This window comes from Gemmatimonadota bacterium (genome assembly GCA_016712265.1).
Taxonomy (GTDB): Bacteria; Gemmatimonadota; Gemmatimonadetes; order Gemmatimonadales; family Gemmatimonadaceae; genus RBC101.
Genome location: JADJRJ010000031.1, coordinates 1 through 57,388 on the forward strand (window position 1 = coordinate 1; position 57,388 = coordinate 57,388).

Consider the following 57,388-nt stretch of genomic DNA (forward strand, 5'->3'; position numbering starts at 1 on the left):
GCTGGCTCGGTGGCCAATCGCGTGTCGTTGTAGTGCACCGTGTCCGCCAAACAGCTGTGGACGGATGCGGCGGCGTGGTAGAGGCACGCAATCCCACAACGAGATCATGGCGAGGGGTGCGCGCGCAGTACAACAAGAGAAAGCGATCACCGATCCGCGACGGGACATCGATCGGGAGCAGAGCGCCCCTTCTGCAGATGAAGGGCGATGCGGTCGCACCGCTCCTTCGTCCATACTGTAAAGGTGGAACGCCGATCGTCAGGCCAGTGCGCTGGAGGTCGTGCGGCAGATTCACCCCGCTTTCGCGACGCAGAGACGGCATCGACTTGGTGGTCGGCTCGTCCCGGGGAGAAGGAGGGGTCGGGAGGGCGATGAATGGGGAGGCGCAGAGAGGGGCGAGCTTCTGCTTCATTCCACCGGAGAAGAGGCATAAGCGGCATGATGCAGAATGAAAACCCGATCTGTCGATCAGGGCTTGATAAATTCCTTAACCGCATTCGAGCAGTTGTCCCGAAGACCGAGGCGAAGAACTGCAGAGATTCTCCTCCGCTCAGGTCGGGTACAGGAAGCGGCCGAATATTACCCCAAAGACAGATCCCCCAAATCCTTCGACCTTATCGGGGCCGAGACGCGGTCGCCACCAGCCGCGTCAGGCGAGAGGAGTGATGAGATCTGGAAGAGGTCGTCTTGCCGCCGTCAGGCCCAACGAGGCCGAACAGCTCGCCCGGGTTCCTCCGGGGCTGACGCCATCAGCGCGCGTCGCCCCCGGAAGCCTTCTGCATACTGGTGAACGATCCTGGCGACAGGCGTGCCTCATTTTGCTTCCGTCGCGGTGACGGATCCGAAACGGATATCTGGCCGGCATCCCGATCTTGAAAAGGGGGCCCGTTAGGTTTCGCGACGCGCACCTTGATGGCGTAGACGAGGTCGGTGCGTTCGTCGCGCATCTGAACCGGCGTCGGCGTGAACTTCGCCGCGGCTCGCGGTCCATTGGACCGTACCGCGGAGGGCGATGAGAGAGTCGGCCCCTGGTCCGACGAAGGGTCCAATACCGCGGGCGAGGGTGACCGAGGCCAGCTGAGCACCTGAGACCCACGCGCCCAGGTCGAGCGTATCCAGCGCCGCCACCTTGTACAACGTTTGGCCCCGCACCGACCACTTCACCTTCGCGCGTGTAGTGGCGAGGACCGTTCCGGTGAGCGGGGTTGATCACCGTGGCGCGCGTTGCGCGATCCTTCGCTAGTCACCCCGGGCCCTCCACCGCGTCCGATTACAGGCCAACGCTGCGCTGCGACGCACGGTCACTTACACCTCGATCTGGGCGAGGGGGGTGCGATGGTCGCGCTCTGCCGGAGATCCCGGTTGCTGGGCCGTGGCGGCCTGCTGGGGCACCGAAGACGTTGGGTGCGTTGCCGGCCACGCTCGGCGATCTCCCGCTGCACATCGAGCACGCGCAACTCCTCGGTCAGTTCCGCCACCGGCGCGAGAGGAACCCGCGCTGCGCTGTGCAGCCAGTTGCTGGCGGTACAGGACGAAGGCGGTGGTGTCGATGACCGGCGACGACCGTGCCGCGATCCCCGACTCCCTCAGTCACGGCGAAGCCCTGTTACAGGCCCGCTCATCCAGGAGGCCACGACGACCTCGGTGGCCTCGAAGTTCCCGTAGGCGTCGGGCAGCTCTGGCTGGCGGCATGCCCCGGAGCCAGGAGCACGAGTGCCGCGTGGTGCGGAGGAAGTTGGAATAACATCAGCGAACCTGCGAGGCCGGTGGTGGGGTCGAGAAACATGCGCGGCCTGGTCAGCTCCACGCGATGGGTGGCGAGTGCGAGGCGTGCCTCGCCGGGTCGGTGTCGCGATCGATGGGTTCGGCGACGGTCACCACCCCTCGGCGTGGCGGTTACAGGTCTCCCGGAGCACGCGCTCTCGCAACTCAATGATGGTGTTATCGTCGGCGGGCGACCACTCGGAAACCGGTCCAGGGGGCCCCACGTCCACAGGATCGATCGGCGGACCCGGTCGGCGAAGACGCTCTTCGCTGGCGATGACGTCACGCTGGATGGCGATTGCCTCGCGCTCCCGGCGGGCCGTTCCCCAATCAACGGCGCCCGCTCGAGTTGGATCGCCGGCCAGCCGGTAGGTGTCGAAGGCGCGGGAAAGCATGTTGAGCCCGGGGCGTCCATATCCCAGTACGCGTGAAGGCGGAGAGGCGAAGCTTCTCCTGCGCTCGCAACGCGTCCTCACGAAGTATGGGTCGCTTGTCGGGGAAGTACGAACGCGGCGCATTCGGGCCGTTTACCGGATGGCGTCGATCGAGTCGCCGCGCACGGCGTGCCTGTGCGCCGGGGGTCCGGTGGAGCAAGGATGGCGGCTCCGGTGATCGGGCGACCCGTCACGGTCAACAAGCAGGGCGAGCGCCGCCCTCCGGTTGGCGTCCGAGCTCGTCAGCGACTGCCGCCGGCGCATCCCGTTACACCACCAACAGCGCGGTGTGGCAATTGGGCGAGAAAATTTTATTATTATTTTATTATTCCCATATTATTATTATTATTATTATTATTATTATTATTTTTTTTTTAAGAATTAGGGCAGGGCCGTACCGGCCGCGGCGCGCGTCCCGTACGATGCGCAGCTGGGCGTCGGGGTCGGTGGGGGCCGCTTCACCACCTGCCGCTACGCGCTCCCAGAGCGAACACGCACAGCAAACAAGGGCAAAGAAGAGGTCGGTCACGGCGAGTCACTGGGCGAAGGTCACAGCGCCGACGCGTGCTTCCTACTCGGAGGCTTACGCTTCCTCGACGGCGCGACGCGGCGTGCGCGACGGATCCGAACAGGCGCAGGCGCAGCCCCACGTTGGCGTCGTGGTATCGCCGAATGGCATGATAGCGCCCGGCAGCAGGACGCTGGTCACGTCGGACTGATGCTGGGCTCCGCATTGAAGGCCGAGTGAGCGGAAGCGCTCGTTGCGGATGTTCTCCCAGCCGGAGCGCGGTCCGGTCACGGATGACCCTGTACCGGGCCGCGCGCGGGTCGCGCGCGACGGCGGCTGCCTGCAGATCGGCGAGCACCACCGTGTCCTGCGATTAGGCAGAGGACGGGTGCGCAGGCGAGGGCCATCGCGGCGCGGCAAGGTCGCCAGGTGAAGGCGAGGGCGGGTCTGGGCGCAGGGCGTTGAGGATGAAGCTCCGGAGCTCGCGACGCCGGGCGTCGAGAAGCGTTCCCAGTCGTCGATGCCGAGGATATGGAACGGCATCAGGCGTGCCGCGAAGGGAAGACGCAGAGCGAGGCGAGGTTCGCGATGAACTGCTGGGCGCGCATGGGTCCGGATCTCGCGGGCACGGGCGGCGTGTGAGGCTCGCGGTCCAGTTGTGCGACGGCGGCCTGCCGTCGCTTCCGCGCCTGTGCGCCGCCCATCTGTTCGACGAGGCTCTCGACGCGCTCAGGATGGAAGTTGATCTCGGCGAGGACATATCCCAGGAGGAACGGGTGCTCGCGCAGCTTGTCGATGTAGTGGTGCACGCACTGCATGTTACGCTCCACAAGGCTCAGGTCGGATCCGAGGATGCGGAGCCGGGACCGGGAAGAAGCGACCCCGCCGCTTCGCGAAAGACCGCGAGGGCGAGGGCGTCCTTTGGAGCGGAGTAGTACTGAAGGAGAGCCAGTTTCACCCCGGCTTCGGCCGCGATCTCTCCCCTGCATGCCGGGCCCCGGCAGTGCCTTGCCGGATGAAGACCTGTCGGGCGGCATCGAGGATGCGCCGCTCGGTAATCGCGTCCGCCGCGCGGCTGGGCGCTGGCGCGGCGGACGCGGGGATGCCGCCGGTTTCCGGCGTCGCGTAGTGGTCTTGGCCATATGGTTTGACTGAATGGTTAAACCATACAGCCACCGCGGTGCCCTCGCAAGGCCCGCGCCGCGACCCGGAACGCAAACAGGCCCCGGCGTGTGCCGGGGCCCGTCTGCCGTCTGCCGTCCAGCGCCCAGTACCCCTCGCGCGGGAACTCCAGGATCGACGCACCGCCGCCGCGACGCAGTCCAGCAACGACGCCGTGTACGGCATCATCCGCTCGAACCAGAAGCGTGCGGTCGCGAGCTTGGTGTCATAGTACGCGGCATCGAACGTCCCGCCCGCAGCCTTCCGCTCAAGGCAGACTCGTGCGGTGCGCAGCCGGTTACGGGCCATCGCGACATACCCGAACAGGCGCAGGTACTGACGCCCCCGCGCTGAGCTCGTCCGGGTTGGCCTTTGCGCGTTCGTTCAACGCCTGCGTGGCGGCGATCAAGCGCTGTGACGCCTGCTCAAGCGTGGCGCGCCACAGGGCCAGCGACGGATGGGCGGCGCTCAACGCCTGCTCCTCGGCGACCAGCCCGGCATACCGGCGCAACAGGGCGCCGCGCCCAGGCCGAGCTTACGGCCGACGAGGTCCATCAGCCTGGACGTGATTGGTCCCCTCGTAGATCTGGCCGATGCGGGCATCGCGCACAAACTGCTCCATGCCGTATTCCCGGATAGCCGTGCCCGCCAGCGTCTGCATCCCGGTGTTCGTGGCCTCGAACAAGTCGGTGAAGTACGCCTTGATGATCGGCGTGAGCAGTGCCACCAGCCCGGCGGCGCTTCGCGGGCGGCCGGATCCGGGTGCTTCAGCTCATCGTCCAGGGCGAGCGGAACAGAACACCGACAGCGCGCGGGCCCCTCGATGAACGACCGCATCTGCAGCAGTCCGCGGCGGATGTCCGCATGCTCGATGATCGGGTCAGCGGGTCCGTCCGGGTTCTTCACGCCGGAGAGGGCCCGGCCTGCACGCGCTCGCGCGCATAATCCACGGCGCCGCAATAACTCGCGTGGGCGAGGCCGAGTCCCCTGGAGACCCAATCCAGTCGCGCGCCGTTCATCATGGTGAACATCGCGCGCAATCCTTGTGCGCCTCCCCCGACCAGCCAGCCTTTGGGCCTGGTCGAAGTTCAGGACACAGGTCGCTGATCCCTTGATCCCCATCTTGTGCTCGATCGACCCGCAGGTGACGCCATTGCGCGCGCCCACCGAGCCGTCGGCATTCGGGAGGAACTTGGGGACCAGGAACATCGAGATCCCCTTGGTGCCGGCAGGTGCATCTGGGAGTTTGGCCAGACCATAGGTGGATGATGTTCGACGACAGGTCGTGTTCGCCCGACGTGATGAAGATCTTCTGGCCGGTGACGCTGAATGACCCGTCGTCCATCGGGACCGCCTTCGTCCGGATGATCCCGAGGTCGGTGCCCGCGTGGGCTTCCGTGAGGCACATCGTCCCCGTCCACTCACCAGTGACCAGCCGCGGCAGGTAGCGGTGCTTCAACTCGTCATTGCCGTGCCGCTCGATGGTCTCGAACGCGCCGGCGGTGAGCCCGGGGTACATCGCAAACGAGAGGTTCGCCCCGCAGACGATCTCGTTGACCGCGGCCCGGACGACGGTCGGGAGTCCCTGTCCACCATGGCCCGCGTCGCACGACAGGCCGATCCAGCCGGCGTCCGCGTACGCCTTGAACGCGTCCTTGAACCCCTTCGGGGCCCGCACGATCCCATTCTCCCAGGTGCACCCTCGGCGTCGCCTGTCATGTTCAACGGCTGCAGGACTTCCCCCGCGAACTTGCCCGCCTCGTCGATGACCGACACGAGCAGGTCCGGGTGGTCGCCTCCTCGTAGCCGGCGAAGGTCGCCAGTCGCGAGGTGTCGAACAGCTCGGTGAGCAGGAAGCGATAGTCGGTGGACGGGGCGCGGTAGGCGGGCACGGGCGTCAACGGCTAGGGTGAAACAACGTTCGCGCGTTTCGAAGGTAGAGCTACACTAACGATACCGGCTGTGGCCCAGTGCGACAGCCTCGGAGTAGACGAGGATGGCCTCCCAGATATACGCCCGGGCAGGTGCGCTGGTTCTCGCTGGCTGGATGACGGCCTGCGTCCAGTACATCCAACCCCCGACCGAAGCGCCTCCCTCGGAGAAGTTGGCCATGGCCGAGGCGCTGTATCGGGACGCGACCGACCTCTACTTCCAGGTCTGTGTCGCGGAGGCGCTGGGTACGGGCCGCAGTCCGGGCGGGGTCGCGCTCGAGGAACTGCGCGCGGCCGCGCAGGTGCTGGCGGAGCGCGCACGGGAACGCCTGGACGAAGTCGACGCCTCGTCGCTGCGCGGTGAGGACCGGCGGGCGCTGGACGTCATGCGGAGCGAACTCACCTCGCGCGAGGTCACGACGGACGGGGCCGACGGTCAGGGGAGTGCTGACACCAGCTGCCGCTACGACGCCAAGGCCCTGGGTGCGGCTGGTCGAGACCGGCTCACGGACCGGATCTACGCCTGCTATTCGGCGGCCGCGGCACGGGTGGTAGTCGGGGGTGACACCCTCGATCGACTCGGCGTCCTCGCGCGGCTCGCGACGGAGGAGCAGCCGGCGCGCCGTCGTGCCCTCTTCATTGGATTGCAGCCGGTCTGGGAGGCGGTGAACGGCCGGAACACGCCGGACAGCCCGTGGCGCGTGCTCCTCCCACTGTCGGCCGACCGGTGGCGGCGCGACGGCTCGCCCATTGATGCGGCCGCGGCGTCGTTAGGTATGAATCCTGGCCGCGTGGAACCGACGCTGCTGGAACTATTGGACGCGTGGCGAATGGCGGCCCCGGACACCCTCGTCGAGCCCTGGGACTGGTATCACCAGAACGGGGCGGTGAGCCGACGTCTTGGCTCCCGCGTCACGCGGCGCGACCTCGAGCGGCTCAACGAGGCATTCTATGTGAGCCTGTGGGCGGCACCCCGCACGTTAGGCATCCACTACGACCTCGAGCCGCGCGACGGCAAGACGCCCGTGGCCTTCACGCAGTTCGGCGGGGTACCGCGTCGCGGTCCCAACGGCCCGGTGGGCGCGGAGCCCTGGGTCTTCGCCACGTATCGTGATGGTGGGTTTGGCAACCTGGTGGAACTGCTGCACGAGACCGGACATGCGATTCACATCGCGGCGATCGCGACGCGACCCGCGTTTGCGAACTGGCCCGACGGAGATCCGTTCACCGAGGGATTGGCCGATGTCCCTGCGCTCGAGGCATATGAAGGTCGGTGGCAGCTGGCCACGCTGGGCGATTCGGCATCACGCGCCGACAACCTGCGGGAGAAGTTCGGCTCGGTCATGCTCGACGTGGCCTGGCCCTGTTCGAACTCCGGATGCACGCGGATCCGACGCGCGACCCCAACGTCGAGTGGACGGAGATCACGGAGCGATACCTGCACATCGCGCCACATCCCGAATGGTCGTGGTGGGCGATGCGCGGCCAGTTGATCGAGGGCCCCGGGTACATGATGAACTACGCACTCGGTGCCATGGTGGCCGCCGACGTGCGGGCGCGCCTGGTCGAGGTCGTCGGCCCCATGACGCCGGCACCGCGTCGTTGGTACCCGCGGGTCTCGGACGCCCTCTATCGCCACGGGCGCGGCCGGGCGCCGCGCGATGTGCTGTCGGACTTCCTGGGGCGCCCGGTGAGCCCCAACGGCATCGTGCAGGAGCTGCGGGGGCTGTCGCGGTAGGGCTACATGCCGCCGGCGGCGATCCAGGCGTCGGTGCGTTGCCGCAGGAGGGTCATCGGCATGGACCCGCCATCGAGGACAAACGCATGCCATCGCTTGATGTCGAAGCGCGTACCCAATCGCTTGCGCGCGTCCTCGCGCAGGCGGAGCAGCTCGCGGCTTCCCATCTTGTACGCCAGTGCCTGCCCCGGGAGGTCGACCGAGTAACGCAGGGTCTCGGTGTCGATCTGCAGGTCGCTCTGCAGCGTGCGTTCCTTCAGGTAGGCGATGGCCCGTTCGCGCGACCAGCCCAGCGCATTCATCCCCGTGTCGACAACGAGTCGGCAGGAGAGGAACATGTCCATGGCGAGTCGGCCGTACCGGTCATATGGGTCCGAATACATCCCCAGCTCCCCGGCAAGCGACGCGGCGTATTCACCCCATCCCTCGGTGAACGCGGTGTGTGTCGTCCGTTGGCGGAAGTAGGGGAGTGTCGTCGACTCGCGTTGGGTGGCGATCTGGAAATGATGGCCGGGAACGAGCTCGTGGAACACCAGTGACGCCGCACCGAGCATGCTGCGCTCGGGCAGGTTGGACCCATTGTACATGTAGTGTCCCATCGTGTCTGCGGGCGTCGGGACCTGGTAGTAGCCAAAGGTCATCGAGGCTTCGAGCCGTGGGTCGAGTCGGGCCACGTCACCCTGGGCGCGGGGCACGCGAGCGAACAACTCGGCGATGCGCGGCCGGATGCGCGCGTCGTGGTACATCAGCTTCGCCCCGAATTCCTCGGGCACCTTGGCGAAGAAGCGCGGATCCTTCCCGAGTTGGGCGTGGAATGCTTCGCGGGTTCCGGTGAAGCCGAGTTCAGCGCGGATCGCGGCCATCGCGCTGTCGATGCGGGCAACTTCGGCCAGGCCGATCGCGTGCACCTGCTCGGGGGTCACGTCCATGGTGGTCGACCGACGCACCAGGGCGCGGTAGTACGACGGGCCATCGGGGTACTGGCCCAGGCCAACGGCCGTGGGTGCTTCGGCGAGGTAGGGCCCTTCCAGGTACGCCGCGAGCCGTTCGAAGGCGGGACGAACCCTGGTGTCGAGCCGGGTGCCTAACGCGGTGGCGAACGACGCCCGCACCGACTCGGGGAGGCGCGCGAGGCGCTCGTTCGACGGCAGGAACGGGCTCTGTGCCGCCACTGGCCCGAAGCCACGCACGAAAGGAACCACCAGCCGGATCTCGTCCTTCGGGAGGAGCACCTTTCGCGCGCGCCGTTCCTCCAGCTTCCCGCGGATCGTATCGGCCAGGATCGCCACCGAGTCGATCATCGCGAGGTAGCGATCGGCGTCACGCTGCGAGGTCAGCGGGAGTTGTGCGAAAGTGCCCGAGAGCGCGGAGAGCGGCGACTGGTACGGGGTGATGAAGGCGAACGAGATGTGGTGGTAGCGCCCTTCCTCTATTGCCGCGACGTGCTCGAACCGCAGGATGCGTGAAGTGAGCCACTCGTCCGCCGTGAGCTCCTTCGGGACCAGCGCGTCGAGGGTGTTGACGATTGTCCGCGCACGCTCGGCGTTGCGCGCGACGCGCGCGGTGGAGAGGTCGGGCATTCGTGCCTCACCGCCGCCGAGGAGTCCCTGGCCCTCGGACTTCATGCGTTGCTCCTGTTCGGCCAGGAGGCGGGCGAGGGTCTTCGCGCTGGGTGTGGAATCAACTGGGGTGAGCAGCGCCGCAGCGGCGACAAGAAATGCGATCATAGCTTGGGTCTCGGGCGAGCCGCGATGGCGCAGGAGGTAGTCTATGCGGCCGATGGTTCCGGAGCCGGCCACGGCAACAAGATGCGCGAGGGTCCGCCACACGCCAGTACCGACGTCGGCAGCTGCTCAGATACATTCGCGCGTTGCCGGGGGATTGTGGGGCGGGAAGCAGGCCATCGCCAGCGGTGCCGTCCTCGTCGCTTTGAGTCCCGACGAGGCGACGGCAGCTCTCGCGGAGGCCGTTCATTGGTCCGTCCGGCCGCGCCACACAATGTCCCCGGGACTGTGGCTGAACGTGTGACCGACGCTACTTCGGGATGCGGTAACGGACTATCTCCAATGCCGGCTCATCATCCACTTCCGAATACGCCACGATCGCTACTTCGGGATGCGGTAACGGACTATCTCCAATGCCGGCTCATCATCCACTTCCGAATACGCCACGATGGCGGAGTCTGACGCGAATCCGCGTGGAAAGCCCCGGCTTCGCACCTCACCGATCTTGGTAGCTCGGGCGACGTCGACAAGCTCGAGCAGCGTTTCATATCGATTCCACCAACCGCCACCGGTGCGAGCAGCAATCGGACGTCTCGCCAAGCTGTCGACCGGCTGCCCCATGAGGATGCCCAGGATTCCGGGCGCGACCTCGCGAATTGCCACCAAGCGGGTACTGATCGGTGGGCCGGAACCTGGTACAGCCGGCGACATGTCGATCCGACGCCACCACGGTGGGTCACGGAGGAGCACTGTGTCGTTGACCGCAGGGCCTGCGCGGTAAAGCAGGTAGCCGGTGCTGTTTACCAACCCCCATTGCGCTACCCACACAGAACCAGGTCGACTTCGAGCCGGGGAGAGCAGGCGCAGGCGCCCGATGCTCTCTGGTAGCCGGGATGGGGTTATCAGCGGCCGTCTAGCGGCTGACTCCAGGCTGATCGTCTCAATGGGGCGTGGACTGTCGGCCGGCACCGGCCCGGTGCCAATGGCGGCGAACTCTCCCGCCGAGAGATAGGTGAGTGACGTCGGCCGCTCGATCCACTTTGTCAACATCTTCGTCCACAGTGGTTTGTGGCGGCCATCGAACGCCGTCACGCGTGCGCCCTCGACGAGGAATGTGGTGTCCGCTGAGTTGGTTGCGATATCCTGCGGATGTTCACTCTCGCCAGGGCCTCGCCCCCTTCCACCCAGGGCGCCGAGGAACCGGCCGGAGCTCGCAAACGTCAGCGGTGGCCCCTCCTCAAGCGCGTTCTTCTGTTGGATAACATGGAACGTCCCTGATGTCCCGGAGGCCACGACCTGGGGAATGCCGAGCAACGGAAAGCGGTCCGGAAAGTCGACGGCGCTCGTTGAGGTTTGCAGCGGCGGGCATGGCCCGGCACAGCGCAAATCGCGGACTGCAGCTACCTGTCCCGTCAGAACGCCCGACGCAGCGAACACGGCGAACAGCCCCAGGCGCGCCTTCACCGCAGAATCTCCTCTATCCGCCTGCCTTGCCTCACCTCTTCGATCAACGCGGCTAGCTCCGCGGCTCGCGGCGGCCGGTTCACCAGCCACCCATTTAGGATCACCGTCGGCGTGCCCTCCACAGGGACTTCATGACCCCGCTGAAGGCCACTGTCGACAGCGGGCAGGGAACCACTCCGGGACACGCAATTCCTGAACTCGTCCATCCCCGCCACCTGAGCGTCCATGGCGTAGCTCTCCCAAGTCTTCAGTCCTAGTGAGTCTTGTGACCGAAAGATCGCGTCGTGCATTTCAGTGAATCGACCCTGCTCATGAGCACACTCGCTTGCCCGAGCCGCCGGAATGGCGAACCGATGGTAATTGAGAGGGAAGTGCTGGAACACGACTCCAACGTCTGGGGCCGTACCCCCCGGGCCACCGGATAGTTCCTGGAAGAAGGAACGGCATGCAGGGCACTCGAAGTCTGCAAACTCGAGGATCGTGACCGGTGCGGTGGTCGACCCCTTGATGAGCCTGCCACTGCCCACGAGGGCCTGCCAGTTGTCGATGCGTCGAACCGCTCGCAATTCGCGCGTGCTCGAGGCGGCAGGTCCCCCGCTGCCGAAGTTTCGCCACACAAACCCGCCGGTGACGATGACTGCGCAACAAGCGAGGACAAGTGAGACGATCGTGTCCAAAAGCCTCCGGCGCTCGACGTCCATTCTCCATCTCCCTGTGTGTGGACACTCTGTTCACGAAGCCGAATGGCCCGCGCTCAGAGGTCAGACCTGAGTCCTTAAGGGCCTAGCTTGTTCCGGTCAGGATCTACTGCCGGTTTCGGTTCGCGCTCCTCCGGGAAGAATTTCCCTGGAGTCGGTCGCGCTGCCATCTGGGTCCCTTCGGTCATTCTTCTGAGCACAGGATGCCCGCGTCACCTCCACAATTCACCCAATGTCCGGCACAGATTGCCGTGCCTCGGCAACCCATCGACGCGCACCAGGACCAAGGTGACTCCGGGCACTCAAGGATTCCGCAGTTCATACCGCAGCTCTGGATTTCGCGGCTGCCGTTGGTGTCGAACGCTCCGAGCACCAGGAACCCGAGCACAGCCAGGCTGCGCAGCGCCATGTGCCTCATAGTCTCATCTCCGTTGAAGTCGACGTCATCAGTGGCCCACAAACTCAGTGCTGATCTACGGAGTGCAGCCGATGCCGGGCTGAAAGTCGCAAAAGCTGATTGCCTCGGAACACACCGCCGACCCAAAGCAACCCATCGCGGCACACCACGCGCCAGGGCTATCCGGACACGTGAGGATACCACAGTTGTGACCACAGCTATCGAATGTGCGTTCGCCTGCGGAACCTTGCGTCGGCGTCGACAGCAGGACAATTGCGATGCACGCAATAGTGTGAATTGCGGTTCGACCACGCATAAGGGCTCCCAATGTGAAGGTCTCGTTGAGCCAGCTTACGGCCAGCAGGTCAAATTGGGGCCGCCACCACACAGATTCGCATCGCTGTTCATGCAGAACCCTCCGGAGCACCCAACGGCACGGCACTGCGAAGCGGGATCGTCGGGGCAGATCAGAATGCCGCAGTTCGGCACGCCGCAGCCGTCCAGAACAGTGGCGCCTATGGTGGACGGGCTCACACTGCTCAAGCCGAGGACTGCACTCAGTGAGACCAGAGAGAAGAGACTGCGCATCGCCGCACCTCAACGGTTGGTGGTTACAGGGATTGCGACTCCCCGTTCGCGCACAGTGGGCGCGATGGAGTGCCCCACTGATAGGCCGCATTGATAGTGGCCGCAAGGCCGAGTGTGCGACGTATTGCGACATGGTTGGGTAGGGGAAGCATGCTGCCAGCACCGAGACGGTTAGCGGCCGTGTAGGACGCGTCCAGGGGCGGCGAGGCCTGCACGCCGAAGCTGGCGTTCGAGCTGGCGGCGACTCACGCCAGCAGCAGCCGCGAGACGCTTAACGGTCCACCGCGTCGGATCGCTAAGGGCGCGCAGTAGGGCTTGGCGTGTACCCCCAGGCAAGCGAATCTCCGCAATCTCCGACGGTCCGAGTGTCTGCTCACCCGGAGTAAGCAGGGTGTCCACCCCTTCAGGTGAATCGAGGCCAAGCAAGAAGAGGTGGCTGTTGCGGAGTCTGGCAAAGGTCAACAAGGTCCGCATGTCATCGACGTCCACGCGAGCCAAGAGCACGATAGGGCGTGTCCCAACCATATCGAGCTTCCGAGCCTCCATCAGGCACTCTGCCGAGCGACAGACGGCGAGCTCGACAACTGCAGGGCAGCTATGTGCGACGCGCCATGCGACGAGCTCAGTCAGCGAAGCGACGACGCGGAAGGAGGCAGGCGATCTCGATGCCCTCGCAGAGGCGTGCTCGTGACGCTCCGCCGAGCAGAGCCACCGCATCGTGCGCTCGGAGACAAGCGCCGGAATCAGGCATTCGCCGCAGTCGCAGGGAGGTCCGAGGCCGGCCGCCTCCTTACGAACACAGCCGGGCCTCCCTCCGGCTTCACCCGCGCACAGTGACTCTCTCTCTCTCTCTCTCTCTCTCTCATTCATCATCACCCCTCCCCCGCGCTCCGGCGCGCCCGTCCATCGCCTGACTACCAAGCTGCAGCCAGTGGCTCGATCAGGCAAGTGGGGCGCACGTCACGCTCACCAGAGCGCTACGTGCGGGTAACATGTTGACGGCCTCATCCACCGTTGTTCATGGACGGAGGGCGACGGCGCCGCTCCCGGAGGCTGGAAAGCGCGTCATCACGGCCGGGTCGTGGCCCGGGATGACGAGTGCGGGTGAGGTGGCGAGCGCCCGCATGGTGCGTTGCGCGCGGAGGTTGGAGAGGGAGTCGAGGGTCTGCGCGATCGGGCGCGACTGGTCGAGGTTCTCGTACAGGTAGGCGTTGTCTGACGCGATCACGACTGTGCCACGTGAGGTCCGCACGGAGACAAACTGCGACGCCCAGGTGTGCTTGCCCCCGGTGTGCACGCGGATCCCCGGCCGGATCTCGGCGGAGTCGCCAGTCGCGAAGCGAATGCGCCCCGCGGCGAAGAGCCGACGATACATCGCCGCGACCTCTTGATCGATCGCCGGAGCCTTTGCCTCGCCGTTGGGGCCGACGTAGTAGTCAAACTCCTCGCGTTGGAGCCAGATGCGTGCATTGGGAAAGCGCTCGACCCCGTCGGCATGATCCCAATGGATGTGCGAGATGATGATGTCGGTCACTCGTGCGGGGTCGAAGCCGGCCCGACGCAGTGCACTATCGGGCGTGACGTAGTCGACCGGCTTCCATTGGGTGAGGAACTTCTCGCGCGTGAACCCGGCGTCGACCATGATGATGTCGCCGTTCGCGGCTCGTAGCGGCCAGACCATCAAGGTCGCGTCGATGCGTCGCGCGGAATCAGCCCCGGCGATAAGGCCGCGCACGCGAAAGTTGGCGAGCGCCCCGAACTTCACCGCGAAGGCCTCGTACTGTGGCGCTGCGGTGCGCGTGGCCGTCGCACAGCCCGCGAGGACGAGGAGGCAGGAGAGGGCAGGGGATCGCATGCGGAGGAAGATGCCACCGGGGACCGCACGCGCCAGTCACCGGCGCTTCACGCATATCGCCGCGGCGGCCGCGGCGAGCGCCTGCCGGCGCTCAACATCGTTCCTGCTCGGACCGCAGCCCCGGCGGAATTGACATGCTCCCCCGCGGTGTGTAGCCTGATTGTAGCCATTCCCGCTACCATGGCCAGAGAGACCGTCACATATCGTGAACTGCGCAACACCCCCGGCCGGGTGTTCGAACGCCTGGCCGAGGGTGAGGCGCTTTCGCTGGTCGCCGAAGGCGAGCCCAAGGCCCTGTTGATCCCTGTGATCGATGGTGACCTCGAAACGGCCATGGACGCCTGGAATCGGGGGCGTGCACTCCTGGCGCTCGCGAGGCTGCAGGCTGCGGCGAGGGTCGCCGGTGCGGACGAGCTGTCGATGACGGAAGTGATCGAGGAGGTCGCCGCCGTCCGAAAGGCACGACGCAAGCGGGAGCGCTGAACACTGGTGCGCGTCGTGGTAGACACTAACGTCCTGGTGTCAGGGATGCTCTCGGGCGCCAGCCCGCCGGCTGAGGCGCTGGGGGGCTGCGCCGACGCCATCATCACGGGCAACGTCAGGCATTTCCCCATTGGCCGCGCTCGACTCGACTTTGCGATCCTCACACCGCGGCAGTGCGTGGAGCGGCTCCGGAGTGACCCCCGACGTCCGACAGGCCGGGGGTGATCCCTCCGTCTCATCGCGCACGCGCTTGCGCGTTACCGGCTGAACACCGCTCCATGCGGGATGCCAGCTGCCTGACCACCGTGCGGCCACGTCTTTCCGTCCATCCGGAAGCCCGGGGTCGCAGCGCCTTCCTCACGGAAGCGCTCGTCCAGCGTGATGCGGCCCGTTGCAGTGTCGACCTGGGCGAGCACGACCCGGTGCTGCATCCCGGCGTAGCCGGTCACGACGAGACGGCGCTTGTCGGGTGACAGCGAGATCCAGTGCGGCACCTCGTCGGCGCCGAGCGCCATCCGGCTCACCTCGCGCGGTGCGGCGGGGTTGGAGATATCGAGGCTGACGACGGCGCTCCATGCCGGGACGGTGACGAGGTAGAAGCGACCCGCCACCACGGGGATGGCGCAGTACTCGCCCGTCTTCTTGGGGAACGATGCGACGAGTCGCGCCGACGGGGTCGCGCTCTCCAGCCCTTCCATAAGATAGAGCCCGCAATTGAAGGTCGAGACCAGTACGGTGCGGCCGTCGCCGAGTACCCGGGGTTCGGCGCTCAGCATCTCTTCGCCGGCCGGGCCCGCGGGCAGCGGGATCGAGTGCTGCAGCGAGAGATCCGAGAGACGCCACACCTGCACCTGGCGCGATGCCTTGGTGTCCCCGTTCATGTCGGTGGTGGTCGTCACGACGCGATCGAGCGGCGCGACGATACCCGCGCTGTACACCCGCAATTGCGGATCAACACCCGGTGTGTTGGCCGAGGAGGCGCGCACGAACTGTCCGGCGGGAGTGAGCTCGACGAGGCCTCCAGGCGCAGTCGAGCCGCCGGCGTGTTGCATCTGGAAGGTCGCCAGCACGTTCCCGTTGGGGAGTCGCAGGTACGAGTGCGGGTGGCCATACCCCTGGACGTCGCCGAACTGGTTGACGAGTTGCGGCTTGTCCGGCGTGGTGAGGTCGAAGATGAACGACTGGCCCGTGGCGAAGCCGTTGGCAAACAGGTGGCGGTCCGCGGGGAGTTCGTGCTCCGTGTGGTGCGGGACGTTGGCGCGGCCCGGAACGGGAAGGGTCGTGACTAAACGGCCGTAACGCGTGGAGTCCTCGGTGACGTCAAGGACGGCGAGGAAATCCGGCTGCGTGGTGTCTGCCGAGGCGGTCCAGAGGTACAGGTACTGCGGTGAGGCGGCCGGGGTCGACGCTTCCGGCGGCGTGCACGCCGCGATCAGCGCACCGAGCAGGGGGAGGAAGCGTGTGGTCACTAGTACGTCCCGCCGAGCAGCACTGCGTTCCCGAAGATCGGCAGCAGTCCGCGGAAGAGGTCACGGAAGTTCGGGTCGTGGGCAAAGGCGATCACGCGGCCACGTCCGACCCGCTCCGTCCAGAGCCACGGCGACAACGCGACGCGCTCCGGCATCTCCGGCCAGAAGTAGCCGGCCAACCGAACACGCTCCTTCGGCGCGAAGCGGATCACCGCTTCCCCGGCTGTGAGGTCCTTCGGTACTGTGAGAATGCGATCGGAGTTGGCGTAGACCGGGATCTCGGTCTCGTACACACCGGCGAGGAGCGGCGACAGCGTGTCCACCGTGGCGCGTGCGATGATACCGGGGAGGCCAGCTGGCAGCGGCGCGCCACCCGTGCTGTCCGCGCGCGTGCTGTCACGCCGAACACGAGTGCGCACGAGGCGCGTATTCTCTTGCGCCAGCCATCCGGTCGCGGCGTCGAGGGTGATCAATACCCCACCGTTCCGCACCCAGGTCGCCAGCGCGGCCTTGCCGTTGTCGCCTAACGCGCGATCGAGCGCGCCGCCCTGGACGGCCGGCATGATGAGCACGTTGAATCCTTCGAGCCCGCCGGCGACCATGTTCGCGTCCACCAGGGTCGTCGGATACCCGATGCGCTGGTCCATGGCAAACCAGCTGAAGCCCCACGAGTTGCCGCTCACGGGTGGTCCGGAGAGCAGCGCCACCTTCGGGACCCGGATGAAGCGCACGGAGTTGGAGCCGAGGTCGGTCCCTTCGTCCACGCCGGCCGACGCGATCGGGTAAACGGTGGCGCCGGCGAGGGTGGCCTCCTCCGCGACCACGTCATGCACTGAGGAATCGTTCATGGCGACCCGCACGATGAACGCACCCTTCGGGAAGCGGCGCCCACCCGACGCGAAGCTGCGCGGCGCATGCCAGACGCGCACGCTGTCCTTGAGCAATGATGCCAGGAGTCGATTCGACGCTTCGCTCCCCGGCTCGAACGCATACGCGTACTGCGCGCGCGTCGCACGGGACATGGCGGCACGGGGCAACTCGCCAACGGGGCGCAGGTTCCCCGGCACGGAGCGCGTGTGCCAGGCACGCACGCGATGGGCCAGCGGCCAGGACCAGGCGGTGATGTCATAGAAGCGGTTCCCCTGGCCCTGCCTCCGCAGCTCCAACTCGGTGCGAATGAAAGCGGAGTCCAGCTCGGCGTCGGGCTCGAGGATCGCCTTGGCCAGGTGGCCCTGCGGTTGGGCGAGGTCGACGACGTAGCTCCCCACCGGCACCCGCGTGGATGCTGCCGGTGCCTTGTCACCAAACAGCGTCGCGTCCTTGAGGTCGGCATCAGCGGTAAGCTGCGACACGTCGATCCCGTTGGCCTTCAGCTTGAGGGCAAGCGAGTCCGCGCGGCCCTGCCCATCGCGCTCCATGACGATGGCTCGCAGCGGCCTTGCCGGATGGATGGAGATCGCGTCACGTCGTGACTTGGCGTAGTCCCCTACAAGTTCTGTGCGGCGGCGGGCCGAGGTGCGGACCGTGGCCCATTCGGCACTGTAGTGCTCCCATGCCGCCTGCCTGAGCGTGCGCAGGGTGCCGTCGTTGCGTCGCACACCACCGCCGGACGACGACGCCGACTCGAAGAGCATCCCGATCGAACCGGTCAACATCGGCCATCCTTCGCCATACCCCGGATAGAACGAGTCATATCCCTCACGCCGAAAGTACGACCAGCCATGCTTGTCGAACTCGGCGCCATGCGCGGCCGCGAAGATGTCGAACCACTTGAAGAGGTGCTTCGGGTTGTTCTTGTTGTCCGGCTCACGCGGCGGGGCAAAGTAGAAGGTCGCGCTCGATCCCTGTTCATGCAGGTCGACGGCGACATGCGGCCACCACCTGAGGAAGGTGGCGACGCGCCCGCGCGATTCGGGATGCGACATAATGAACCAGTCGCGATTGAGGTCGAACGAGTAGTGGCTCGTGCGCGCCCCCGGCCATGAGCCGGCGTTGTTCAGCGCGCCGCCCTCGCTCGGCAGCGACTGCGCGCTCCAGGTGCGTTCGATGTCGTGCGTGTGCCGCTCGCGACCGTCGGGGTTCTGGTTGGGATCGATGAGGACGATTGTGCTGTCGAGGGCCATCCGCGTCTCGGCGTCGGTCCCTGCAGCGAGCTGGTAGAGCAACGCGAGCCCGGCTTCCACGCCGGAAGCCTCACCGCCGTGGACCGAGTGCGCGAGCCACACGACTGCGGGCAATCGGCGGGCCGCAGCGTCGAGGTCGCCGTTGGAGGCACCTCGCGGGTCACCGATGCGTTGGGCGTCACGCTGCAATTCCGCGAGGCGGGCGTGATTCGCCTCGGAGGTGATCGTGAGAAGGAACATCTCCCGCCCCTCGAACGAGCGGGCGACGGTGTCGACCTTCACGCGGCGCGAGGTGGCCGCAACGCGCTCGATGTAGCGGGTGAGGGCCCGGTGCGAGGTGAAGCGGTCGCCGACGTTGTACCCCAGCACAGCGCGTGGGGTGGGGACGGCCGGGTCGTAGGTGCGTCCGGCCTCGGAGAAGGAGTGCTGGGCGCCGAGGATGGCGGGCGCGAAGGCGAAGACGGCGAGGAGGTGGCGACGTGGCATGGGAGGAGGGCAGGGGCTGGCGGGAGAAGATAGGCCGGATCAGCGCTGGCGGCTGGTGGCTGGAGCGGGAGGGCATGGCGCTGGGGCCTGCCAGGGGATGGGCGCAGGCCGTGAGTCGCGGCCCGCCGTCCGCCGCCCGCCATCTCCCGTCTGCCGTCTGCCGTCTGCCGTCCAAGTCACGTAGCTTCCCATGAACCTCCACGCCCGCGCCATGCTCTACTCGATCATCCTCACCTCGCACAACGCCTTTCGGTGGCTTGTCGTCCTTGCCGGCGTGTGGGCCGTCTTCCGCGTCTGGCGGGGGTGGATGAGCCGCGCGGTCTGGGCCGAGGCGGACCTGAACGTCGGTCGGCTGTTCGTGAACGCGATTTCGATCCAGTTCGTGCTCGGGCTCGTTCTATATGGAGTGAGTCCGCTGATCCGGCAGGGGATGGCCGACATGGGGACGGCGATGCGGACCTCCGGCGTTCGCTACTTCATGGTCGAGCACGTCGTCATGATGCTCGTCTCCATCGCCCTCGCGCACATCGGGCTGGCCAAGGTCAAGAAGGCCACGACCGACTCGGCGCGCTTTCAGGCCGCAACTATATGGTGGGGGATCGCGGTGGCCTCGGTGCTCGGGTTCATCCCGTGGAACCGGCCCTTGCTGCCGTTCTGATTCCGAGGGCGGTTGCTCGGGAGGCGCCGCGCACCGGCGGGTCGTTAGGCATCAAGCAGCATCCACTCTAAGTCGGCCGGGCGCCCTTGGCGGGGCGCCATGTGGAGCCGGGGCGCGACGCGGGCTCGGAGCCCCCCTGGGCTGGAGGGGCGCTCGACTCCCCCAGCGCCTGGCGCCCGCCCAGCGGGGCTTGCCGAGGACAGGCGATTCTGGCCAGCTTCCTGTACATGAGCGCCGACGCCGCCTTTGACTACCGCCGTCTCACGATTGCGGAGCGCCTCCAATTGGTGGAGGACATCTGGGACAGCATTGCGGAGGACGCGGATGCCGCGACGCTCCCACTGAGCGAGGCGGAGCTGGCTGAACTGGAACGGCGGCGCGCGGAGATGGAGGCCAATCCTGGACGAGGGGAGGCGTGGGACGTCGTCCGCGCAAGGATCATTGATCGGATGAGTCGGTGATCGAGCTGGTAGTCCGCCCACTCGCCGAGGAGGACCTGGGCGAGGCCTTTCTGTGGTACGAGGACCAACTTCCGGGACTGGGGCACGAATTCATGTGGGCGGGGATGTGGCCTTTGCGGCGATCCAACGAGGGCCGGAGCGGTACCCGCTGGTCTACCGCGATCTCCGACGCGTTCTGGTGCGGCGATTTCCGTACAAGGTGTATTTCGCCGAGCGCTCGGGCCGGATTGAAGTGCTCGCGGTCATTCACGGTCGGCGACATCCGCGGCGCTGGCGCCGACGGGCTTGATGCCTAACAGGTGGCTGCAGGTTGACGGGCCGGAGAGAGTCGGCCCGGGCGGACCGGCATTGGCTCACATGGCCCGCATATGAGCGCGGGTCGTTAGGTGGCATTCCCACAGGAGAGCATGGGCCCGTTGCGCTTCGAGATCGATCCCGCGGATCCCCGCGCTGCGGCGCGCGACCCTGCTCCGGCTGGCCGAAGTGTCGGTCTCCGCGTCGGGCAGCACCCTCGCACCGCGCGCGGGATGGGCGGCCGCGGCAAAGACGATGCACGACGCCGGCGATGACGCGCTGCTGGATCCAGGCACCGCGACGCACTTCGACGCGAGGGCGTGGACGTGGCCGGCGCGATAAAGCGAGGCGACGTCGTGCAGGTGGCGCTCGACGCGCCGCGAGAGGTGCGCGGCGGCGGGACAATGAAGGCTGCAGACAGCGAGGTGGAGGTCTGCGACATTAGAGAGAATGTTGTTGCGCATCCAACCATGGCCGAACGGTTCGTAATCGGCACTCTTGGCGCTCTGAAATCCGACCAATGCAAAGCTTCGCGTTCCTCGCGGTCCTCCTGTCCGCGGCCTACCTGCTCGTCCTCGGCGTGGGGGCACTCGCGCGCCCGAGACGCACCGCGCAGTCTCTGGGTCAGTTCGCGCAGACTCTCCAGGCCCATGCCATCGAGCTGGCCCTGCGTATCGTTGCTGGTGTCGCTCTCGTCGTCCGCGCGCCGCACATGCACTTCGAGCGCTTGTTCGGCGCCTTCGGCCTGGCCTTGATCGGAACGTCGATCGCCCTCGCCGTTATCCCTTGGCGCCTCCATCAGCGCTTCGCCCGATGGGTGGTTCCGCAGATCGCACGTCAACTCCCCCTCATCGGCGTGTCATCGCTGTTGGGGGGCCTCGCCCTCCTGGGCGCCCTCCTGGTACCGAGAGGCACCGGCCCGTAATCTCGGATGCGCTGGCGCGGGAGCAAACGACAAGCAGCATCCCCGTCGCCTGAAGGGGGCGGTCGCTTCGCCGGTCGTGACGTCCAACGGCAGGTCGGGCTCCACGGCGTCTACGTTGACACCGGCGTGGGCCACTCGACGCCGTCATTGCGCACGCTCGGCACCGGATGCCACTCTTCGACCATCCCGCACACGCTCTCCAGCGCGACTCGCGCGCTCCACAATTCGCAGTACCCCGTACGCACACCCCCGGCATGGCGCCTCCATCTGAGACTGACGTTGACCGGATTCGCGCCCTCGTGCGGCTCGCGGGGGTGGCGGTGCGCAGGACGGCGCTCGAGAACTCCGCGCAGCTCCTCGCGGCGAGTGCCGTCGTGGTCCTCCTGATGGACGGCGCGCGACGGGTGGACACGCCGCATGGACTGGATATCTGGCTCGTTGCGGCGCTGACCTGGGCCGTCGTACTGCCGGTGGCGCTCGTCGGCGACAACCCGCTCCGCAGCACACGGCTCGCGCTGTTGCCGGTCGCGCCTCACGTGCTCGGCCGCGCACGTGTCATTGCCAGCGCGCCCCTGCGGCTGCCGCTCGCGGCGCTCCTGCCCATCGTCGGCGGCTTGGCGGCACATCGTGTGGCGTCGTCTGCGGCTGTGCTCGCGCTCGTCGGATGGGGCGTCATCGCGTTCTTCGCCAGTGCGGTGCTCGACGCGCAGTGGCATCGCCCGCGCGCCATCCTCCCACGAGTGCTGGCGGCAGCAATAGCTGCAGTCGGCGGTTGGTGCCTCTGGTCACTGCGCGCCGCAGCACCGCTGGCGACTGGCGGCGCGACGTTAACCTGGCGCCCGGCCTTGCTGCCTCGTGGCGATGGCTTAGCTGCGTGGTCCATGGCGTTGGCGATGGTCGCCGCGAGCCTGACACTCGGCGTCGTGGTCCTCCGATCGCGACCGGCGCCAGGGCAGCCAGCAGCCGGAGAGGCTCGCAGGCGGCCGGCCAGCGCGGCGGTGCCGCGGCGCGGCCTCCAGCTGAACGTTGGCGCATCGTGCCTGCGGGTCGTCCGGCCGCGCGTGGCACATGAGATGGCGTTGCTCACGCGTCACATTGGCCCGCGGGTCGCGCTCGCGTTCGTCGCCGTGTTCGCCTGCGCGGCCACCTACGGACGCGTCCCCGGACTCGCCCTCGTGGCCGCGGCGCCGATGATCATCCTCGCCGCGAACGCCCTCGGCGCCGACGTGCCGTTGGCGGGAATGGTGCGCCATCGGCTCCAGCCCGAGTCGCTCGCCCACCTGCGCGACCGACGCCTCACGGTGTGGGGCGTCGCGACGGCGTTGGCCGCCATGCTGGGCGCGTGCGTCGGGATGGCGCTCCCCAGTCCGATGACCGCTGGCGATCCCGCCGGCGGCGCGTTCGGTGCGCCCGCCATGTTGCTCTACGGGGCCACGCTGGTCCCGTGGTTCGGCCGAGCCAGCTGGTGGTGGGCGCGTCGTTACCCGCAGCGGTTCGTCCAGGGGCTGCGCGACCTGGGAACGCGGGCGACGACGGGACCTACAGGACCCGCACATCTGGCCCTTGGGTTACTCGCGGTGTGGGCCGGCGTGGCGTTGCTTGCGATGGCGCTCTTTGCGCTCAGTCAGTCGACGGTGCGCACCCTGCTGGTGGGACCGGACGCGTTAGGCACGGCAGCGAGTCAGGTCTCCTGGCTCGTCGCCACGCTGCTGGCCGCGGGAGTGGCGGGTGGGACGCATGTCGCGCTCAGGGGAGCGTCGCAGCGCGTGGCAGCGCCGAGGATCACCGTGCGTGTGGAGGCTCGGCCATGACGGGCCAACGGACGTCAGGCCGGGCGGTTCCTCCGCTGCTCGCGTGCGAGGGGCTCACGGTGCGGTACGTCGCCGCATCGGACGTGATGGATGCGGACAAACCCGCGCTCGCGGATGTCAGCCTCGCCGTGCACCCGGGCGAGATCGTGGGCCTCGTCGGTCGCAACGGCGCCGGGAAAAGCACGCTGATCCGCACTGCCGCGGGGCTGCTCGCGCCGACCGGTGGAATGGTGCGCGTCGTGGGGCGCGACCCGGCGACTGAACCTGCGGAGGTCATGCGACACGCCGGCTTTTTGTTGTCGGATCCTGCGCTGTTTGCCTACCTGAGCGCTGCGGAGACACTCGCCGTCGTGGCGGACCAGCACGGCTTGGAGGGCGAGGTGGCGGCACGGCGGGTCGCCGAGCTGCTGACGCTCGTTGAGCTGGAGGAAGTGCGCGACCGTCGCGTCGGTGGGTACTCGACGGGGATGGCCAAGCGCCTGTCGCTCGCCTGCGCGCTGCTCCCGACGCCGTCGCTCCTCGTCCTGGACGAGCCGTTCGAGTCGCTCGATCCGCTGGTGGTGCGCCGCCTGACGCGGGCACTCGGCGCACAGCGCGATGGTGGGGTGGGCGTGCTGTTGAGTTCGCACCTGCTGGCGACCGTTGCCGAGCTTTGTGATCGCGTGGTGTTGATCGACCGGGGGCGGGTGCTGGCGGAAGGGACGGTCCCCGGGCTCATCGCGGCCCACGCACCGGCCGGCGAGGCGACGCTGGATGGCGCGTACGCCGCGCTGATTGGGGACGTGTGACGGCGTGATGGGCCGTCCGTCTCGGGCGGCCTACTTGTTGACCAACTCCAAAATGCGCAAGCGCAGGCCGTCGAGCTCCTGCGGTGAGTAGACGCGACCATCCGCCACGACAGCCTTCACGCTCCGCGTGTTCGAGATGTTGGCGAGCGGGTTGGCCGAAAGGAGCACGAGGTCGGCGACCTTGCCGGGGGCCACGGTGCCCCAGTCGGCAGTGCGGCCGAAGTAGGTCGCCGGGTTGAGTGTTGCGGTCTGCAGGGCCTGCAGCGGTGTCATCCCCGCGCGGACGAACAGCTCCAGCTCCCGGTGGAGGCTCACTCCGGGGACGAGGTCGTACCCCGCTGGCGCGTCGGTGCCGGCGAGGAAGGGGATGCCGCGTTTGTGCATCGCCCCGATCTGTGCGAGACGTCGCGTGATGCGCGCCTCGGTGGCGCGCTTGGCGGAGTCCGTGGCCGACAGTCGTTCCACGGCGGTCTTGCGCCAGGATTCGACGTATGGGCGGAGCCAGTAGGCCAGGCCGGGGTCCGCGGTGAAGGTGGCAGCCGTCCCGACGCTGTTGGTCACCGTGGGACATTGCCACACGCGTTGTCGCGCCAGCTCGGCGATAAGCGTCGTGTTGGTGTCGGCGACGCCGATGAGGTGCTCAAAGCTGCGTTGACCTGCGGTGATTGCCTCGAATGCAGTCATCGCGCTCGGGACGTGCCCTTCGAAAGGAATGCCGAGTCGTTTGGCTTCGTCGGCCAGTGCGAAGTACGCCTCGCGGGGGATCAGCGTTTGCGTCTTGATGAGGTCGACCCCGCCTTCCTTGAGCTGGCGCACCGCGGCACGTGCCTCGTCGGCGGTCGCGACCTTGATCGCGGCCTCGTAGCGCGTCGTGGGACCATCGAGCATCGGGCCGGAGATCAGCATCCGCGGCCCAATGAGGGTGTGCGCCGTAATGCTGTCGCGGGCGGAGCGCGAGGCGGCGAGGTTGCTGCCGAGATCGCGCACGCCGGTGACGCCATTCACGATGAACAGCGGCAGCATGATCTCGTTGGTGCTGCGAAAGCGCGACGTGTCGTTGGTGAAGTACGCGTGGATGTGCATGTCCCACAGCCCGGGGATGACAAACATCCCGGTGCCGTCGATCGTGGCGGCGGCGCGCGTGGCGGTGGTGGCGTTGTCGATGCGCAGGATGCGCGTCCCCTCGATGACGATCGTCCGGCGCGGCTGGAGCCTGCCGGTTGCGACATCGACAATGGTGACGTTGTCGATGGTGGTGACCTGGGCCGGGAGGCTGGGCGAGAGCAGCAGCGCAGCCGTGGCTGCCGCGATGGCGCGCAGACGTCTCGTCATTGGGGTCGCGTGAGGTGGGTGAAGGCGGAACTTAACGCGCGGCTCGCGCCGTGACCGCGTCGTGTTTGCTGGGGGCCGTGTCCCGTGTTTGGGAGGTCGTATGTAGCGAAGGCGCCACATTGGATCGCTGCGCCATGGGATGTGCAGCCGGAGTTGGTGCTGTGTCGGGCGGAAATGCTCGCGTGTCCACTCGAGCCGCGATCACGCCCACCTGGAGTGGCGCTGTGTCGTGACGATGTGCTGCCGGTGAGAGCGGAATTGGTCCAGATGCGGCCGGCGCGACGAAGGTGTCGGTGCGGGCCGCTCCGTTATCGGCTGGAGTTGGTGCTGTGTTGGGGCGACTTGCCAACATCACCTGGCGCGCCACGCGTGTGTCGGGGCGTCCCGCCGATGTGCTGCCGGGGATTGCGACGGGCGACCCCGGAATTGCTCGTGTGCTGGCCGGCCGCGGTGATCGTCGCACACGACGTCGTCGTGGTGCGGGCGGAACCGTCAGGGTTGCGGCGCGCGCGGTGAGCTGCGACACCGGAGTTGGCGCTGTGCGCACGCGTGTGATCACGGTTGCGGGCGGAAATGCTCGTGTGCGTAGGCGAATCGCGAACGTTGCCACGCGTGTCGGTCGTGTGCTGAGGCGTGCGTGCAACATTTCGTGCCGTTTAAGGCGTTGGCGCCGCGTTCCTGAATGTCGCAGGACGCGTTTTGGCAACTCGTCCCAGCATGTAGGTCAGGGGGGCTCGAGTCGCGCGCACGCTCCGATCGTTCTCCCCCGCTAGTCGGTCGGCGGAGTGACCGTCGCGGGCCGCAGCACATGGTTCTGCCGCGCCTCGAAGCGCGCCGTGTACTTGGACAGGTTTCCCGTGCAACGCCGGGGTTCTGCATGTTCGTCAAGACCAGTTACAGTCACGCCCGAGAGTCCGCGAGTTCTTGATCCGCGTCGCTGCCCAGGGGAGCGAATTTCGGCGGCTCGTCGAAATGCAGGAGCAGGTGCTTGATGCGATCCAGGCCAGTGCGGGCGGCCTCACGGCCAGTCAGCGACTTGACCGTTCTGACGTCTACGACCGTGATGCGCTTCGTTGACACCGTCTTCATACTTGTAGTATTACCGCGCCGTCGAGTCGGACAAGCCCCGGTCCGGTCACCCGTGCGCGCGGGGGGCTTGCGATGGAACTGAGTCCGCGTCAGAACAAGTAGGGGGCTCACTCTCGACAAAATCTGACATCTGCTCCGCGTGGGGGCTTGCGGTGGAGCTGAGAAATCCTGCTAGAGGGTAGGGAACGGAGTTTCGCGTTCCCTGGCAGTCGCGTTGGGTCGTTCGCGGCGACCGGCAGGCGAGAAGTGCCGGACCCAGGTCCACCATCGTGCCTGGGCGGTTCGCTTGGTCAGCCCGGTAGCCGCGTATCGGCCCGCGCTCCAAGAAAGAGCTGAGCCGCCCCCCCGCGCGCAACTGCTAGGCACCGACTTGGACGACCTCGCCGGCGCGCACGCGTGACACCGCCTCCAGAATGTGTGGAACCAGTGGGGTCAGGGCCTCCACCCGATTGCTCATCGCCCGCACCAGCACCACCCCAATCGCGTGTGCCGACACATCCCGATCGACCGGCATGCGCTTGTCCATGGTCACCAACACGTCGAACCGTTCCGCTGCAGTGGCGAGCAGCTTCCCATTCGACAGCCCCTTCCACCCCATCTGGGTGAGAGTGCGCACCTCGTGGCCCGTCAGCAAGGCGGCCAACCCCCGCGGCACCTGCTCGTCAAGCAGAACGCGCACCGGCCACCACGGCAGCTCGTCCGAGTTCTATGGCAGCAACCGCCTGCTCATGGGTCACCGAGGGAAACTGGTCGAGAAACACATCCAGAGCGTCTCCCGCCTCGAGGTACTCGAACAGGACATCGACCGGGACCCGGGTGCCCACGAACACCGGCGTTCCCCCGAGAATTTCAGGATCACTGTGAACTACCGCGGATGTCTGCGGCACCGGTCGCTCCTGCAGGGATGAGGAACGATATCGCCGCGAACGCCCCAGGCAACAGGCGCAGGCCCCCGATTGGACGCCGCGGCAGGACGCCCCCGCCCCGCGCTGAGGTACCTGGCCACGGGGGGCTTGAGTCGTGCTCACGCGCCCGTCGTTCTCCCCGGTAGTCACACGGCGAAGTGACCGCGCCGTGTCTCCGGGAGGGGACATGTGCGCGGGAGACTTGCGATGGAACTGAGTCCACGTCAGAACAAGTAGGGGGCTCACTCTCGACGACATCTGACGGTTGCTCCGCGTCGGGGCTTGCGATGGAGCTGAGAAATCCCGCTTGAGCGTAGGGAACCCGGCGGCGGCCTTACGTTCCTGGAGGCATTCGCGCCCGCAATTGAGGCAGTCGGTGCGTTGGTGGGTTCGGCCATGGTCACCGACACGTCGAACCGTTCCGCTGCAGTGGCGAGCAGCTTCCCATTCGACAGCGCCTTCCACCCCATCTGGGTGAGAGTGCGTCAGGCCGCTCCAGGGGGGCGTCGACGCATGCCCGAGCGGAACCACGTCGCCAATCGGGCTTCCGTGAGTCGGCCGTCGGCCAAGGCGACCATTTGAGCGATCACGGTCTCGTCCGGTGCGTCGAACTCCCAGCCGTTGAGGCCGAGGTAGACGACGGCCACAAGGAAGGCCACCCGCTTGTTGCCATCGTTGAACGGGTGGTTGCGCGCGAGGCCGAACGCGTAGGCGGCGGCCAGGAGCGCATGATCGACCTTATCGAGGTAAGCGAGCTTGTTTCGCGCCCGCGCCAGGGCGCTCTCCAAGCCGCCCTCGTCTCGGAGCCCAGGGAGCCCGCCGTGGGTTCGCAACTGGTCGAGGTGGATCGCCTCAACGACGAGCCGTGGCACCCATTGCGGTTCCTTCACTACCTGCCGCTACTTCGCGAGTTCGCGCAGCGCGTGCCGGTACTTCTTGGCGGCGGCGGCGGCGATTGCCAAGCCTTCCTCGATGACCGGGTCGTACGGGGTCAGCAGGATCCCGTTCTCGGTCTCGACGGCCAGCACGGAATCCCCCACGCTCAGGTGGAGGCGCGCGGCCATGTCTTTAGGGAGGGTGGCGCCGACGGAACCACCGACCTGGCGGAGCTTGATGGGGCGGACCATGCTCGAACGGTAGCACGGCGGTGCTACGCCTCGCAAGTGGACGGAGGCATCCTCGTGGGACCGGGCCGCGAAGGGAACCACCTGACAAACGCTAGCTGTTACCGGCGCCCTTTTTGCGTGCCCCGCCCCCGCCCCCGCCCCCCGCCCACGGCACGCGGTCACAATACTAGCTGCCAGCGCGCGCTAGTCACTCGGCGTAGCGACCGCGCCGTGTCTCCGGGAGGGGACATGTGCGCGGGGGACTTGCGATGGAACTGAGTCCGCGTCAGAACAAGTAGGGGGCTCACTCTCGACGAAATCTGACGGCTGCTCCGCCGCTGGGGCTTGCGATGGAGCTGAGAAATCCTGCAAAGGAAAAGGGAACGGAGATTCGCGTTCCTGGCAGTCGCCTTCGGTCGTTCGCGGCGACCGGCAGGCGCGAAGTGCCGGACCCAGGTCCACCATCGCGCCCGGGCGGTCCGCATGGTCAGCCCCCGGTAGCCGCGCATCTGACCCGCGCTCCACGAATCGCCCCGCGCGGTTGAACGCATCGGCGCCGCGTTCCCGAAAACTCGGAAGACGCGTTTTGCCGACACGTCCCAGCATATAGGTCAGGGGGCTCGAGTCGCGCGCACGATCCGGCCGCTCTCCCCCGCTAGTCGCTCGGCGAAGTGACCGCGCGGTGTCTCCACGAGTGGACATGTGCGCGGGGGGGCTTGCGGTGGAGCTGAGAAATCCTGCTAGAGGTAAAGGGAGGGGAGATTCGCCTTTCCTGGCAGTCGCCTTCGGTCGTGCGCGTCTCGCGAGCGTGCTCGGCCCGAGGGCGGTGAACGATGCGGCGGACGCGCCGTGTCGGGTTGGGCGGTCGTTCGCGGCGACCGGCAGGTGTGAGGTGCCGGACCCCAGGCCCAACATCGGGCCTGGGCACACACACGACCATACGAGGACACGATCATGACCATGAATGCGAACAACAAGCGCGCCTTTGATGGCTTCCGACCCTTGGTGGATTTTCTGGATCGACACCCCGTCGAATCGTCGTCGGCCGACGTGAAGGCCAACCGGGACGCGCTCGCCGCGGTGAGCACCCGCATGACCACGCTCGCGGAGCTGCGGGAGAGCACGCGCGGTGGCCGGCAGTCGCAGACCGCGTCGTACCAGGAGATGCGGCGCCGCCTCGAGGTGGAGTTTCTCACCCCGGTCCGTCGGCTGACGCGATCCATCGCCGGGACCGACGACACGTTGACGGCCATCCTGCGGGTGCGGCGAAAGCAGGACCACGTCGCCCAGGTGGCGGCGGCCCGGGCCGTCGCCGCGGCGGCACGCGAACAGGCGGCCGCCTTTACCAAGGCCGGGCTCCGGGCTGACTACGCGGAGCAGCTGACCGGGCTCCTCGACGCGCTCACGACCCTGCATGAGGCACGCATTCGCCGCCTTGCCGAGTCGTCGGGAACCGTCGAGGCGCTCCGGGTGGAGGCACGCCGCGGGCGGTTCATCGTCGGCCTGTTGGACGGCGTGCTGAACCTGGTGCTGGAGCGCGACCTCGCGTTGCTGGCGGAGTGGAAGACGTTGCGCCGCCGCGTGGCGGTGCGGGTGCGGGAGTCGGTGGAGGAGGGAGGGGGTGACGGGCAGGGTGCGCCGGCGGGGCAGGCACGGGCGGCGTAGGGTGGGTTAGGAGGCCGGGCGCAGGGGTGGTCGGTGCGACGCCCCTGCGTTTCGGCGCTCTTCGCAGCACTGGCGCGCGGCCGCCGGGTGGCGAAACGTGCGTTCGCGTCTGCCGAGCCGGATGGGGGGAGCACCCTCTCCGCTCGACAGGGGATCCGGGCCTGGCGGACGTGCGGCCCAAGCGGCGGCGGAAGCGGGCGGCCGAGCCGCGCGTAATCTTGCCACCGGCGACGCACGGCAATGAGCGCTGGGGCATGGACTTCATTCACGACGAGTGCGTCAGCGGCCGCCGCTTCCGCTGCCTGACGATGGTGGACGAATGCACGCGCGAGTGCCCGCCGACCTTGGTGGACACGTCCCTCCGTGCGGGGCGGGTGATCGAGACCCTTTACCACTTGGCGGCGGCGCGCGGGCTACCGCGGAGTCTGATCGTGGATCATGGGCCGGAGTTCGTGTCGATGGCGCTGGATCGCGGGGCCTATGGGCTCGGCGGGCACCTGCATTCCATTCAACCGGGAAAGCCGACCCAGAAGGCGTACATCGAGAGCTTTCACAGCCGGTTCCGGGACGAGTGTCTCTCGGCCCATTGGTTCGAATCCCTATCCCAAAAACGACGAAGCTACGTCAAGTTGATGGCGCAATGGGTTGAAGGTGGCGGTGACGCCAAATGTTCAGCACGAGGGGAAGCATCACAGCCAGGCACGCCTGGATGAATGCCGAGTAGACGACCCCTGCGCCGATGAGAAGTGTCTGCAGGAACGGATCGGCGACCACGCGCGACCAGAACGATGGACGATAGCAGGAGGTAGTGCCACTGCCGGTGCGCACGCGAAGAAGAGATCCAGGAGCTTCGAACACGACATGCATGCCAGGATCTCCACCGACTCGCAGTACGCCCCATCCCTCCTCCGAGAGCGATGGTTCGTCGCACCGACCGCCTTGGTGAAGGGAGCCAACGTCAGCCAGATGCAATCGAGCGTCGTCAGACTCGAACCGCGTATTGCTCAGCAGGTACCGTCCGAGAGACTGCACTGAGCCCTCGAGAAGCTGAGCGCGCTGTCCGACCGTGGGGAAGGCCCCGAGCGTCGATCTCGCGCGAAAGGGAATCACGCGTGCGCTGTCGCGCGACGAACGGATCCTAACGAAGAGACGCTTATGCGCGATGAGTTGGCGCGCTCCCACTCCACGGAGCCGGGCGATGTCCACCTCATCGGTGTCCGCCAACACTTCGAGATCCAGCGGCCCTGTACCGGTCCGCGTCGCTACGACGCTGGATCGGCCGACGACGGTCAATGTTCCGCTGAACAAGAAGGTAGAGTCATCCATCATCACGCTATCGCCATCCAGCGCAATAGGGATCGTTGTAGTTGCACCCGTTGTGTCATACTTGAAGCGCATCTCGATTCGCTCGGTCACGGCATCGACACGATACGAGGTGTCGCGATTGATACGTACGAGCGCGAAGACGACAAGGATGGCGAAGCCAGTACCGAGCAGTGTAACGGCGACAACTCGGCGCAACGACCACCAGCTCATCTCGCGGTCTTCCGACGTCGCTACGTTGGGAGCGGTTGGCGTAACCGCGGGATCGGCCGTGGTCCCAGCTGCGCCGCGACTCGAGTCAATAGGTTCCTCCACCGGTGGCGAATCCGGGACTGGCGCCAAACCGCTGGCCAGTTGTGAGGGATCGCCCGGAGACGGCACTTGAACGCCGTCGCCAAGGCTCATCGAACCGTCACAGGAATCGGCGCAGCGCGCGTGAAGCCCTGCAGTTGGACTATTTGGAGTTCGGTTGGCGCTGGAAATCGTTCCGGAATCACCGTGCACATGGTGTTGTACATCGTAGGCGCACGTACCGGCGCGTTTGTGCATGCGCTCTGTACGCCATCTGCGTCGTGCCGAAGCTTCAGGACTCTCGCACTCCCGTCCGGGACATTCGCGACGAGCCATAGCGTACTCCACGCGCGCTCTGGTTCCCACGAGGTGCTCAGGAGCGCGATCTTCTGATCGGGCTCTCCCTCGCAGGATGCACTGCTCCACGCCAACACCGCCACTTCGGCTGCGCGTTGTTGTCGCAGAAAGTCGGCCTTCGAGGTCGGTAGTGGAAGTGTGTATGTGCCGGCTGCGACACCCGCGAGCGGACGTCGAATCGACGCTTCGTACTCTCCGCTGGCGGATCGCAAGAGCACGCACAGGTACTGCTCGGTGCCTCTTGGGATGCGGAGCGTCAGGCGCGGCAGCAAAATGGTGCGTGTCGGATCGCCAAGCATGGCGCCGAGGATTGAAAGCCCAGCCACGGGGACGCGCCCGCGCAGAATCTCGTGAAACTGACGCGCTTCAACCGTGAGCACGGGCGCCGAGTCTTGCTGCGCCCGCAGTCCGTTGTCTGCCATCGGCGAAGCACTAATGCTAAGAGCGAGAAGAAGGCTCTCGCGAAGGCGATTCGTGATCATGGTGTCTCCACGACGCGCACAGGGAGGCGAAGGAGAGGGCTGGACGTCCCATCCGCGTATACGATACGAGCAAAGACTCCGCGCGTGTCGGTGGGAAACGCGACCCGAATGAAGTCCGGCCTCACGACTTTGTTGGCAACGAGATCGAGGATGGAGTATTCGGTATCCACGACCGTATTCAGCGTGTCCGCCTTCGTTCCGAAGTGCACCTCACGAACAGCGGCCCAGGAGTAGGAATCGACGGGACCCGACCTGGCGATGTCGGCCCGGCACACTACGGCGGGACTTTGCACGTCCCACAGACCTTCGTCCGTCAAACTTGCGCGCAGAGCGTTTCGTCTCTCCTGATACGCTATTCGTTCGGGGCGAGGCATCGAATCGGGTGGATCAGGCATCGGCCACTTGGCTCGAATCCGCAAGCATTCGAGTCCTCCCATAGGACGCCGGGAGTGGTAGCGCTTTACCAGTGCGCTCGCGACGCGAACAACAGAATCCCGCGGTGGCAGGATGTATGTCGTGGTATCCGTCGTGCGCCCGTCAGGGAAGGAGAAGGCGGCCCGAACTCGCCGAGCTTCGGCAGGAACGCTCACCCCTTCACGCGGCAAATCTTCGACGCTCAAATCGGAGACGAAATCGTCGTCGAATCCGAGATGGAGCAGCGCAGCATTTAGCGGCGGGTCAATTCGTACCGTGAACTGAGGCACATCCTTGTGTGCATTGCGTCCAAGCTCGTAGAAGGCGGGCGGCGGCGTTCGCGCTCCTCCGCGCCGTGACACGGCGGCGGGAGTCAGTCGAACGCCAACTGGTACGTCCAAGCTTGCGTCGATCTTCGACAAGGCGACGCCGTACACGACGCTGAGGGTCCCGTCGTCGAGGCGTACCCGCACGAAGAGCGAGTCCGCCCCGGCTCGCACAAAGTGCACATCGCGCGTTGGCTCATCGGCCGTGCCCATCGTTTCCCTATAGCGAGAGAAGTCTATGGTGCGATCGAGGTCGTCGCGCGACTCTCCGAAGGAGATGGCCCGTACCACGGCCGCTTGTTCGCCCACCGAAAACTGACAATGGTTCAAGCCGCAAACTGGCTCGATGCGATCCTGCCCCAACTTCACTTGCAATCGAAGCTGCGCGAGTCTTGCTGCGGCGCGATCGGCGTCTGCGGCGCGTTCGACGTCGAAGAATGACCGCACGATGTCATCGGCGTAGGCGATGCGAAGCGCAATGCCGGCGCCGGTGCGCGTGTCGACGCTGTCCAGGATTGCCATAGGTGTGCCGCCCGCTGAGACGAGGCTGCCACTCATGCCGGTAGTCAGCGGACGATCCGATTGCAGAGGGCGGATGCGCATCAGTCGCGCGTCACGCGAGTCAATCCGTGCGGCAAGCTGGAGGAGGGCTCCGTCGCTAGTCCGGTGATGGACGGTCACTTCGGTGATCGCCGGATCTGTGAGCGTCGCGAGAAGCGGAGCGATTTCCCACGGGCGCCCACACTCGAATCTTGTGGTGCCGGGCAACCTGAGCACCGCGAGGTCGCTGTTCGTGGCTAGTTCAATAGATGCGGGAGAGGATAGTCCGTCGGCGTTGGTCAGCACGAGCGACGCGCGCATGGGCTCGACAACGTGCAAGGGCGCAAGCGCAAAACAGTCATCGCCTCGCGGTCGCAGGATCGCGTTGCCGCGCGCAGATCCGTTGCGGAGGTGGACAAGAGTCGGGAGCTGCGCTGGAAGCGCGGTCGACGCTCGAGCGCCGTCACGAGAGCGACCGCGTGCGCAACAACGGCTCGCGTGTGCGGGAAGCGAGAGAGTTGGGACATACAGGCGCGCTGCCGCGGGGTTGGCACCGAGGGGGATCCGGTAAGGGCGTACGGACTTTGGCCGTCAGAAATCTGCAGCTGCGAGTGAGCCACCGCGACCGGCGCAGTGGTCAGCTATCTGCGAAACGGATCTAGGTGTAGATGATGAAGAGGTTGCTCACTGAACCGTAGCGGAGCAAGCTGGGGTTGTCGAGACACTCAACCGGCAACGGCCAGAGGACTCAGCGAACGTTCACAAGAATGCGCGGTTAACGCCCGCGGGACGAGGCCGCGCGGCGGCCCGGGTCGCCGCCGGGGAGCGGGCGACCGTCGCGGCCAAGGGCTTGTGGCGTGTCCGTCCGGACGATCTGGAAGTGGGTGCACCGCGTCCGGACCACGGCGACGACGCGGGACCGCTCGTCGCGCCCGCATCGGCTGGCCCGCCAGCTGCCGCGCCGCCGCCGACGGCAGATCCTGTGCGCGCGCCACAAGCGCTGGAGCTCGCTCCACATCGCGCAGCACTATCGGCTCGCGGTGCCCACCGTCGTGAGCTTCCTCCGGCGGCATGGCCTCAATCGGCTGGCCCGCCTGAGCCGCCACGGCCGATCTGGTCTCCACCCCATATCGGGGCCGGTCTCAAGGTTAGGCCGAGAGTCGGGTGGGTGATGCGCCGTGCTGTTCCTCGTCGTGGAGCTGCTTAGCTCGCTCGGTGGGGGTGAGACCTCCCAGGCTGGTGTGGGGCCGGGCGTCGTTGTAGTCCTGCCGCCACCGCTCGATCAAGAAGCGGGCATCGAGCAGGGATTCGAACCAGTGGGCCGAGAGACACTCGTCCCGGAACCGGCTGTGGAAGCTCTCGATGTACGCGTTCTGGGTCGGCTTGCCGGGTTGGATGAAATGCAGGTGCACGCCGTGTCGATAGGCCCAGAGATCCAGCGCCAGCGAGACGAATTCCGGTCCATGATCCACGATCAGACTCCGCGGCAGCCCGCGCGCCGCCGCCAGGTGGTCCAGGGTCTCGATCACCCGCCCGGCACGGAGGGACGTGTCCACCATGATCGTCGGGCGCTCGCGCGTGCATTCATCCACCATCGTCAGGCAGCGAAAGCGCCGGCCGCTGACGCACTCGTCGTGAATGAAGTCCATCCCCCAGCGCTCATTGCGGCGCGTCGCCGGGGGCATGACGACGCGCGGCTCGGCCGCCCGCTTCCGCCGCCGCTCGGGCCGCACGTGCAGCTGCGCGGCTTTGTAGAGGCGGTGGACCCGCTTGTGGTTCACCACGAGCCCCTCGCGGCGCAGCAGCAGGTACAACCGCTCGTAGCCAAAGCGCGGACGCTCGGTCGCCAGCGCGATCAGGCGGGCGACGATCGGGGCATCGCGTTGGGGCCGCTCGAGCACCGCCTGCCATCGCGAGCGGGTCAGCCCGACCAGCCGACACGCGCGCCGGGCACTGAAGCCGTGGGCGGCCCGGAGATGGGTGACGACCTGCCGCCGTTGTGTGGTCGTCACCAGCGTCGCCCCGCCACGTCTTTCAGGGCGACAATGTCCATCGCCTGGTCGGCGACGATGCGTTTGAGGCGCCGGTTCTCCTCCTCGAGCTGCCGGAGGCGTTTCGCCTCATCGGTCCGCATCCCGCCGTACACGCGTTTCCAGCGGTACAACGTCGTCTCCGTGATGCCGTGCTTTAGCGCCACATGGCGCCCCGGGCTGCCCGCCGCGACCTCCTGCAGGATCGCGACGATCTGCTCGGCGGTGAATCGGGACTTCTTCATGGGTCCTCGCCGCCGTCTGGCGGATCAGGACTCTCAACCTATCCCTGGCCCCGCTGGCGGGGAGGACGCCAGAACAGAGTCGGTCGAGGCCGGGCATGCGCTCGGAACCTGGCAAAAAGCGAAGCCGCCGCACCGAGGTGCGACGGCTTCAACGCCACGCGCTTGCGCGCAGACGGCCTTGGACGGCACCTGATGATACCCGTCCGATGGGCCAAGGGCAACAATCTACTATCGCCCCCCCCTCACACCATGCTGGGGGGAGTCTGTCACCATTGTGGCCCCGCCCCGCCCGCCCGGTAGCGGTGAAGAAGAGTCAGGATGCGAGAGAAAGCCAAGGTCAGCCAGTTACGACGGAGAGCCAGTGCCCCCCGCGCAAGGTGTTGAAGTACGCCTTCATCCCGTGTTCATTCCTCCCCGGAGGGTAGCCACGCGCTGGTGCGCAGACAGTCCTTGGACGGCTGTGGGGGCCTCGTGAGGGGCCTGGGTTCGATTCCCCTGTCCTCCGCCAACCATCGTCAAAGGAGGGAAGGTGAAGCTGCAACTTATCGAAGCACCGCCCGACAATGTGGACACGGAGCCTGCGCCAGCAACCGCAACGAAGCGAAGCGACGTTCAGACGCGCTGGGGGGGGAGTCCAGCGATGCTTGCGCGGGGTTTCGTCGGCGTGCCCGTCGTCTTCCTTGAGGGTATGGCCCAATTGAAGCCGCACTCTCTCACGCCGGCCGAGGCGCTGTTCGTTATCTGCGTCATGGCGCATAAGTGGGATGAGCGGCCCCCGTTCCCCAGCTACAAGCGCATCGCCTCGTGGATGGGAAAGACGGAGAGCTACGTGCGGAAGGTTGCGAAAGATTTGGAGACAAAGGGTATGCTCAGGCGTATTGCCCGCATTGGGAGGAGTAATGCCTTTGACTTAGAGGGTCTCTTCGCGAAGTTGACTCCAGCCACTGCGCCGTCCAGGCAGTCCACGCGAGCATCGACGGTGACCAGTCCGCGCACAAAAACCAGAAAACGCAATGCCGCCTGACAGCCGGCTGAATGCGACAGCCGATTGGTATTGACCGACCCGTCCCCGGACTTGAGCGAGTGTCAAAGGCTGGTCCGCGGCGCGTCGGCTCGATGCCTTCGGCTGCGGTTGAGCCGCGGTCGTTGGGTAGCAAACAAGCAGGCACGCCGAGAAATGAGGTTTCTCGCCATGCCTCGCCACGCGATTCCTCGTCGCCCAAATCAGACGATGCGTGGAACACGAGGGCATTCATCTTGGGCGCCACGCTCGCCGATCCAGTGAGCGCTGCGCAGAGACTGAGGGCCTTCTTCGCCGTCGGGTGGGACCGGAGGCGAAGAGGTGCTCGATCTGGCGATACGGCGACCGGAGCTGGGGCAGCTCATGACGGGTGACGATCGAAGAATACACTTTACCCAGCGTTGGCAAACTCGACATAGCGGCAGCCGGGCAACCACGCTGTCCGTTGAGGGCACGGCAGTCACGGCCGCGCCCAGCCGTGAGGTCTCACCGCACGTCGACCTCGTGGCGGTCGGCGGGAGCAAGATTGACCGGTGCTTTCGACGAACTGCCTGAAGACTGAGCGTGAGAAGCCCACGCGGTTCCAGGTTTTGAGTCTCGACGGTGGCGGCATCCGCGGTGTGTTCAGTGCCGCGATGCTCGCCGCCTTCGAGGAGGACTTCGCGCCGCTAAAGGTCATCGACTGCTTCGATCTGATCGCGGGCACGTCGACTGGCGGTATTCTCGCGCTTGGGCTAGGGTTGGGATACACGCCTCGTGAGATGGTCGAGTTCTACGTAGAACTCGGCCCCGAAATCTTTGCCAACCGCGCCGGGTGGCGAGATAAGATGCACTGGGTCGCCGTGAAGTATCCGCCGGCGCGGCTCGCAGTCGCGCTGAAGAAGAAGTTCGGTGAACGCGTATTCGGCGAGAGCTTGAAGCGCCTCGTGATCCCGGCGTTCAACATCGGGAGCAACGACGTCTACGTCTTCAGGACCGCCCACCTGGAGCGCCTACGTCGAGACCACCGGTTGCCAGCCTGGCACGTTGCGATGGCGACTGCCGCCGCTCCGACCTACTTCCCGGCCCACCAGCTTCCGGGCAAGGAGCGGCTGATTGATGGAGGCGTTTGGGCCAACAACCCTGCCATGGTCGCCATCGCTGAAGTCGTTGGCGAGCCGCATTTGGCCGTGCCCCTAGAGAGGGTACACATGCTAAGCCTAGGGACGATTAGGGCGTTCCACGATCCTCGTGAGAAACTCGACGGCGCCGGAAGGCTTGGCTGGGCCCGTGCGGCGACGGACGTGATCCTCGATGCGACCTCCATCGGTGTCTCCAATCAGGCTGGCGCACTGCTTGGCGACCGATTCGTTCGGGTGAACACCCGACAGGCAGCGGCCGCGGTCACGCTGGACAACGTCACATCGGTCGATGCAATGCTCGCCGCGGCCCGGCATGAGAGCCGTAATATGGCGCCGGCGGTCGCCAAAGCGTTCTTCAAGCATCGCGCGGCAGTCTTCACGCCGTGCCACCCTCCAGTGCCTGCCACCATGGAGGGCTCAGCGTGATATTCCTGAGCGAAGCGTCGCGTGAGATCGACCGCCAAATCCAGTTGCTCGACCTACCGTCAGAACTGTCCAAAGAGGCGGTTGCCGAATACGGCCGGATTGCACGGTGGCTCGGAGCGGTGGACTCACCGTTGGCCGAGTACAAGCTCGATTTGTACCCCCAAGGCTCGTTCCGGCTTGGGACGCCCATCCGGCCGATCACGCATGAGGACGAATTCGACATCGACCTCGTCTGCCAGCTGAAGATTGAGAAGGAGAGGACGACGCAGGCCGACCTCAAGGAGTTGGTCGGCGCGCGCCTCAGTGAGGATCCTAATGCTTGGGGCAAGCTCAAGGAGCGCCGCCGCTGCTGGACGATCTTCTACGAGAAGAAATTCCATCTTGATGTCTTGCCGACCATCCCCGACGCGGAGCACCGGGACACTGGCATCCTGGTTACGGACACCGACTTGGTCCGCTGGCAGTTCAGCAACCCTCTGGGTTACTCGCGCTGGTTCTACGAGCGCATGCACACCTTCGTGCGTGAGGAGCGTGCTGCTCTCGCCAAATCGCTCGAGGTGGACATCGAGGATGTCCCCGAATGGGGCGTTCGCACGCCTCTGCAGCGCGCGGTTCAGGTACTGAAGCGGCATCGCGACGTCCACTTCAGCGGCGACCTCGAGCGCCGACCCGCCTCCATCATTCTCACGACCCTTGCCGGTCGGGCATATGGCGGCGAGCCTGACCTTTCGCGCGCACTCGTGCAGATCATCGAAGGGATGGGCGATCACATCGATGATCGCGACGGCCAGTGGTGGATCCCTAACCCCGCACACGTTAAGGAGAACTTCGCAGACAAGTGGAATGAGAAGCCGGCGCTGCGTGACGCCTTCCTTCGCTGGAGGGACAAGGTGTACGAGGACATGGAAGCACTAGCCAGTACCTCGTCGCATCGGGACGCTGCGCTGCTTCTTGAGAAGAGCCTTCACGGCCGCCGCGCGCTCGCAACGACGTCTGTCGCGAGCGCGCACCTACCCGGTGGCATCCCCGAGGTAGACTCACTCGTGCACCGCCAGACACCGCCATGGCCCATTATGGAGCGGTATGAGTGCAGCGTCTCGGCGCGGTCGTCCCTGCCTTCCGGCGGCGGGCGATGGCGCTACCTGGCTGTTCCCCGCGCCCCGAAGAATACGACGTTAGAGTTTCAAGCGCGCACGAACGCGCCGCTGCCGTATGAGATCTTCTGGCAGATCACCAACACTGGCGCGGAGGCCCGTGAAGCAGGCCAGATGCGAGGGGGATTCGACCGCGGTAGTGCGCCTCGCGGCGAGTCGCGAACGGAGACGACGCGGTACAACGGGACTCACCTCGTGCAGGCGTTCGTCGTGAAGGACGGCGATCTCGTAGCCCGGTCGCGCGAGGTGCGCGTGCGGATCGAGAAGCGCTAGGCGTCGTCCGGCTCTTCGCGTCCTACTGCCGGCGGATGTTGCCAACCTAATCGTATGTGTGACGCCGCCCCGCGGCAGTGGGCCACTTCCCTACTCGATCACCTCTGTGAGCCGTGCTTACGGCGTGTAACCTACACTCCGACGAGGTGAAGCATCAATACCGCGCCGTGCCAGACGCAGTGGCGCCAGTCTGCGCTAACGAGCGCGGCAGCTGAGAGAGGAGTGGTGGCCTACGGCCGCATTATGAGGTGCCTTTGCAGCTGAGCTTCAACGTTTAGACTCAAGGCACGCGGCCGCAGTACGCGCTGCCCCTGCACCGCTCCGGGACGTACGTCTCGCTCTCCACGAACCACACCCCGTTGAGCTGGCGCCACTTCGCGAAGTAGGACCCCCCGACACTCACCTTCCCGTCCGGCTCCGTCCAGGAGCCCGTCCACGTCCCCCGCTCGCTCGCCATCCGCCAGGGCGCGAACACCGCGACCTCGCTCGGCGTCCGGCGGTACACCACGTCCGGGAGCGCGCGAAACCTGTCGACCATGGACGCGACGTAGGCGTCTCGGTCGTGGGAATGCACCGACGTCGACGTCACCACCGAGATGCCCGGGGCAAGGATCTGGGCAAACCCCGCACTGTCGTGTCGCGCAATCGCGGCGTTCGATGACTCCCGCCGCCGCCGGATCTCCCTGGCGTCCGGTCCACCAGTGGTGTCGTCGGCGGGCGACCACAACGGCCCCGGGGTGACGTGCAGCGGCACGCGCCGCTGGGCACCCGGCGGGGCCTGGAACGAGGTATGGCGGTGGACCACCACCCACCGCCCATCGCGACGCTCGAGGACCAACGACTGCCTGCCTTCGTCCACGGTCGTGTCGCCGGAGGCCTCGATCACCTCCAGCCGGAAGTTCGCGGCGAGCCAGCCGAGGTTGCCGCGGGCGCCGACGTCGAGCACGTCGAAGAGCGACCGGACACGGCCCCGGGAGGCGCTGGCGAACATGTTTCTATAGAGGGTGTCCACCCGCGGCCAGCCGAGCAGCTGCCGGCGCTCGAAAAAGAAGACCCCGGTCGCGTCGTGGGCGTAGAAACGGTCGATAAAGGTGGGATCACGCCGCTCCCACGCGGCGTTGAATTGTTCAAAGAGGGCCCGAATCTCTGCGGTAGACCGCCGGTTCGCTTCATCCTGGGCGGCCAGGGACGGTGCGGCGAACAGGGCGAGGGCGAGGGCCAGCTTCCGGGGGGTCATGACTTGGGGGCGCGAGGTCGTCCCCAAGATACGAGGGGGCGGACCTCCTGCCCGGTATTCCGCTCCTCCAGTCCCTCGACGTGTCTACCGGAAGGATCCACGGCGGGGAGAGCAGAGTGGGTCAAGGGGATACATGCTATACTCATGCGTGGTCGACTCCTTAGCAGTGTATGGTGGCGGCGCCGAAGGCGCCCGGGCGCTAGCGAGGTGAGCGCTACATGGAGGGCGGCTCTGTGCCCTGTTAGGGCGCCTCGCCGCGCCTTGACGAGTAGCTTGGCTGCGATGTTGCTCTTGCTCGCTCCTCGCGTAGGGCTCAGCGCACAGGAGTGGGGCGATGACCGACGCTGGAGCCAGCAGAGCCCGTGCCAAGGATCGCGCGCGCGGTTCATCGTCAAGCGTGCGATTCAAGGTTTGGCAATCGGCGCTGCTTCGGTTGTGGCTTGGACGGTGTTCTCCAGTGAAGCACCGTCAGGTTCCGAATCTGCTGCAGTGCTCGTCGTCGGGGCCGCCGGAGGCGCTCTCATCGGGGGTTTAGAGGCGAGCTCGCCCTACTTCTGCGCGCGGCGGCGCTCTCAGGGTCCTCACGGGAAGTACGAGGTCGCACAAGGCCCCTGCGACCTGCCTCGTACCGTCGCCGTCTGCGCGTCGAGGCGACCCTCTGTCTTTGCCTTAGCCGGAATGGAGTGGGAGGGATCTGGCGTGCCGGGTGGCACGGAGTGCGCCTCTGTGCCCATGGGTCCTGCGCCGGCGGGAATCCGTTCCCCTCGTGATCGGCCGGACTCGCTGCTGTCACCGCGGGAGCCTGGTCCAGCGCATGTCCACTGCGCGGCTCGGCGACAATAGGATAGGTCGTTCCGTCGCTCTGCGAAATGCAGCCGACCGCAGGGACTCCGACCCTACAGATCAGTGCCGCGCCTCTGCAGGACCGCCCATGCTGGACCCGACAGGCAGTGGACGGGTCGACGGCGAATCGCGTCGTGGGCGTAGAAACGGTCGATAAAGGTGGGATCACGCCGCTCCCACGCGGCGTTGAATTGTTCAAAGAGGGCACGAATCTCTGCGGCAGACCGCCGGTCCGCCTCGTCCTGGGCTAATGCCGGCCGGGCCGCGGCGACGGCAAGGGCGAGCAACAGGGCAGGGGTCCGCAGTGTCATGATCCGGGGGGCGAGGTCGTCCCCAAGATACGGGTATCACCTGGTCGTGGGGGCGGCCGACACGGCGCCTTCACCCCCACAGCCGTCTACGTTTCGTCCATGCGCGCGCTGGTCATCGTCTGGTACCTGGGGCCCCTCGTCGTCTCGTTCATCCGGGACTGGCGGCGCTGGATCTGGTGGGGCAGTGGGGTCGAACGGACGGCGGCCTTTCACGAGGCGCGGGCCCGCCGGGTGGTAGCCGTGCTGGCCCGGCTCGGCCCGTCGTTCGTGAAGATGGCGCAGGTCTTTTCGTCCCGGTCGGACCTGATCCCCGAGCCGTATGTCGGCGCCCTGTCGACCCTGACGGACCAGGTCCCACCGGTCCCGGTGGCGGCGATCCGGCGCGAGATCATCCAGTCGTATGGGCGGAGCGCGGACGAGCTGTTTGACCGGTTTGATGACGTGCCGCTGGCGGCCGCATCGTTAGGCCAGGTGCATCGCGCGACACATCGCGGGCGCGAGGTCGTCATCAAGGTGTTGCGGCCGGGAGTGGAAGAACTCGTCCGGCAGGACCTGGCGGTCTTTGGCCCGCTGGTCCGCTGGTTCGAGCGGCGGTTCCCCAACCCGCACGTGCACAACGCGCGCATCGTGATCGAGGAGTTTGCGGTGCGCGTGTGGGAAGAGATGGACTTCGTGCTCGAAGCGGCGAACGCGACCGAGATCCGCACGAACTTCCGCGGCAACCCTCGAATCATTGTACCCGAGGTCGTCGACGAGCTGACCAGGCGCCGCACCCTCGTCCTCGAGTATGTCGAAGGGCGCCGCGTCGATCGGATCGATGCGCGGCCGGGCGAGGCCCGGCAGGATCCGCGAGGGGTGGTGAGCGGGGTGATGGAGCTGTACCTGAAGATGATGCTCGTCGACGGCTTCTTTCACGCGGACCCGCACCCGGGGAACGTGCTGGTCGCGCCGGACGGACGCATCGTCATCCTCGACTTCGGCATGGTCATCCGCGTGCCCAAGCAGATGCGGGCCGACCTGGTCACGACGATCTTCGCGGCGATTCGCCGAGATACCGACGGGATCCTGAACGGCTTTCGGTCCCTGGGCCTGCTCGAGGCCTCGACGACCAACGAGCAACTGCGGGGACTCGCCGACCGCTTGATGTCGATCGCGTACGATCCGTCCACGATGGCGGAGCGCGTCCAGATGCTGGCCCAGGAGGTCATCGCCAGCCTGTACGACTGGCCGGTGCGCCTCACGAGCGAGATGGTCTACTTCGCACGCACCGCCGCCCTCATCGAAGGGCTCGGCGTACGCTACGATCCGCACTTCAACCCGATCACCTTCGCCACGCCGATCGCCGTGCGGATGCGGGGCGACATCATGCGCTCGCTCGACCTCGCGGACGGGAAGTCGCCGATCGACTATCCGACGATTGTCGGCGCCGTGCTGGGGCGGACCGCGCGTCGACTCGTGGACTGGTGGAACGGGCTGGGCGAGACGAACGGCAACGGGATTGGAGCGCACTCAGCCAATGGGAACGGCGTCGCCCTCCTCCCAGCCGCAAAACGGGACGAATCCGGCACGGCCACTTGACCTGACCGGGGAAGGAGCGAGTTTCGGCCGTCAGCCGTCTCCAGCCCCCCATTTCGTGACTTCTCGACGTTCCTTCGTCGGCCACATCGCCGGGATCGGATCCGCCGTCGCCCTCGCGGACTGGGCCCTCGTCGATGACGCCCTCGCGCACGCTGCCGCGGCCGTCGCGGCGCAGCCCCGCCCGGCCTTCAAGGTCTTGAGTGCCGCCGAGGGGCGGGATCTGGAGGCGATCACGTCGCGCATTGTGCCGACGACCGATACCCCCGGTGCCCGCGAGGCGGGGGTCGTCTTCTTCATCGACCAGGCGCTCACGACCTTCCAGAAGGACGCGCTCGGCGACCTGCGCAAGGCGCTCACGGAGCTCAACCAGCGCGCCGGACGGGTGCGTCGTGGGGCGTCGTTCGCCGCGCTCACCGAGGCCCAACAGGACGCCATCCTCGTGGCCTATGATGGACAAGACGGATTCGGGCTGCTGCGGTTCCTCACCTTCATGGGGATGTTCGGCGAGCCGTCGTTTGGCGGCAATCGCAACGAGGTCGGGTGGAAGCTCCTCGACTTCCGGGCGCATGGCCCGCACAAGCCGCCGTTTGGCTACTACGACGCGCAGGTGACGAAATGAGCGATCAACCGCGCGCGGTGCAGTACCGCACGACTGATGTTGTCGATTTCGTGATTGTCGGGTCCGGGGCGGCCGGCGGTGTTCTCGCGAAGGAGTTGTCCACGCGCGGGCATTCGGTTGTGGTCCTGGAGCAGGGGCCGCGCCTGGGCGAGAAGGAGTTCGGACACGGCGAGATCAAGTACTGGATGAACGGTGAGCTGCACAGCAAGTCGCCGTATACGTGGCGACAGAAGCCGACCGAGGAGGCGAAGACGGGGCAGGGCTTCCTGCTGTATGCGACCCTGGTGGGCGGCAGCTCGGTGCACATGACCGCGAACTTCTGGCGCTTTCGGCCGGTCGACTTCAAGGAGCGGTCGCTGCTCGGTGCAATCAGCGGCACCGGCTTCGCCGATTGGCCGATCACCTACGACGAGCTGGAGCCCTACTATACGAAGGTGGATTGGGAGGTCGGGGTGTCCGGCGTTCCCGAGCCTGGGTCGCCGCGCCGTTCACGGCCGTACCCGATGCCGCCGGTTCCGGTGAAGTCGGCCGGGGTGCTCCTCGAGCGTGCCGCGAAGAAGCTGGGGTACAAGCCGTTCCCCGCGCCGATGGCGATCCTGTCGCGTGAGCACAATGGTCGGCTCCCGTGCCAGCACTGCGGCTTCTGCATGGGGCATGGGTGCGAGTATGGGGCCAAGAGTTCGTCGCTGGCGTCGATGATTCCCGTGGCCGAGCGTACGGGTCGGTGCGAGATTCGCGCCAATTGTGCGGTGCGAGATGTGGAGCTTGATGCGAAGGGTCGCGCCACCGGCGTGGTCTACTTCGACAAGGACAAGAAGGAGCAGCGGCAGCGCGCGAAGGCGGTGATCCTCGCCTGCAACGGTGCGGAAACGCCGCGCCTGCTGCTCACCGCCACGAGCAAGCTCTTTCCCAACGGGTTGGCCAACTCCTCCGGGCTCGTCGGCAAGTACCTGATGTTCAACGGTGGTGCGACGCTGCGTGGGGAGTACGAACATCCGCTCAACGAGTACAAGTCGGTGGAGGTGACGCGCCTCCTGCTCGACTGGTACGACAGCGACCCGAAGCGTGGGTTCTATGGTGGCGGCGGGATCGACTCCCGCTTTGATGCTGCGTTGCCGGTGCAGTTTGCGCTCAATACCCCGCAGGGAATGCGTGGCTGGGGGGCTGACTACAAGAAGTGGCTGGCACACGCCTTCACCCGCAACATGGAGTTGTTCTCGCACACGACGTCGTTGCCGGTCGAGACGAACTCCATCACCCTCGACCCGAAGCTCAAGGACGCCTTCGGCCGTCCGGCGATCCGCGTGACCTACGCCGATCACGCCGACGACATCAAGATCATGCGTTACCTGTGGGACCGGTCGAAGGAGCTGCACGACGCGGCCGGCGCCAAGCGGACATGGGGGAACCCGCCCGGGGTGCAATCCGGCACGGCGCACTTGTTAGGCACGGCGCGCATGGGGAACGACCCGAAGGCCAGCGTGGTCGACAAGTTCCACCGCACGCACGACGTGAAGAACCTCTTCATCTGCGACGGGTCGAGCCTGGTGACCTCCGGTCGCGGGCAGCCGACGATGACGATCATGGCGCTGGCCTTCCGTGCGGGGGAGAAGATCTCGGAGTTCGCGAAGCGCGGCGAGGTGTAGATGCGGCGCGAGTTCACGCAGCACGGCGCCCGGAACCGCGGGCTCGTTGTGGGGCTGTCGGTGGTGCTGGTCCTCGAGGCCGCCGTGATTCACGTCATGGTGCGCGAGGCCCCGTGGTTTGTGCACGGGTTCCTGGCGCTCACGAACGTGTTGGTGCTGTCGTTCCTGCTGCGGCACGACCGGGCCATCGAGCGCCGTCCGATTGTGGTCGGCGATGGCGCGATCCTCGTGCAGCATGGTCTGCTGTTGTCGGCCACGGTTCCGCTCGCGTCCGTTGCGGAGGTCGCGTCGGCCGGCTGGCGCGACGTGCCCGGGGATTTGACGCGAGGGTACGTGAAGGCCAGCGGCTTCGACGATCCCAACGTCCTGGTCACGCTGCGCGACGCCGTGCGCGTGCGACTCGGCTTCGGGATGCACCGCACGGCACGCGTCATCGGATTGCGCGTGGACGATCCGGCCGGCTTCGTGGCCAGCGTCAAAGCCGCATTGGTCCCGGCCATACGCGCCTGACGTTCGCTGCAGGCAGCGTCGCGGTATCACGGTACGGTGGTGTGAGGCTCCTCTACGGGGTGACCGGAGAGGCTGCGGCAGGGGTGCGTGATCGTTACGCCTAACGACCCTGGCCTGAATGCGAGCCATCTGAAATGCGAACCAGCCAGCCCATCCCGGATCCTACCGCGACCCGGCGCCGGCCGGCGAGCCCCCACGGGTTCGCCGCGTGCAGCCACTTGTTGGGAGGCCCCCCCGCGCGTCACAATGCATGACATGAAGACCGCCGCACTCACTATCCGCCTCGATCGGGACCTCGCGCGTCAGCTCGCCCGGGCGGCCAAGTGCACGGGACGCTCGCGCAGTGACCTCGTGCGCGACGCCGTCCGGCGGCAGCTCGCGCTCGCGCAGTTCCAGGAGCTCCGGCGACAGGTGCTCCCGCTCGCTGAGGCCGCTGGGTATCTCACCGACGAGGATGTCTTCCGCGACCTTTCGTGAGGGTCGCGCTCGACACCAACGTCGTCTTCGCCGCGTTCGCGACCCGCGGCCTCTGCGCCGATCTCTTGCAGGTCGTGCTCGCCGAGCATCAGTTGGTCCTCGGGGAGACCGTGCTCACGGAAGTCCAACGCACGCTCACCAAAAAGCTGCGCCTGCCCGCCCACCGCGCGGAGGAGATTGTCAGCCTTCTGCGTGAGCAGGCGGTCGAGGTCGTCGGCGACGCACCGCCCTGTCCCATTCAGGTCCGGGATCCGGCCGACCAGTATGTGCTCGCCGAAGCGATTGCGTGAAACGCCGAAGTGCTCGTCACCGGAGGTGGTGACCTCCTGGCTGTCGCTGCCCGGGCCCCGCTGTCCATTGTGGCGCCTCGGGCCTTCTGGGAACTGCTCACCAAGCGTCCGCGCAACGACGAGTAGCGAGCTGGCGGAACGCGGCGCATCCCGAAGAGTTGATGGAGGATGAGCGATGGATGACCCGATTGTGGCCGAGGTCCGGACCGTTCGCGAGCAGCTGCTGGAGCAGTCCGGTGGCTCCCTGGAGGGGTTGGTCGCGTTTCTGCGCCGCCGCGAGCGCGCGGCCGATCGGCATCCGGTTGAGCTGGACTCTGAGGTAAGCAGGCGCGCGCTTGGCACCGGCTAAACGACCAGCGCTCACATGCGGGCCATCTGAAGCAAGGCCTGGCCAGGGCGGGGCGGCTCCCCCATCGGTCCGGCTTGTGCTACGTGCGGTTATGCCGCTTGCCCATGCAGATACTACGTGGTAGTATACTACACGGGGGGCCAACGACGCGAGCATGCGGCTGAGCTTTGTCGAGACGGCAGTGTTCACGCAACGTATCCGACAGCTGGGGCTGGAGGACGGCTTGCGGGTGCTGCAGACGGAACTGCTGGCCAATCCGGAGGCGGGCGACCTTGAGCCCGGCACGGGCGGCCTGCGGAAGGTGCGCGTAGTCGACCGACAGCGCGGGAAGGGCAAGCGAGGGGGAGCGCGGGTCCATTACCTGTGGCTCCCGCACGTCCGACGGATCTATCTGGTGTACGTGTATGGTAAGCAGGAGGCCGCGGGGCTGAGCGCGCTGCAGAAGAAGGCGCTTTCCCAAGTGGTTCAGGCGATAAAGGCAGTGACTACGGAGGCAATCCCATGAAGCGAGCGGTATTTGAGGAGCTCCTGGCGTCGGCGACAGAGGCGCTGGAACATGCACAGGGCAAGCGCGAACTCCGCACGACCGTGCTGCCCCCCGCCCCAGCGCCGGTCAGCGCGGCGCAAGTTCGCCAATTGCGCCGCCGACTGAACGCATCCCAGGCGGTGTTCGCGCGCTATCTGAACGTGAGCACGAAGCTGGTGCAAGCCTGGGAGGCCGATCGCCGCCGCCCCGATGGCCCGGCGCTCGTCCTGCTGCGCCTCGGGACGCGGGATCCTGCGACGCTGACGGCGACCGCGTATGGCGTGGACGCAGCGGCGTTGCGGGCCAACGATCGTCGGGTCAAGTCACCCGGCGTCAAGCGTCCGGTGAAGCGACGAGGAACGAAGGCGGCATAACATCATGTTGCAGTGTCGGCACTCGGCGTCGCCTCGCACGCCGAATGTGGTCAGGAATTGCGTGGGGGGTGTGGGTCAATCAACCCCTCTTTCGGGTCCGGCGCGGCTCGGGCGGCGCCTCCCTGAGCGCAGGCCGCGACGGTTCCCTGAGCGAAGGTGGGTGCGGTGACGACCCCCTCATGGAGGGACCTGAACTTCCGCCGCATCAGGAAGCAGCGGGCGGCCGTTTCGATGTTCACCCTTGGAGCGCTCTGGGCGTGTGCGCGAGACGAAGCATCCATGATTCGTGACTCCGCCGGTGTGCGCATTGTCATAGCGTCGGCGTCGGCAGTGTCAGCGGGGAAGGCATGGAGCGTCGACACCGTTCCCCTGGTGAAAGTTGGCGGGAGTGCCGGAGCAGGCGATGCCGACTTGCAGCTCGTGGTTGGTGCCATGCGCCAATCCGACGGGACGCTCGTTGTGGCCGATCAGGGGAGCTCGCAGCTCAAGTACTTCGCGAGCGACGGCACACTGCGTACGGCTGTTGGGCGGCAAGGCGAAGGCCCCGGTGAGTTCCAGTACCTGGCGTGGCTGCGAGCCTGTGGTGGCGACAGCGCCTTTGTGGAAGACATCGGAGCGCGTCGTGTCCACGTCTTCACACCAAGTGGAGCCCTCGCGCGGAGCTTTGCCCTCCTGGGACCGGAACGCAACACCGCGTTCTCGACGAGCTGCTCGCGGCAGGGCCGAATCCTGACAACCGGGTGGGGCGACTTGCAGCAGAGAAAGGTTGGGGCCTTCCGCCCGATGGTAGGTGTCGCGTTCGCGTCACCGGAGGGTGAACCGACCATCTCCCTCGGGAGCTTCCCGGGGACAGAGATGTTTGGTCGGGAACAGGACGGCTTTCCGCGACGCGCGGGCAAGTGGCTCAGGATCGCCGTCGCTGGAAACACGGCATGGGTCGCAACCAACCAGGATCGCGACCTGCGTGGCTACGACACCACCGGTGCCTTGCGAGTTGTCATCCGACGCGAAGGTGATGAACCCACGTTCTCGGCGGCGGACCGCGCCTTCATCCAGCAGCTTGCGCTGGACTCCGCCTTGAATGAACGCCAGAAGCTGGACGTGCAGCGCGAATTGCAGCAGGTGGAGCTCCCGGATCGCCCGCCGTCGGTCAGCGAACTGGTTGCAGATGCCATGGGCAACGTGTGGGCCCGGCCCTTTTCGCGAGCGGAGCGTCCCAACCCTGGCTGGCTGGTGTACGGTCCCGATGGTGCCTTTGTCGGCGAAGTTGTCCTTCCCGAGGACGTGCAGGTGCTCGAGATCGGCGACGACTACGTGCTCGGCTTGCGGAACGATGCCGCCACAGGGCATAGCGTCGTGGTGTTCACACTCCGCAAAGGTCCCTGAGCATACTAGGTCTTCCTGCGGGTCCGGCGCGGCTCGGGTGGCGCCTCCTTCGGCGCCGCGTATCGCATCCGCGCGAGGATGGTCCCGATGCGCGCCGAGGCAATTGACCCGCGCGGTGACCAACGACGCGGAGCAGGGAGGATCGCTGCCAGACGCGCCGCTTCTTCCCGGGTGAGCGACTTCGCGGACTTCTTGAAGTGCGTCCGCGCCGCCATCTCCGCCCCAAAAACCCCATCGCCCCACTCGGCAAGATTAAGGTAGAGGTCGAGGATGCGCTCCTTGGACAGGCAGATCTCCAGCACGATCGTCAGGTAAGCCTCGTACCCCTTCCGCACGAACGAGCGCCCCTCCCACAGGAAGACATTCTTCGCCACCTGCTGCGTGATCGTCGATGCCCCGCGCAACCGACGCCCGCGTTTCGCACGCTCCAGGGCGTTCTCGATCTCCTCGAAGTCCAGGCCGAAGTGCAGGTAAAAGCGGTCGTCCTCGCTGGCCAGCACGGCACGTCGCAGGTGCGGGGAGAGCTCGTCGCGTCCAACGATGTCGCGCCGCGGATAGATCGGCCGCTTCCCCTCGGACAGCCGCTGCCCTGCGCGCCGGATCATGACCATGGTGGTCAGCGGCTGGATCAGGTTGAGCGGGAGGATCAGGACGAACGGCCCCACGAGGCCGAGTAGGGCCAGGAGGAGGAGGAACCGTCGGACCTGTCGCAGGGTAGGGCGTTTCACGGGGCGAAAGGTATGGCGCTGCGGTCGGCTGGACAGGGCGGGTACGTGTTGCGCGGGCGGCCGCTGCGTCATCTTTCCCGTGTGATTCCTCCCCCAGATTCCATGCGCCCAGCCTTCCGCCGTACTGCTGCTGCCATCCTCCTCGCCGTGACGGCGCTGCCAGCCCAGGCGCAGCGCGTGCGCACCGGGATCGAGGTGCTGCTCACGGACTCGATCCACCTCATCCGGGGGAAGCGCGTCGGGCTCATCACGAACCACACCGGGATCTCCGGCCCCCTCGGCAAGAGCAGCGCCGACCTGCTGGCGGCGGCGCCCGGGGTGAAGCTGACCGCCCTGTTTGGGCCGGAACATGGGATTCGTGGGATCGCGCCGGCTGGCGACCACGTGGCCAGCGGGGTCGACTCCGCCACGGGGGTGACGGTGCATTCGCTGTACGGTGCGACGCGGGTGCCGACGGCTGAGATGCTCAAGGACGTCGACGTCCTTCTATATGACATCATGGACGTCGGCTCGCGCACGTATACGTACCCGTGGACGATGGCCCTCTCGGCCGAAGCGGCGAAGAAGCCGTTTCTTGTCCTCGACCGGCCCAATCCGATTCGCAATGATCGCGTGGAGGGCGGGATCCTGGACGTGAAGTACCGCTCGTTCATCGGGCAGTATCCAGTGGCGATTCGCTACGGACTCACGGCCGGCGAGCTGGCGCGGTACCTGGTGGGGAGCGGCCAGGTGAAGGCGGATATCACCGTGATCCCCATGCAGGGATACCGGGCCGACATGTGGTGGAACGAGACCGGGCTGGCGTGGGTCAACCCGTCGCCGAACATCCGGTCGCTCGACGCGGCGCTGCTCTACTCCGGCACGGTGCTTTTTGAGGGGACGAACCTCAACGAAGGACGCGGGATGGCGCAGCCGTTCCAGATGGTCGGCGCCCCGTGGCTCACCGATGCCGGGGCGATCGCGAAGGAACTGAACGCGATGCGCATCCCCGGCGTGGTGTTCGACTCGTCGACGCAAACGATCGAAAAGGGGTTCGGCTTCAAGCACGAAGGGTTGACCGTACCCGTGCTCATCACGGTGGTAAGCGATAGAGACATCGTGAAGCCGCACGTGGTGGCCCTGCACATGCTGCGCACGATCTACAAGCGGCACGCGAAGGAGTGGACCTGGCGCGAACAAGCAATCGATCGCCTCTCGGGCACGGCTCGGCTCCGCGCGGCGGTGGAGCGCGAGGGGGGGATCCAGGCACTGATCCCGATCCTCGACCAGGAGGCCGATGAGTTTGCCAAGGCTATTGCCCCGTACCGACTGTATCGTTAGGCGTTGAACAAAACGCCGGACGGAGACTCGTCGGGTCGAGCCGGGATCCGATGACTCCTACCGCATCGACATGCATCCGGCCGTGACGACGCACCTTCGCCTCCTTGCCAGGCTCCTGTTGCTGGGGGCCACTGCGGCTGCGTGTTCCCGCGATGGGATTCCGGCAACGTTGGCGATCGTCAACGTCAACGTGGTTGACGTGGACAGCGGTGTCGTGCGTCCCAACATGACGATCCTCGTGGACGCCGACACGATCGTCCGCATGGGGCCTGCGGATAAGGTGCGCGTAGCGGCGTCGGTGGCGCGACTGGATGGTTCCGGGCTGTACCTGATCCCCGGCTTGTGGGACATGCATACCCACGCGCACCGCGACGGTCGGGCCGCGTGGCACTACCCACAGTACTTGTTGCATGGGGTAACAGGGGTCCGCGACCTTGGCACCTTCGACGACTCTGCGGCTGCCGCGCGTGCGCGCTGGCGCGTTGATGCCGATGCCCCCACGGTCTGGTGGGGGTTCGCCCCCGCTGGATGGGGTGCCCGCGGTGCTCTCGTTTGGCGTTCCCCTCACGACCGGTGCCGAAGCCCGCGCCGCGGCGAAGCGGTATGCCGACGCTGGCGCACGGTTCCTCAAGGTGTACGATCGCCTGTCGCGCGAGGTCTACATGGATCTAGCAGCCAGCGCCAGGGAGTATGGGATACCGCTCGAGGGGCACGTCCCCTTGGTGCTCTCGCCCGCGGAGGCGGTGGCGGCCGGGCAACGCACGATCGAACACCTGACGTTGGTCCTGGAATCCTGCATCCCGGGAACACTCGCCTGGGTGGCGGCCGACACCACCCGCGATGCGATGGGGCTGCTCGCTGACGGTCGACTGGCCGCCTCACTCGATCGATACGATGCGGCAGCGTGCGGGCAACTCTTCCAACGCTTCAAGGACGGCCAGACCTGGCAGGTACCGACCCTGGTCCAGATGCGCGGTGCGTACTACGTGAGCGACAGCGCCTTTGCCGCCGACCCGCGACTGGCGAACGTTCCCCCGGCGACTCGCGACGAGTGGATGGCCTATCGCGCGGACGCTGCGCCATCGACGCTCGCGGCGGGCGCAGCCGTGTTCCGTCGACAACAAACGCTCGTGGGGGAGATGTACCGCGCCGGCGTGCCGATCCTCGCCGGGACCGACGCCAGCGATGAACCGTGGGTCTTTCCGGGATCGAGCCTTCACGATGAACTGGCCTTGTTCGTCGAAGCGGGGCTCACCCCGATGGACGCCCTGCGGACGGCGACGCGGAACCCTGCGACCTATCGCGGCGAGCGGGGCCCGCTCCTCGCCCCGGGACGTCGGGCCGACCTGGTCCTGCTCCGCGGCGACCCCACGCGTGACATCCAGCGCGTACGCGACATTGAAGCGGTGATCCTGCGCGGGCGGCGCGTGGACCTGCCGGCCCTGCGTTCACGTTAGGCGCTGCTGCCCATCCGACGGCGCGGGACGGTGCGGGCAGCACCGGGTGTCACATGGTGCTGCGACCGCGCACCACACGCAGCCCGAGCGCGGCATGTCGTCGTGTGAAGAAGTCGTCCTGTTGGGTTACGCCGGCGGCGAAGGTGAGGTCCAGGTGCGCGCCCAGCGGGATCGCGCCCCACGTGCCACCGGAGCGCACCGTCATGGGGAGCACCAGGCCGGCGCCGAGTGCCTCGACCTCGCGGCCGGAGGAAACGCCGACGGTCACGATGCCGCGCTCCTGCCAGAAGCGTGAGAGGCGGGCCCCATGGGTGATGCCACGGGGTGCGTCCTCCAGCGCAGATACACTCGCGGTGTAGGAGCCGGACCACGACCCCCAGTAGCGCTCCAGGGTGCCACTCGCGAGGCGCACGTCGGAGGCGGCGTACGAGCGGACCGCGGCGCGTCCCTCTACGCCCCATCCCTTGCCGAGGGAGAGATTCGCGCGCACACCGCCACCTGAACGGGCGACCACGGCGGCTGTTGGGCTCCACATGACGTCAGCTCCTACTGTGACGCGACGTCCGGCAGCGATAGAGCCGTCCGCCACGAGCTGCCGGTCCACCTGGGCGAAGCGCTCGAGCCACGCCGCACCCACGCTCATCCCGGTGCGCGCCGACGCGCGAGCGCCGAGGGTGGCGGTGTGCTCCTGCCACGACGCTCGGCCCCCCGACAAGGCATCCATCGAGGCGCGCAGCTCAACGGTGGTGCGGGGATATTGGGCGAGAAGCGCGGCAGGGAGCAACGCAACGAGGCATGAAAGGCGACGCATGGGGGATGGGTCAGGGACGGGCAGGGGCAGCAGAGGCAGGCGCTGGTGCGGCTGGTGCGGCGGCGAAACCGCGGCGTTCCATGCGGCCCCAGTCAGTGCGGCCACGCAGGTACTTCCAGATGCCGCGCAGCCGCCAGATGACGGTGAGCTGGCGATAGCCAAACGACTCGAAGACCAGGTAGAGCATCAGGCGGGCCCGGTCGCTGACCCGCGTGTAGCGCGAGAAACTCCACTCCTCGAGCAGGAGCGAGTAGGTGCTCAACACGCCGCCAATGCCGTAGGCGACCAGGAAGAACAGGGCGGCGAACGAGGTGTTCAGCAGGCCGGCGGCCACACCAAGCAACAGGCCGATCCACCCCAGCAGCTCAATCACCGGGGCGAGCAGCTCGACGAAGACGAAGTACGGCAGGCACCACAGCCCAACGACGCCGTAGCGTGGGTTGAAGAGCATGTGCCGATGTCGCCACAAGACGTCGCTCAACCCGCGATGCCAGCGGTCCCGCTGCCGGCCGAGCACCTTGAGCGACTCGGGGCATTCGGTCCAGGCCACGGCATCGGGGACGAACAGGACGGCGTGGCGCTGCTGGGCCTCATAGGCTTGGCGACGGAGCTTGAGGACCAGCTCCATGTCCTCGCCGACCGTGTCATGCGTGTATCCCCCGGCGGCGATGACGGCATCACGACGAAAGAGGCCAAAGGCGCCGGAGATGATCAGGTTGCCGCCGAGCAGGTTCCAGCCGAGGCGACCGAACAGGAAGGCGCGGAAGTATTCCACGACCTGCACGCCGGCGACGAACCCACGGGGCGCCCGGGGATCGGTGACGCGTCCCTGCATGATCGTCGACCCATTGGCAATGCGAATGGTCCCGCCCGTGGCGAGCACCTCGTGGTTGCTCAGGAAGGGCCGAGCCAGCCGCTGCAAGGCGTCGGCGTCGACGATCGTATCTGCGTCGATCACGCAGACGAGGTCACCCGTGGCCAGGTTGAGCCCGACATTCAGCGCGTCGGCCTTCCCGCCATTCACCTTGTCCACCACCAGCAGGTTGGGATGGGTGCGCGAGCGATAGAGCTGCCGGACCGGCTTGGTCTCGATGCGCTTCCACACCATGGTGTGCACCGGCACGAGGTCGAACCGCGACGTGAGCACCTCCAGCGTACGATCCGGCGAGCCGTCGTTGATCACGACGAGCTCGAGGTTGGCGTAGTGCAACGCCAACAACGCGGTCACCGACTCGGCGATCGTCGCCTCCTCGTTGTAGGCTGGCGCGAGAATTGAGATGCTCGGCGTCACGGCCGAGCCGAGGACGCGCGCCCGGCTCTCCCCCCGGATGCGCAGCACGTGCATGATCATCTCGATCGTCGCGCAGCCCACCAGGGTGATGTAGGCGGCGTTGATCGCGATGAAGTACAGGAGGATCGCGAGGTCGAGGTCGGCCAGCCCGGTGGCAATCCAGCTGCGGACGGTATCGTTCATGCCGTCACCTGCTGGTACACGGTCTCGGGGAGGTCCAGGACCTGGCGCGCCATGTCCGCGGCGAAGGCGTTCTCCCCGCTGAGCGCCTTGCGCAGGGTGAGCGTGCCCACACTCCCCATGCGACGGAGCGCCAACGCACTCTCGCGTCGAACCGGCCAGTTCAGATCCGAGAGGAGGTGTAGCAACCCGGTGGACGCGGTCCAGGCCCCTTGCTCGCCGAGCGCGCGGGCAGCGCTTGCGCGCACGATGTAGGCGGGGTCGTCGAGGAGTTGGACCAGCGCGTCCTGTGCCCGCTCCCCGCCTAGCGCGCCGAGCACGGTCGCGCTGTGCGAGCGGACGTCGTCGTTCGCGTGCGAGACGAGGGCGAGGCACGGCGCGAGGAGCTCAGGGACGGCAAGGCCGCGCGCGACGCGGAGTCCATCCACGAGTCCCGGTGCGGCAGGATCGGCTAGGAGTCGTGCCAGCGCCGGTCCCGCGCGACGCCCCAGGCGGAGCAGCGAGTCCTGCACGGTAAAGCGGCACAGACGTTCGGGGTCTGAGAGGCGCGCCACCAACTCGTCGATGACGGCCTCGTCGTCCCGCCCCGCCGCCCAGACAAACGCCTGGGCGCGCACCACGCCACTGCGATCGCGCAGCAGGGGGCGCATTGCCGCGGTGTCGAGGTCCAGTGCAGTCAAAACGCGCGCGCCCGCGAGCCGGTCCCACCACCAGCGGCTCGCGCACATCTGTTCGGCCCGCCGGGCGGCGCCGGCGGCCAGGCCTAACGCGGCGAGTCGACTCCGCGCCCCGCCGGACAACGATTCGCCGAACTCGTGGACCAGTTCCTGTTGCACGGTCCAGGGGAGCCGAGCGAAGGCTGGGGCGCCCTCGGTCGGGTCGCCGGTGCCCGAGATCGCCCGCGCGAGGATGTCGCGACCGAGGCGACTGCGCGTGTCATGACGTTGTCGCCGCCATCGCGCGAGCGACGCACTGATCGCCAGCGCTACGGCGAACACCACCACGAGCACCGCCTCGAGGTAGACGAGGTAATACGAGACCAGGTAGAGCAGCGACTGCCTCATGTGCTCAGGGCCCGGCGGATACGCTCGGTAAGCACGGCGACGCTGAACGGCTTGGGGACGTAGTCAAACGCCCCCAACTCGAACGCCTGCACGGTCTCGGCCTCGGTGCTGCGCGCGGAGAGCACGATGACCCGCGTGTGGCGCAGCATGTCCTGCGCGGCCAGCGAACGCAGCAGGCTCAATCCGTTGAGTCCCGGGAGGTTCACTTCGAGGAGGATCAGGCGCGCGCGTATTTCTGGGCGGTCCCCGAGCAGGGCGTCGGCGGCTTCCTGGCCATCGCGAATCCAGCGCACCTGGTGCTGTCGGCTCTCGAGCGCGTGCAGCAGCACCGAGGCGACGGCCGCGTCCTCGTCGAGGATGAGGACGTCGACATGACCGCCGCTCCGGAGGTGCGGCGCGCTGGCGACGCCGAGGCACTCCTCGTCGCCGCCGCGGCCGGCGAGGACCATCGCGGCATCGGCCGCCGCGTGCAGCTCACGCACGTCGCCGCCGTCGGCGGGGAAGGTGGCGAGCCCCGCGCTGCAGGTGAAG

At 66.8% G+C, this 57,388-nt stretch carries 50 protein-coding genes and 2 pseudogenes (1 of these 52 cut by a window edge); 26 read left to right on the top strand and 26 right to left on the bottom strand.

All coding sequences use genetic code 11. The annotated features are described in order from the left end of the window. Positions 1-1,874: 1,874 nt before the first annotated feature. The 4 genes and pseudogenes from IPK85_21155 to IPK85_21170 all read right to left on the bottom strand — a co-directional run bounded on the left by IPK85_21155 (position 1,875) and on the right by IPK85_21170 (position 5,759). The gene (locus tag IPK85_21155; protein MBK8249875.1) at positions 1,875-2,159 is read right to left on the bottom strand and encodes a hypothetical protein; all 285 of its coding nucleotides are present in this window, start codon (positions 2,157-2,159) and stop codon (positions 1,875-1,877) included. 622 nt (positions 2,160-2,781) lie between these two features. Further along, a complete protein-coding gene (locus IPK85_21160) occupies positions 2,782-2,997 on the bottom strand; it encodes a hypothetical protein (GenBank protein ID MBK8249876.1) in 216 nt (71 codons plus the stop codon). A 251-nt stretch (positions 2,998-3,248) separates the two neighbouring features. Next, positions 3,249-3,524, bottom strand: coding sequence for a hypothetical protein (locus IPK85_21165; GenBank protein MBK8249877.1), 276 nt, complete (start codon positions 3,522-3,524; stop codon positions 3,249-3,251). Positions 3,525-3,660: 136 nt separating this feature from the next. Further along, positions 3,661-5,759, bottom strand: a pseudogene (locus IPK85_21170) (acyl-CoA dehydrogenase C-terminal domain-containing protein). A gap of 104 nt (positions 5,760-5,863) precedes the next feature. On the opposite strand from IPK85_21170, the gene IPK85_21175 reads away from it, so the two are divergent. Further along, positions 5,864-7,291 carry a hypothetical protein gene (locus IPK85_21175; protein ID MBK8249878.1) on the top strand — a complete coding sequence of 476 codons (1,428 nt, stop codon included), beginning with the start codon at positions 5,864-5,866 and terminating at the stop codon, positions 7,289-7,291. Then, the gene (locus IPK85_21180; GenBank protein MBK8249879.1) at positions 7,276-7,536 is read left to right on the top strand and encodes a hypothetical protein; all 261 of its coding nucleotides are present in this window, start codon (positions 7,276-7,278) and stop codon (positions 7,534-7,536) included. The genes IPK85_21175 and IPK85_21180 overlap by 16 nt, the downstream gene beginning before the upstream one ends. Positions 7,537-7,538: 2 nt before the next feature. Here IPK85_21180 and IPK85_21185 read toward each other — a convergent pair whose 3' ends face one another. The 4 genes from IPK85_21185 to IPK85_21200 form a co-directional block, all read right to left on the bottom strand. After that, on the bottom strand, positions 7,539-9,263 hold the full coding sequence (locus tag IPK85_21185; GenBank protein MBK8249880.1) for a DUF885 domain-containing protein: 1,725 nt from the start codon (positions 9,261-9,263) through the stop codon (positions 7,539-7,541). Between the two features lie 378 nt (positions 9,264-9,641). Continuing rightward, a complete protein-coding gene (locus tag IPK85_21190) occupies positions 9,642-10,724 on the bottom strand; it encodes a hypothetical protein (GenBank protein ID MBK8249881.1) in 1,083 nt (360 codons plus the stop codon). Next, positions 10,721-11,425: a thioredoxin domain-containing protein gene (locus IPK85_21195; GenBank protein MBK8249882.1), complete on the bottom strand. Its 705-nt coding sequence runs from the start codon at positions 11,423-11,425 to the stop codon at positions 10,721-10,723. Before IPK85_21195 ends, IPK85_21190 begins: the two co-directional genes overlap by 4 nt. 2,000 nt (positions 11,426-13,425) lie before the next feature. After that, on the bottom strand, positions 13,426-14,262 hold the full coding sequence (locus tag IPK85_21200; protein ID MBK8249883.1) for an N-acyl homoserine lactonase family protein: 837 nt from the start codon (positions 14,260-14,262) through the stop codon (positions 13,426-13,428). Between the two features lie 180 nt (positions 14,263-14,442). On the opposite strand from IPK85_21200, the gene IPK85_21205 reads away from it, so the two are divergent. Further along, a complete protein-coding gene (locus IPK85_21205; protein MBK8249884.1) occupies positions 14,443-14,745 on the top strand; it encodes a hypothetical protein in 303 nt (100 codons plus the stop codon). 257 nt (positions 14,746-15,002) lie between these two features. Here the strand turns inward: IPK85_21205 and IPK85_21210 are convergent, their stop codons facing one another. Next, on the bottom strand, positions 15,003-16,214 hold the full coding sequence (locus tag IPK85_21210; GenBank protein MBK8249885.1) for a hypothetical protein: 1,212 nt from the start codon (positions 16,212-16,214) through the stop codon (positions 15,003-15,005). Further along, entirely contained in the window at positions 16,214-18,823 is a 2,610-nt protein-coding gene (locus IPK85_21215) for a hypothetical protein (protein MBK8249886.1), read from the bottom strand. Before IPK85_21215 ends, IPK85_21210 begins: the two co-directional genes overlap by 1 nt. A gap of 190 nt (positions 18,824-19,013) precedes the next feature. Between IPK85_21215 and IPK85_21220 the strand changes: the two genes are divergently transcribed. From IPK85_21220 to IPK85_21240, 5 genes are all read left to right on the top strand, one after another. Continuing rightward, positions 19,014-19,481, top strand: coding sequence for a hypothetical protein (locus IPK85_21220; protein MBK8249887.1), 468 nt, complete (start codon positions 19,014-19,016; stop codon positions 19,479-19,481). Positions 19,482-19,708: 227 nt separating this feature from the next. After that, entirely contained in the window at positions 19,709-19,942 is a 234-nt protein-coding gene (locus IPK85_21225) for an addiction module protein (GenBank protein MBK8249888.1), read from the top strand. 814 nt (positions 19,943-20,756) lie between these two features. Continuing rightward, positions 20,757-21,161, top strand: a complete 405-nt coding sequence (locus IPK85_21230) for a hypothetical protein (GenBank protein MBK8249889.1) — start codon at positions 20,757-20,759, stop codon at positions 21,159-21,161. Between the two features lie 254 nt (positions 21,162-21,415). Continuing rightward, positions 21,416-22,972 carry a hypothetical protein gene (locus IPK85_21235; GenBank protein MBK8249890.1) on the top strand — a complete coding sequence of 519 codons (1,557 nt, stop codon included), beginning with the start codon at positions 21,416-21,418 and terminating at the stop codon, positions 22,970-22,972. Continuing rightward, positions 22,969-23,760, top strand: coding sequence for an ABC transporter ATP-binding protein (locus tag IPK85_21240; protein ID MBK8249891.1), 792 nt, complete (start codon positions 22,969-22,971; stop codon positions 23,758-23,760). The genes IPK85_21235 and IPK85_21240 overlap by 4 nt, the downstream gene beginning before the upstream one ends. Before the next feature lie 30 nt (positions 23,761-23,790). Here the strand turns inward: IPK85_21240 and IPK85_21245 are convergent, their stop codons facing one another. The 6 genes from IPK85_21245 to IPK85_21270 form a co-directional block, all read right to left on the bottom strand. Beyond that, positions 23,791-25,092 carry an amidohydrolase family protein gene (locus IPK85_21245; GenBank protein MBK8249892.1) on the bottom strand — a complete coding sequence of 434 codons (1,302 nt, stop codon included), beginning with the start codon at positions 25,090-25,092 and terminating at the stop codon, positions 23,791-23,793. A gap of 900 nt (positions 25,093-25,992) precedes the next feature. After that, positions 25,993-26,181, bottom strand: coding sequence for a hypothetical protein (locus tag IPK85_21250; protein MBK8249893.1), 189 nt, complete (start codon positions 26,179-26,181; stop codon positions 25,993-25,995). Between the two features lie 358 nt (positions 26,182-26,539). Further along, positions 26,540-26,860 carry a DUF5615 family PIN-like protein gene (locus tag IPK85_21255; GenBank protein MBK8249894.1) on the bottom strand — a complete coding sequence of 107 codons (321 nt, stop codon included), beginning with the start codon at positions 26,858-26,860 and terminating at the stop codon, positions 26,540-26,542. Further along, positions 26,844-27,275, bottom strand: a complete 432-nt coding sequence (locus IPK85_21260) for a DUF433 domain-containing protein (protein MBK8249895.1) — start codon at positions 27,273-27,275, stop codon at positions 26,844-26,846. Before IPK85_21260 ends, IPK85_21255 begins: the two co-directional genes overlap by 17 nt. Positions 27,276-27,571: 296 nt before the next feature. Further along, the gene (locus IPK85_21265) at positions 27,572-27,976 is read right to left on the bottom strand and encodes a type II toxin-antitoxin system death-on-curing family toxin (protein MBK8249896.1); all 405 of its coding nucleotides are present in this window, start codon (positions 27,974-27,976) and stop codon (positions 27,572-27,574) included. A 9-nt stretch (positions 27,977-27,985) separates the two neighbouring features. Further along, the gene (locus tag IPK85_21270) at positions 27,986-28,213 is read right to left on the bottom strand and encodes an AbrB/MazE/SpoVT family DNA-binding domain-containing protein (protein ID MBK8249897.1); all 228 of its coding nucleotides are present in this window, start codon (positions 28,211-28,213) and stop codon (positions 27,986-27,988) included. Positions 28,214-29,146: 933 nt separating this feature from the next. Between IPK85_21270 and IPK85_21275 the strand changes: the two genes are divergently transcribed. Next, positions 29,147-29,857: a hypothetical protein gene (locus IPK85_21275; protein MBK8249898.1), complete on the top strand. Its 711-nt coding sequence runs from the start codon at positions 29,147-29,149 to the stop codon at positions 29,855-29,857. A 254-nt stretch (positions 29,858-30,111) separates the two neighbouring features. Beyond that, complete coding sequence (locus IPK85_21280) at positions 30,112-30,570, top strand: transposase family protein (GenBank protein MBK8249899.1); 459 nt, start codon at positions 30,112-30,114, stop codon at positions 30,568-30,570. Here the strand turns inward: IPK85_21280 and IPK85_21285 are convergent. Together IPK85_21285 and IPK85_21290 are read right to left on the bottom strand one after the other, a co-directional pair. Further along, the gene (locus IPK85_21285) at positions 30,482-31,729 is read right to left on the bottom strand and encodes a hypothetical protein (protein MBK8249900.1); all 1,248 of its coding nucleotides are present in this window, start codon (positions 31,727-31,729) and stop codon (positions 30,482-30,484) included. The two genes, IPK85_21280 and IPK85_21285, sit on opposite strands and share 89 nt — an antisense overlap. Positions 31,730-32,306: 577 nt before the next feature. Further along, positions 32,307-33,911, bottom strand: a complete 1,605-nt coding sequence (locus IPK85_21290; protein ID MBK8249901.1) for a hypothetical protein — start codon at positions 33,909-33,911, stop codon at positions 32,307-32,309. Between the two features lie 536 nt (positions 33,912-34,447). Here IPK85_21290 and IPK85_21295 point away from each other — a divergent pair. After that, a complete protein-coding gene (locus IPK85_21295; GenBank protein MBK8249902.1) occupies positions 34,448-34,762 on the top strand; it encodes a hypothetical protein in 315 nt (104 codons plus the stop codon). Here the strand turns inward: IPK85_21295 and IPK85_21300 are convergent. Next, a pseudogene (locus tag IPK85_21300) lies at positions 34,739-35,865 on the bottom strand (IS3 family transposase). The gene IPK85_21295 and the pseudogene IPK85_21300 sit on opposite strands and share 24 nt — an antisense overlap. Positions 35,866-36,394: 529 nt before the next feature. Between IPK85_21300 and IPK85_21305 the strand changes: the two are divergent. The 3 genes from IPK85_21305 to IPK85_21315 all read left to right on the top strand — a co-directional run bounded on the left by IPK85_21305 (position 36,395) and on the right by IPK85_21315 (position 39,860). Beyond that, positions 36,395-36,889 carry a hypothetical protein gene (locus IPK85_21305; GenBank protein MBK8249903.1) on the top strand — a complete coding sequence of 165 codons (495 nt, stop codon included), beginning with the start codon at positions 36,395-36,397 and terminating at the stop codon, positions 36,887-36,889. Positions 36,890-37,419: 530 nt separating this feature from the next. Further along, positions 37,420-38,433 carry a patatin-like phospholipase family protein gene (locus tag IPK85_21310; GenBank protein MBK8249904.1) on the top strand — a complete coding sequence of 338 codons (1,014 nt, stop codon included), beginning with the start codon at positions 37,420-37,422 and terminating at the stop codon, positions 38,431-38,433. Continuing rightward, positions 38,430-39,860, top strand: a complete 1,431-nt coding sequence (locus IPK85_21315; GenBank protein MBK8249905.1) for a nucleotidyltransferase — start codon at positions 38,430-38,432, stop codon at positions 39,858-39,860. The genes IPK85_21310 and IPK85_21315 overlap by 4 nt, the downstream gene beginning before the upstream one ends. A 280-nt stretch (positions 39,861-40,140) precedes the next feature. On the opposite strand, the gene IPK85_21320 is transcribed toward IPK85_21315, so the two are convergent. Both IPK85_21320 and IPK85_21325 read right to left on the bottom strand, forming a co-directional pair. Continuing rightward, positions 40,141-41,097: a nuclear transport factor 2 family protein gene (locus IPK85_21320; GenBank protein MBK8249906.1), complete on the bottom strand. Its 957-nt coding sequence runs from the start codon at positions 41,095-41,097 to the stop codon at positions 40,141-40,143. Positions 41,098-41,993: 896 nt separating this feature from the next. After that, positions 41,994-42,251 (bottom strand): hypothetical protein, encoded by a 258-nt coding sequence (locus IPK85_21325; protein MBK8249907.1) that lies wholly within the window; start codon positions 42,249-42,251, stop codon positions 41,994-41,996. A 99-nt stretch (positions 42,252-42,350) separates the two neighbouring features. Here IPK85_21325 and IPK85_21330 point away from each other — a divergent pair, with 99 nt between their 5' ends. From IPK85_21330 to IPK85_21375, 10 genes are all read left to right on the top strand, one after another. Then, on the top strand, positions 42,351-43,829 hold the full coding sequence (locus IPK85_21330; GenBank protein MBK8249908.1) for an AarF/ABC1/UbiB kinase family protein: 1,479 nt from the start codon (positions 42,351-42,353) through the stop codon (positions 43,827-43,829). A 55-nt stretch (positions 43,830-43,884) separates the two neighbouring features. Next, positions 43,885-44,448, top strand: a complete 564-nt coding sequence (locus IPK85_21335; protein ID MBK8249909.1) for a gluconate 2-dehydrogenase subunit 3 family protein — start codon at positions 43,885-43,887, stop codon at positions 44,446-44,448. Continuing rightward, entirely contained in the window at positions 44,445-46,094 is a 1,650-nt protein-coding gene (locus IPK85_21340; GenBank protein ID MBK8249910.1) for a GMC family oxidoreductase, read from the top strand. The genes IPK85_21335 and IPK85_21340 overlap by 4 nt, the downstream gene beginning before the upstream one ends. Then, complete coding sequence (locus tag IPK85_21345; protein MBK8249911.1) at positions 46,095-46,604, top strand: hypothetical protein; 510 nt, start codon at positions 46,095-46,097, stop codon at positions 46,602-46,604. It abuts the gene before it with no gap. A 255-nt stretch (positions 46,605-46,859) separates the two neighbouring features. Next, positions 46,860-47,081, top strand: a complete 222-nt coding sequence (locus IPK85_21350; protein ID MBK8249912.1) for a ribbon-helix-helix protein, CopG family — start codon at positions 46,860-46,862, stop codon at positions 47,079-47,081. Beyond that, entirely contained in the window at positions 47,078-47,371 is a 294-nt protein-coding gene (locus IPK85_21355; GenBank protein MBK8249913.1) for a PIN domain-containing protein, read from the top strand. Before IPK85_21350 ends, IPK85_21355 begins: the two co-directional genes overlap by 4 nt. A 175-nt stretch (positions 47,372-47,546) precedes the next feature. Then, entirely contained in the window at positions 47,547-47,720 is a 174-nt protein-coding gene (locus tag IPK85_21360) for a hypothetical protein (protein MBK8249914.1), read from the top strand. Between the two features lie 154 nt (positions 47,721-47,874). After that, a complete protein-coding gene (locus IPK85_21365) occupies positions 47,875-48,225 on the top strand; it encodes a hypothetical protein (GenBank protein MBK8249915.1) in 351 nt (116 codons plus the stop codon). Continuing rightward, on the top strand, positions 48,222-48,620 hold the full coding sequence (locus IPK85_21370; GenBank protein ID MBK8249916.1) for a transcriptional regulator: 399 nt from the start codon (positions 48,222-48,224) through the stop codon (positions 48,618-48,620). Before IPK85_21365 ends, IPK85_21370 begins: the two co-directional genes overlap by 4 nt. 279 nt (positions 48,621-48,899) lie before the next feature. After that, positions 48,900-50,006: a hypothetical protein gene (locus IPK85_21375; GenBank protein ID MBK8249917.1), complete on the top strand. Its 1,107-nt coding sequence runs from the start codon at positions 48,900-48,902 to the stop codon at positions 50,004-50,006. 5 nt (positions 50,007-50,011) lie between these two features. On the opposite strand, the gene mtgA is transcribed toward IPK85_21375, so the two are convergent. After that, positions 50,012-50,719 carry a monofunctional biosynthetic peptidoglycan transglycosylase gene (gene mtgA, locus IPK85_21380; protein ID MBK8249918.1) on the bottom strand — a complete coding sequence of 236 codons (708 nt, stop codon included), beginning with the start codon at positions 50,717-50,719 and terminating at the stop codon, positions 50,012-50,014. Positions 50,720-50,836: 117 nt separating this feature from the next. Here mtgA and IPK85_21385 point away from each other — a divergent pair, with 117 nt between their 5' ends. Together IPK85_21385 and IPK85_21390 are read left to right on the top strand one after the other, a co-directional pair. Further along, the gene (locus tag IPK85_21385) at positions 50,837-52,054 is read left to right on the top strand and encodes a DUF1343 domain-containing protein (protein MBK8249919.1); all 1,218 of its coding nucleotides are present in this window, start codon (positions 50,837-50,839) and stop codon (positions 52,052-52,054) included. A 491-nt stretch (positions 52,055-52,545) separates the two neighbouring features. Beyond that, positions 52,546-53,511 (top strand): amidohydrolase family protein, encoded by a 966-nt coding sequence (locus tag IPK85_21390; GenBank protein ID MBK8249920.1) that lies wholly within the window; start codon positions 52,546-52,548, stop codon positions 53,509-53,511. Positions 53,512-53,560: 49 nt separating this feature from the next. On the opposite strand, the gene yaiO is transcribed toward IPK85_21390, so the two are convergent. The 4 genes in view from yaiO to IPK85_21410 are tightly spaced (at most 10 nt apart) and all read right to left on the bottom strand, a layout consistent with a single transcriptional unit that may run on beyond the window. Further along, complete coding sequence (yaiO, locus tag IPK85_21395; GenBank protein MBK8249921.1) at positions 53,561-54,322, bottom strand: YaiO family outer membrane beta-barrel protein; 762 nt, start codon at positions 54,320-54,322, stop codon at positions 53,561-53,563. A 10-nt stretch (positions 54,323-54,332) separates the two neighbouring features. After that, positions 54,333-55,796 (bottom strand): glycosyltransferase family 2 protein, encoded by a 1,464-nt coding sequence (locus IPK85_21400; protein ID MBK8249922.1) that lies wholly within the window; start codon positions 55,794-55,796, stop codon positions 54,333-54,335. Further along, entirely contained in the window at positions 55,793-56,857 is a 1,065-nt protein-coding gene (locus IPK85_21405) for a HEAT repeat domain-containing protein (protein MBK8249923.1), read from the bottom strand. The genes IPK85_21400 and IPK85_21405 overlap by 4 nt, the downstream gene beginning before the upstream one ends. Then, positions 56,854-57,388, bottom strand: the 3' portion of a protein-coding gene (locus IPK85_21410; GenBank protein ID MBK8249924.1) for a response regulator. It continues 1,478 nt past the right edge of the window; only the last 535 of its 2,013 coding nucleotides appear in the window; the start codon falls outside the window, past its right edge; it ends in the stop codon at positions 56,854-56,856. Before IPK85_21410 ends, IPK85_21405 begins: the two co-directional genes overlap by 4 nt.

What these genes read in the sequence shown, in the direction of transcription:
- IPK85_21260 (MBK8249895.1), bottom strand. Translation starts at nt 27,275, where the DNA reads ATGTCCCCTCCCGGAGACACGGCGCGGTCACTTCGCCGTGTGACTACC.
- IPK85_21350 (MBK8249912.1), top strand. Translation starts at nt 46,860, where the DNA reads ATGAAGACCGCCGCACTCACTATCCGCCTCGATCGGGACCTCGCGCGT.
- IPK85_21370 (MBK8249916.1), top strand. Translation starts at nt 48,222, where the DNA reads ATGAAGCGAGCGGTATTTGAGGAGCTCCTGGCGTCGGCGACAGAGGCG.
- IPK85_21220 (MBK8249887.1), top strand. Translation starts at nt 19,014, where the DNA reads ATGAACCTCCACGCCCGCGCCATGCTCTACTCGATCATCCTCACCTCG.
- IPK85_21250 (MBK8249893.1), bottom strand. Translation starts at nt 26,181, where the DNA reads ATGAAGACGGTGTCAACGAAGCGCATCACGGTCGTAGACGTCAGAACG.
- IPK85_21230 (MBK8249889.1), top strand. Translation starts at nt 20,757, where the DNA reads ATGCAAAGCTTCGCGTTCCTCGCGGTCCTCCTGTCCGCGGCCTACCTG.
- IPK85_21385 (MBK8249919.1), top strand. Translation starts at nt 50,837, where the DNA reads ATGCGCCCAGCCTTCCGCCGTACTGCTGCTGCCATCCTCCTCGCCGTG.
- IPK85_21175 (MBK8249878.1), top strand. Translation starts at nt 5,864, where the DNA reads ATGGCCTCCCAGATATACGCCCGGGCAGGTGCGCTGGTTCTCGCTGGC.
- IPK85_21245 (MBK8249892.1), bottom strand. Translation starts at nt 25,092, where the DNA reads ATGACGAGACGTCTGCGCGCCATCGCGGCAGCCACGGCTGCGCTGCTG.
- IPK85_21165 (MBK8249877.1), bottom strand. Translation starts at nt 3,524, where the DNA reads ATGCAGTGCGTGCACCACTACATCGACAAGCTGCGCGAGCACCCGTTC.
- IPK85_21325 (MBK8249907.1), bottom strand. Translation starts at nt 42,251, where the DNA reads ATGACACTGCGGACCCCTGCCCTGTTGCTCGCCCTTGCCGTCGCCGCG.
- yaiO (MBK8249921.1), bottom strand. Translation starts at nt 54,322, where the DNA reads ATGCGTCGCCTTTCATGCCTCGTTGCGTTGCTCCCTGCCGCGCTTCTC.
- IPK85_21275 (MBK8249898.1), top strand. Translation starts at nt 29,147, where the DNA reads ATGACCATGAATGCGAACAACAAGCGCGCCTTTGATGGCTTCCGACCC.
- IPK85_21390 (MBK8249920.1), top strand. Translation starts at nt 52,546, where the DNA reads ATGCCCCCACGGTCTGGTGGGGGTTCGCCCCCGCTGGATGGGGTGCCC.
- IPK85_21280 (MBK8249899.1), top strand. Translation starts at nt 30,112, where the DNA reads ATGGACTTCATTCACGACGAGTGCGTCAGCGGCCGCCGCTTCCGCTGC.
- IPK85_21205 (MBK8249884.1), top strand. Translation starts at nt 14,443, where the DNA reads ATGGCCAGAGAGACCGTCACATATCGTGAACTGCGCAACACCCCCGGC.
- IPK85_21375 (MBK8249917.1), top strand. Translation starts at nt 48,900, where the DNA reads ATGATTCGTGACTCCGCCGGTGTGCGCATTGTCATAGCGTCGGCGTCG.
- IPK85_21290 (MBK8249901.1), bottom strand. Translation starts at nt 33,911, where the DNA reads ATGCGCGCGTCGCTCGTGCTGACCAACGCCGACGGACTATCCTCTCCC.
- IPK85_21225 (MBK8249888.1), top strand. Translation starts at nt 19,709, where the DNA reads ATGAGCGCCGACGCCGCCTTTGACTACCGCCGTCTCACGATTGCGGAG.
- IPK85_21360 (MBK8249914.1), top strand. Translation starts at nt 47,547, where the DNA reads ATGGATGACCCGATTGTGGCCGAGGTCCGGACCGTTCGCGAGCAGCTG.
- IPK85_21155 (MBK8249875.1), bottom strand. Translation starts at nt 2,159, where the DNA reads ATGCTTTCCCGCGCCTTCGACACCTACCGGCTGGCCGGCGATCCAACT.
- IPK85_21345 (MBK8249911.1), top strand. Translation starts at nt 46,095, where the DNA reads ATGCGGCGCGAGTTCACGCAGCACGGCGCCCGGAACCGCGGGCTCGTT.
- IPK85_21405 (MBK8249923.1), bottom strand. Translation starts at nt 56,857, where the DNA reads ATGAGGCAGTCGCTGCTCTACCTGGTCTCGTATTACCTCGTCTACCTC.
- IPK85_21240 (MBK8249891.1), top strand. Translation starts at nt 22,969, where the DNA reads ATGACGGGCCAACGGACGTCAGGCCGGGCGGTTCCTCCGCTGCTCGCG.
- IPK85_21195 (MBK8249882.1), bottom strand. Translation starts at nt 11,425, where the DNA reads ATGGACGTCGAGCGCCGGAGGCTTTTGGACACGATCGTCTCACTTGTC.
- IPK85_21330 (MBK8249908.1), top strand. Translation starts at nt 42,351, where the DNA reads ATGCGCGCGCTGGTCATCGTCTGGTACCTGGGGCCCCTCGTCGTCTCG.
- IPK85_21340 (MBK8249910.1), top strand. Translation starts at nt 44,445, where the DNA reads ATGAGCGATCAACCGCGCGCGGTGCAGTACCGCACGACTGATGTTGTC.
- IPK85_21200 (MBK8249883.1), bottom strand. Translation starts at nt 14,262, where the DNA reads ATGCGATCCCCTGCCCTCTCCTGCCTCCTCGTCCTCGCGGGCTGTGCG.
- IPK85_21365 (MBK8249915.1), top strand. Translation starts at nt 47,875, where the DNA reads ATGCGGCTGAGCTTTGTCGAGACGGCAGTGTTCACGCAACGTATCCGA.
- IPK85_21235 (MBK8249890.1), top strand. Translation starts at nt 21,416, where the DNA reads ATGGCGCCTCCATCTGAGACTGACGTTGACCGGATTCGCGCCCTCGTG.
- IPK85_21180 (MBK8249879.1), top strand. Translation starts at nt 7,276, where the DNA reads ATGCGCGGCCAGTTGATCGAGGGCCCCGGGTACATGATGAACTACGCA.
- IPK85_21185 (MBK8249880.1), bottom strand. Translation starts at nt 9,263, where the DNA reads ATGATCGCATTTCTTGTCGCCGCTGCGGCGCTGCTCACCCCAGTTGAT.
- IPK85_21285 (MBK8249900.1), bottom strand. Translation starts at nt 31,729, where the DNA reads ATGCACAAACGCGCCGGTACGTGCGCCTACGATGTACAACACCATGTG.
- IPK85_21320 (MBK8249906.1), bottom strand. Translation starts at nt 41,097, where the DNA reads ATGACCCCCCGGAAGCTGGCCCTCGCCCTCGCCCTGTTCGCCGCACCG.
- IPK85_21270 (MBK8249897.1), bottom strand. Translation starts at nt 28,213, where the DNA reads ATGGTCCGCCCCATCAAGCTCCGCCAGGTCGGTGGTTCCGTCGGCGCC.
- IPK85_21400 (MBK8249922.1), bottom strand. Translation starts at nt 55,796, where the DNA reads ATGAACGATACCGTCCGCAGCTGGATTGCCACCGGGCTGGCCGACCTC.
- IPK85_21215 (MBK8249886.1), bottom strand. Translation starts at nt 18,823, where the DNA reads ATGCCACGTCGCCACCTCCTCGCCGTCTTCGCCTTCGCGCCCGCCATC.